The sequence below is a fragment of the Dyella subtropica genome, assembly GCF_026283965.1.
In the GTDB taxonomy this organism is placed as follows: Bacteria; Pseudomonadota; Gammaproteobacteria; order Xanthomonadales; family Rhodanobacteraceae; genus Dyella_D; species Dyella_D subtropica.
Map to the genome: position 1 here is coordinate 1 of NZ_JAPDPD010000005.1, position 55837 is coordinate 55837.

The window sequence follows — 55837 nt, forward strand, 5'->3', positions numbered from 1 at the left end:
TCGTCGCTTGCATGCGCAAGCTATTAACCGTGCTCAACGCCATGGTTCGCGACAACGCCTCGTGGCATCTGGAACATGCGACATCCGCTTGACTGCCAACACAGTTGCTCACCTCAATCCTCTCCCCCGTGCACAACTCGGTAAACGGGGGAGAGGAGGCTAAGCGCTCATGCTGCCCTACAATGCTCGGCTACCTTATCCAGGCGCCCACCCATGGCCCTCAACGCCACCATCTACAAAGCCGAGCTGCAAATCAGCGACATGGACCGGCACTACTACGCCACCCATGCGCTCACCCTCGCGCGCCACCCCTCGGAAACCGAAGAGCGCCTGATGGTGCGCCTGCTCGCCTTCGCCCTCCACGCTGACGACCGGCTGGAATTCGGCAAAGGCTTGAGCACCGACGACGAGCCCGACCTCTGGCGCAAGGCCTATACCGGCGAGATCGAGCAATGGATCGAGCTGGGTCAGCCGGACGAGGCGCGCATTCGCAAGGCATGTGGTCGCGCGCAACAGGTCGTGGTGATCAACTACGGCGGACGCACCGCCGACATCTGGTGGGACAAAACCGGTGCATCGCTGGCGCGCCATCGCAACCTCACCGTGCTCGATATTCCCGCCGCCACGGTCGAAGCGCTGCTTGAGCTGACTCAACGCGGCATGCGGCTGCAATGCCTGATCCAGGATGCGCAACTGCAGATGATGAGCGAGACCAACACGGTGTCGGTCGAACCCGTGCGTCGCATGAGCATGGCCAGCTGACGCCATGAACCCAACCGCGCCTACCGCATCCGCTCCCGGACTGCTCATCATCGGCGGCGGCCCCGCCGGACTGATGGCCGCCGAAGCCGCGCGTGAGGCCGGTGTCGCGGTGGATCTGTACGAAGGCAAGGGCTCGGTCGGGCGCAAATTCCTGCTCGCCGGCAAGGGCGGCATGAACCTCACGCACGGTGAAGCCAAAGCGGATTTCGTCCAGCGCTACGGCGCCCGTGCGAAGGAAGTCGGCGCGTGGCTCGACGATTTCGATGCCGACGCCCTACGTGCCTGGGCGCGTGGGCTAGGCGTGGAAACGTTTGTCGGCAGCTCGGGTCGCGTGTTCCCTAGCGACTTGAAAGCTGCGCCCTTGCTGCGCGGCTGGGTACACCGCCTGCGCGAGAGCGGTGTGCGCTTCCACGCGCATCATCGCTGGCTGGGCTGGCATGACGACGGCGCCCTGCGCTTTGCAACGCCAGACGGCGAGCGAGCGATACGCGCTGACGCCACGGTGCTGGCACTCGGCGGCGGCAGCTGGCCGCAGCTGGGTTCCGATGGCGCATGGCAGCCGTGGCTGGCAGCGCGCGGCGTGGATGTCGCGCCGTTGCAGCCGTCCAATTGCGGCTTCGACATCGGCTGGAGCGACTTCCTCGCCAGCCGCCATGCGGGTGCGCCGCTGAAACCCGTGGTGGCGCACTGGCGCGATGCCCACGGCCTGGGCCACCAGCGCCAGGGCGAATGTGTCATCACCGAAACCGGCATCGAAGGCAGCCTGATTTACGCGCTCTCCGCCACGCTGCGCGACGCCATCGCCAAACACGGTCAAACCACGTTGCAACTGGACCTGGCGCCTGATCGCACGCTGGAGCGTCTGGAGCGGGATCTCGCCAAACCGCGCGGCCACCGCTCGCTCAGCGAGCATTTGCGCCGGCAGGCTGGCCTTACCGGCGTCAAGGCGGCGCTGCTGCATGAAGTGCTCGACAAGACCCAACTCAGCGACATCGCGCTGCTCGCCCGCACCATCAAGCGCCTGCCCTTGCATCTCAAGCGGGCGCGACCGATCGAGGAAGCGATCAGCAGCGGCGGTGGCGTGCGACTGGAAGCGATGAACGAAGCGTTGATGCTCAACGCCCTGCCCGGCGTGTTCTGCGCCGGGGAAATGCTGGACTGGGAAGCACCAACCGGCGGCTATCTGCTCACCGCGTGCTATGCCAGCGGGAGAAAGGCGGGTTTGGGTGCGGCCAACTGGCTGAAGGAATTGCAGCGCTGAACCTTTAACCCCTCTCCCGAGTGGAGAGGGGCTAGGTCATCGGTCGCCCGGAGACCTTGAAGCGCTCTTACTTCAGGTTGCTCTTGCTAGCGTCGATGTCGGCCTGCACCTTGCCGATCATCTCCTTGGACGCTTCATCGAGCAGCGAGACGAACAGTTTGCTGTAGTCAGTCTGCGCGGATACCGGTGCCGACGGCTGCGAGTGAAGATCGCTGCGCGTCACGAAACCGCGCGCATTGGTGGTGCAGTGCATGGAGACATCCAGCGTCGCGATACTCGGCGCGTCGTCCGCATGCTTCACGCGCATATCGGTCTTCACATGCTCGCAAGCCACGGTGAGGTTGGACATGTAGGCCGACTGCAAGGCGCTGCGCAACTGAGCCTGCAGCACCTCCGACACCGGACGCGAAGGACTCAGGATCACCTTCTCATCGATGCCGCGCACCTGCAGGTCACCCTGCGTTGGCTCCACGCTGATCCACGGCGCCGACGCAGGCACCACCAACGGATCCAACGCCACCGTCTCACGCGTTTTCTGCCCTCCACAGGCACACAGCGACAGCGTAAGCGCCCCCATCATCAGCACTTGCTTGAACATGGCTCCCCCCATGGCAAAGCGCTGGACTCTACAGCCGGACCGATGACGGTTCAACGCTTGAGGGCCATGATTGTGTGTCTTGTCGCAAGATCGGCCTGCGAGAGGGCCCGATTCAAACTCGGCCTCCCATAACATCCCCCTGATAAGCTGCCGCCCACCCTTCACCCGTCAACACCCATGCGCTCCCTCAAGCCCCTGATCCTGCTCGCCATCCTTGTCGCCGCGGCGATCTTCTGGAGCCGGCACCCCACCCCGCCGCCAGGCGCGATGCGCGCGGCGGCCACCAGCCAGGCCACGCCAGCAGGTGCCAGCCAGACGCCGGCGACACTGCCCTCCTTTCTGCCGCCCGAGGCACGCGACACCGTGGCGCGCATCGTCCGCGGCGGTCCGTTCGAACACCGCCAGGACGGCACCGTCTTCGGCAACCGCGAAGGCCGCCTGCCGTCACAGCCCAACGGCTATTACCACGAGTACACGGTGGAAACGCCTGGACTGGACTATCGCGGTGCGCGACGCATCATCACGGGCGGTAACCCTCCGGTGATCTACTACTACACCGACGACCACTACCGCTCCTTCCACAGCTTCCAGGTCAACCGATGAGCGACCAAGACAACGATACCGAGATCGACCTGACCGACCCCGCCCGCGGCGGCGTGTTTTTTGTCGTCGAGGACGACCTGGAGCCCTTGGCCTCACAGGCCACTGGCCAGGCGCTGTTCGTCGGCCGCACCAGCCTCAAGGACTGCCGCGGCAAGGACGACTTGCTCCGTCGCCTGGCCGACTCGTGGCAGCTGCCCGCCACATTCGGCCACAACTGGGATGCGCTGGCGGACTGTGTGTGCGACTTCGACTGGCTGAAGGCGCCGGGTTATCTGCTGCTGTTCGAGCACGCCGAGGATCTACGCAACGCGAACGAGGAAGACTTCGATACGCTGCTGGATATCCTCGACGAGGCGGCCGAAGGCTGGCTGGACGACAACGTGCCTTTCTTCGCCTTCTTTGCACTCCCCGAACATGCCTTCAACGATCCGGCCTTCAACGACCCGGATAACTGACTCGGATAACTGAGAAACCGCTACATGCACGAACTAGATTTCGAACTCGATCCCGACCGCGACCACGTCGAACTCAACCACCTGCTCAAGCTGGTCGGCCTGTGCGATAGCGGCGGCGCCGGCAAGGCGATCGTGGCCAGCGGCATGGTGTACGTCGATGGCGCGCAGGAGCTGCGCAAGACCTGCAAGATCCACGCAGGCCAGGTGGTGCAATTGGAAGACATCACCATCCATGTGCACGCCGCGGGGTAAGTATCCTCCGGCAAAGCCCTGTCTCTTGTGCACATCTCAACGTGAGCGCGAACATGTTTGAACTCCCTCTCACCGCCGGGGACCTGATTAGCGCCGACTCTCAGCTGGTGCGGTTTTGCCCCTCCCCTTGCTTGCAGGGGGAGGCTGGGAGGGGGTGAACCCTTGCGAAAACCTCTCCCGAAACGCTTTCTCAAGTACTTACCCCTCCCCAGCCCTCCCCTGCAAGCAAGGGAGGGAGCTAACAGCACGCGTAGCTGTGAGTCGACGTTAATCAGGCGCCGTGGAAAGGGTTGGGGTGAGCAGCGATCCCACATCTCATGAAGATCCGCTGGCGAGCATTACGCCAACGCAATCACAAGTCTCGATCCTTTGTTACATGCCAAGCAAAACATCCGGCGAGCTTTTCCGGAATGCCCGGGGCCTTCCTGCTGATCCATAACTTAAGATCTAGCTCCTCATCCTGCATGGCGGCACCACCCCACTTGGTGACGTAGTGAGAAGTCAGAGGGTCGCGTGCATAAAATAGAAAGGCTTCATCAGACTCGTGTGTATCAACATAGATGACATTCCAAGCACCCAGCTTGAATGACTGCAACACATCGACTTTTGCGAAACCCAATTGTTTGGCAATGGTAGGTGCCCAGGCCTGCTTTTGCGCATAAGTGAGTTCACGACTTACGCCATCGCAAGGCGATGGCGCAGCGCACGCTGAAAATGCCGCCAGCATCAATGCCGAAGAAAGTACGCTGCGCATGACCATGTTCCAAAACAAAAGATGACGGGCCGTTGTATCGGCATTAAATCGGGGTACCGATAATGATGGAAGCTTTTTACTCCGGCATTGGCAGCGCATCCAGACGCTGATCCAGCAGCGGATGGTCCGGAACGCGAATCAGGAACTCCCGCCCCAGCACCTCACGTATCTCGGCGGCATCGCGCAGCGTACGCCGCACCGATTCGCCGCCGAGGTGATGCACCACGAAATCGCGATTGCGCAAGGCGAGCCTTCGACCCGGGACACTGCGCGCCACCACCAGGCTGTGCAGGAAGTGCGACTCGGGATAGGTCGAGCTGTAGTGGTTCGCCACCACGTAGTCGATCGGATAGCGCGGCTGCAGGTCGAAGCGGTACAGCGTGGACCAGGTGTCGCGAACCAGGCTCTGCATGCGCCATACGCCGTCGGCGTGGATCAACCGATACGGCTCATGCGCGCTCGGCTGCACCGTATCCGCCTCCAGCTTCAGCGCGCCGGTCAGCGTCTGGCCGCCAAACCCCACATCGACCAGCCAGCTCGCGCCTTCCAGCTCGATGCGCAGCAGCATATGGCTCTGCGCGGTGATGGCATCCTCTTCGCGTCCCCACAGCACACGCGCTATCAGGCCGACAACTTCGAAGCCGATGGCGCTCAAGACGCCACGAAGCAACGCGTTCTGCTCGAAGCAGTAGCCGCCGCGTCCGGACTGCACCAGCTTCTTCTCGATCAGCGCCGGTTCCAGCACCACGGGCACGCCCAGCAGCGGATCCAGATTCTCGAACGGGATTGCAGCGACATGTGCGGCCACCAGCGCCCGCAGCGTCGAGAGATCCGGCTTCACCGGGGCGTCGTAGCCGATCCGGTGCAGGTAAGCCGCAAGGTCGAAAGTGTGGGACATGAAGGAAACGTCGGCAGCCATGAAAGGCCGGCACGATAACATCGTGCCGCACATGGAGCCCCTGCCCGAAGTAACCATCAGGCTCCATCCAACGAATCAGTCATCGTAACTACCGCTACGCGCCATGCCGACGGAGAACCCTGCCATGACCACCATCCGCCATCGTCCCCTCCGCGCCCTCATGGGCATGCTCACGCTGGCCGGTGTCAGCGCCTGCGGTTTGTCGGCGGCGAGCGCCGCCGTCGCTCTGCCGCCACCCGCGTTGGATGCCGCCAACGCGGCGAGCCATGGTGAGCAGACCGCCGTGTTGGCCGGCGGCTGCTTCTGGGGGGTGGAGTCCGTCTTCGAGCATGTGAAAGGCGTGAAGAAAGTCTGGGCCGGCTATGCCGGCGGCAACGGCGACACCGCGCATTACGAGTTGGTCGGCACCGGCAACACCGGCCACGCGGAGTCGGTGAAGATCGTCTACGACCCCGCGCAGGTCAGCTATGGCCAGTTGCTGCGTGTGTTCTTCTCGGTGGCCACCGATCCGACCGAGCTCAATCGGCAAGGCCCGGATGTCGGCACGCAATATCGCTCGGCCATTTTCTACAACAACGACGAACAGAAACGCATCGCCACCGCGTATATCGACCAGCTCACCAAGGCCAAGGCGTTCACCGATCCCATCGTCACCCAGATCGCCCCACTGAAAGCCTTCTATACCGCCGAGGCCTATCACCAGAACTACGCACGGCTGCATCCCAACGAGCCCTACATCATCTTCAACGATGCACCGAAGGTCACAAACCTGAAGCGACTGTTCCCCACCATGTACAAGCCGGAGGAAACCGTGGTGGATGTGCAGTTGCATTGAGTAAGAGCCCCCTCTCCCGACGGCTCGATTCGCGTCGAGTCTCAGCCGACGCGATGCTCCCGCTGCCTGCCGCTGTCTCTTGTGCACATCTCGCGTCGGCAGGGAGTCGCTCTTTCGGCCCGGCAGGACATGGCGAACTTCCGATGAGCGAGGTGTTGCTTTTGCTCTTGGGGGTCCCCTGTGCAGCGGTGAGGGCTGGACGATCAGGCCCCGAAGGGGGCGCAGGCATGGATGCCTGCGCCTTTTCGACACGACAGGGACGTCGTGTCGAAAAGCCCGGCCAGACCTCACGGACCCGCAGGCGAAGCCGGAGGGCGCGAAACCGGGGTGGCCTCTCTTTTGGTTACTTTTCTCTGGCCAAACAGAGAAAAGTGACTCGGACCGCGGCAGCGGTTCGAAAGCCCGCCGCAGGCGAGCCAGAACACGCAGACACGACAATCGAGCGATAAGTCACTGGGTCCCGGCCTACGCCGGGACGACGAAGTAGAAGCGGTGTCGCGAGCCCCCCCTCACCCCAACCCTCTCTCCCCGTGCACAAATCGGTGAACGGGGGAGAGGAAGCAGAAATATGCTCATGCACCCGTTGAGTTATACACAAGAGGCAACTGCGAGCAGGGGGAGGAGAAAATAACGCCAGCCGAGATTCGATACCAATCAGGTCCCGTCGAGAGGGGCTCAATCCTCGCCATCGCGGAAGGGCGACCTGGAAACATTTTGAATAGGCTCAAAGCGCGACCCGGTGTGCTCGGGGGGCACCAATCGCAGCCGCGAGACCGCGTGCCGGGGGTTGGATTGCTGCACCATGCGCGCAATCTCTTCCGCCGGCTGCGGCCGGGCATAGAAGAATCCCTGCCCCTCGGCGCAACCGGCGCGCAGCAGGAAATCGTGCTGCTCCTGCGTTTCGATGCCCTCGGCGATGGGGCGCAGGCTGAGGCTTCGCGCAATAGCCAGCATGGCTTCGGTGATCGCCACGTTGTTGGTATCTTCCGGCAGACCGTTGATGAAGGAGCGGTCGATCTTGAGAACGGCAACGGCCGACAGCTTGAGATAGGCCAGCGAGGAATAGCCCGTTCCAAAATCGTCGATCGCTACACCCACCCCCAGCGCATGCAAGGCGTGCATGGCGCGGTCGGTCTGCTCGCCCAGGCGAAGAATGGCGCTCTCGGTGATCTCGATGAGCAGGCGCGAGCCCGGCAAACCCTGGGCATCCATCGCGGCGCCCAGCGTGCCGATGAAGGAGCGATGCCCGAAGGTGCTGGCCGAGACATTGATAGCCATGCGCAAAGGCGGCACGCGCGCATCGTCCCATCGCCGCAGCTGCGCGCAGGCCTCGCCTATGACCCATTCGTCGATCTGGCGGATCAGCCCCAGGCTTTCGGCCATCGGAATGAACTCATCGGGCAGCAGCATGCCGCGTTCGGGATGACGCCAGCGCAACAGCGCCTCCACGGCGACAATACGCCCGCTGCGCAGGTCGACATTCGGCTGGTAGTACAGATGGAATTCGTCTCTGGACAGCGCCTGTCGCAGATCCACGCCCAGCATCAAGCGGCGGCGCGCGTCGGCGTGCATCAGCGGCGTGTAGAAGCGGTAGGCGTTGCGCTCTTCGGTCTTGGCCACGTACATCGCGGCATCGGCATTGGTGATCAGCGTGATGGGATCCCCACCGTCCAGCGGAAAGCCGGCAATGCCGATGCTGGCGCTGAGCACGATTTCGTAATCGGCCGCCATCATCGGCTCGGACAGACGGGCCAGCATGCGATTGACCATGCCGCGCGCGTCCTCGCGTGTGGCCAGCTTGCCCAGCAACACGGTGAATTCATCGCCTCCGATGCGGCCGGCGATGTCATGCTTGCCCAGCATGCGCTCAATGCGTTCGGCCACCTGCACCAACAGGCTGTCGCCGACCGCGTGGCTGTAGCTGTCATTGACCACCTTGAACGCATCCAGATCGACAAACAGCACCGCCACCGCACTCCGCTCATGCGTTGCGGACAGAATGGCCTGCTCGCACCGGCGCTCGAACTCGGCGCGATTGACCAAGCCAGTCAACGGGTCGTGCGTGGCCAGGTGCTCCAGTCGCTGGCGGTCGGCCTTGGTGGCGGTAATGTCGGTGAATACCGCCACGTAGTGCTGCACCGAGCCGTACGTATCGCGAATGGCGCTGATGCTCAATAGCTCGGGATAACTGCTGCCGTCGCTTCGAAGGCTCGATACCTCACCCTTCCAATTGCCACCGTTGGCAACGGTCTCCCATACCGACTCTGGCAGCGGCGAGCCATCGGGCAACCGGCGCGTTTCGTCGAAACGGCAGTCACGCCGCGTCGGCAACTCGTAGCCGGTAATCCGGGTATAGGCCGCATTGACCGTCGTGACCCGACGTTCGGCATCGGCGATGATCACGGCTTCGGCAATGCCGGCGAGTGCCTTGGAAGCGATGCGACGCTCATGCTCCATCTCCACCCGCTCGGAAATGTCGCTGATGATCGCCTGGCGCACGGAGCGCTCGCCCCACATGGCCAGCGCGCTTTGCATCTCGACCGGACGGGTATCGCCGTTGGCATCGCGCAGCAGACTCATGCTGCCTTCTTGCGGGAAGCCGACGCTGGCGAACAGTTGGGAAAAAGGCTCGCCGACCAGTTCATGGGTCTTGCGCCCGGTCCAGCTCGTGGTCATGCGATTGGCATCGAGGATGTGGCCGGTGCCCTCATCGACCATCACGATGGCCGACGCCGCGCTATCGAACAGCAGTCGATAGCGTTCTTCCGTGCCACGTATGCCGGCCAGCGTGCGTCGCGCCATGCTGAACCAGATGAGCGAAGCGAGCGCCGTAACCAGCAGCATGCACGCGAACAGCACCTGCCCCAGCCAGGTCGCGCCTTTGGCGATATATACCGAGAAGCGGTTGCTGCGCGGCTCGATGAACTGATTCAGCACATGGATGCGCTCGCGCTGTCGCACCAGCTCCTGGTTGGACAAGCCGCCATGCGCGTACTGGTATTCGAGTTCGTTGGCGATGGTGTCGAGTTCGGCGATCTGGTCGTCTACCGAATGCCACGCCTCCATCGCCTCACGCATGTTGGGCGCACCGGCAAAGTACTGCAGCATGAACACCATGCCCGGAATCGCCGAGGGAATCACGCCACCGCGACGGAATGCCTGGAACACCTGCTCCTTGTCGTAGTGACCGCCGGCAATGGCGTCACGCGCCCAGCGGTCCGACTGCACCACCGCGTAGTTTCTCTTGAAACTAGCCAGATCGGCTGGATCGCCTTTGACGGCATAGTTTTCGACATCGATCACGGCCTGCTTCTGGGCCTTGGACCAAAGACTCTCGCCGTTGAGAAAACCGGCGAGAGTCACCTGGATCTGCAAAGCGCCCCAGGTCAGGCCGAGAATGAGCCCGATCATGGCCGCCAACCCATAGGCCAGCGGCATCAACCGCTGCAGCAAGGGGCTTCGCAAGCCAGTACGAGCGCTACGCATCGCGTCCTGTATCCTCTCTCTGACGTCCGCTGCCTGTCGATGCGTATCGCCCGGCGATCACGCTATTCAGGCTGCGGCTTCACTCACCGCCCACGGCTCCTGCCGCACATCCATACAACGATCCAACGTGATCCGCATGCTGACGTAGCTACGTCGTACGCATTCTTCCAGATACGCTACCTCAGCGGGCATCGGCGCCGTGCCCATGAGCGTACACACTATCTCCAGCGCCTCCCAGGGATGGGTATCGTCGTACGCGGCATGCAGCTGCAACCAGCGTAAGCTGTGGGCCCGTATGTCTGTTGTGAAGCTCTCCGCATACGCGGTGCTCTCATAGATCTTTTGCGACCATTCGCCCGTGGCTCCCTCCACCGCATAGTTGGTAGCGATGACACCTGCTGCCAGCGCGGCTTTGCTGCTGACCTGCTCGCACCAGTCGGCCAGTGTTTCCGTGCCATGGGGCGCCTTCCCATGCAGTACCTCGTCCCGGGAAACGCCTGCGCCTTCTGCCCAGTTGAGCCAATACTCGGCATGATTCTGCTCCACGCGGATATTCCGGACCAGCCAGCGCCGGGCCATGCTCTCGCCCGGGCTCCTGCCGTACTTTGTCTTAAGCAGGTTTAGTGCCATGTAGGCCGGAAACCGCTCAATAACCGGCCAGACGCCCACCATGAAATCACGTGTGGAGATGGCGTCAAGACGGGCTTCCCCCATCACCGTCCACAACTCGTGGTCCACCACTCCCCGTTTCGCTGCTTCGCAGGCAGCGATCATGTCTTGCGCCCAGATGGGGTAGCTGCTCAGCTCGGTCAGCGCGCCGGTGCGTTCGAATTGAGTTTTCATACTGCTCTCCAGTGTTGGCTCTTCTGATCTTCACCGGCACGTGGCCGGCGCCCGGTGTCAGAGCGACACCGGTGCCGCATAGTCTTCGCTGCTGGTGCGCTGGCGAACACTGAGCTTTCGGGCAGGTCGCAACTCGCGGGGGACAGGCGCATCATTCCGAGGCCGTGGCGCACTGGCCGCTATCGGACGACTTCTTTTATTTTTCGGAGGATCTGTATGAGCTACATCGATGGATTCGTTGTACCGGTTCCAAAGAAAAACCTGGCCGCTTACCGCCGCCTTGCCCGCAAAATGGGAAACGTCTGGCGCGAGCATGGCGCGCTGGAATACATCGAGTGCGTTGCCGACGACGTAAAGCCGGGCAAGCAGACCTCATTCCCGCAAGCCGTGAAGCTCAAACCGAACGAGGTGGTGGTGTTTTCCTGGATCGTGTACAAGTCGCGCGCCCAGCGCGATCGCATCAACAAGAAAGTGATGGCCGACCCTCGCGTGGCCGGAATGAGCGCGAAGACGCTTCCGTTCGACGGCATGCGCATGTTCTGGGGTGGGTTCAAACCTATCGTGCAGCTGTAACCTTCACGTGTCCGGCCTTGTCAGCGCCGCTTGTGCGAACGATGCGAAAACGATGAAGTGTTTGTGCCGGGTTGCGCGCAACCCGGCACAAACAACAAGCGCACATACGGCCTTGGAAGTCTTGATCGTAAACGCGCTAGACGGCATGCCGTACCGGCAGGCACAGCTCGCAGTTGAATACGCCGGTGTCCTTGTCCATTTTGAAATCCTTGCCGTAAAGCTCCATGGCACAACGCGCCTCATCGCTGGTGTCGATGACGTAGCCACTGGCCGGAAGCCAGTCGGATACAAAACGCCCCCAAGCGCCGGCAATCTCAGCTGCGGTACCCGCGAATGACGCACAAGCGTACTTACCGCCCTTCAGCGCCGTCACGCCGATTTCACCTTGCGGCTTGAAGTCGGTCCCGACCTCAATGCAGGCGTCGTAGCGCAACTTGTCGGCTGGCGTCATGCCGGGATTGTCCAGGCACACGCCGTACATCAGACGAGGCGGCGGGATAAGCCCCTGCTCCCGGCACCAGCCACCGAAGCGCTGCCACATCTGCGAGATGCTGGCGCTTCCGTAGGGCCCCACATGACGCATATAGGCGACGCGGGCGTCTGAAAATTTCTTGATCTCGACATTCATGGGCGTATCTCCAGTGGCGGGAACATGGCCGTGCGGCCACATGCCCGCATCCTTACGGATCGCGTCCAAAACGACTTGATGCTTCTTGCTTTCGGCTTGATGAATCTTGCTGAGCGCCTCTCGATGCACAACGCTCCAGGCCAGATAGCCGCCACCGCGCCATACCGTGGGCGTCATCCCGAAATAGCTGCGGAACGCGCGCGTAAATACCTCGGGCGAGGCGAAACCGACATCCATCGCGATCCTCGACGCGGTGACGTCCGGCATGGCGACCAAGCGCGTCGCCGCCACTTCCGCCCGCCGCCGACGCACCCGCTCGGCCAATGTCTCGCCCGCCATCGCCTTGAAGATGCGATGGAAGTGATACGGCGAGAAATGCGCCACCTTCGCCAACGCGTCGAGGTCGAGCGACTCCGCCAGATGCGCGTCGATGTAGTCGAACACTCGATGGATGCGGGCGAGATAAGCGCTATAGGTATGCATGGGTAAAAAGCATATCTCACTCGCATAAGCGAGCTTGATCATCCCGCCGGCACCTCGATCCTTGGGGATGCTCTGATCTATTCAACGCAGGCGTCACCACAATCCGGTAAGTACCTGTATCAGTCCCCAAAACGAGACGCCCCAGATCAGCGTGCGCAGATAGGGAATACCCGCGAGATAAACGGGTAAATAGGCAACGCGTGCCCAGACATAGATCTCGGCGCCAAGTGCCGTGCTCGCCGTGTTTCGTTGCGCGATGACCACTGCCAGCACTGCGACGGCGAAGAACGCAAACGTTTCCAGAAAATTGCGACTCGCCCGATCAGCCCGAGCGGCAATGCCCGTCAACGGCTTGGGCTCGCCGTCGCGATTGCCGGCATTCCATTTGATTCCGCGCTGCTGCGTGGACAGCGCGGCGGCAATCAACACGTAGACCAAACCAAGAACGACAGACCACCCCAACATCTTCAGCTCGATCGCCATGACGCCCTCCCGTGGTGGATGTGGCCGAATCATGCACCGTTATTCGCAAGCCGGTGTGGTCTATCGGTCAACGTCCCGGCCAGCCCCAGTGAATGCGATGAAAGCGACTCGCAGCGCCCCAGCGCTTCGGCGAAAATGCCTCGCCCCGGTCCAACCGGCATGTTGCCCCTATTCCCCGGAATGCTTATGTCGCTCAAACACCACTTTGAATGGATGGCCATCTACAACCAGTGGATGAACGCCAAGCTCTATGAGGCATCATCCCGGCTGGACGCGGAAACCCTGCATGCGGACAAAGGCGCCTTCTTCGGCTCGGTGTTCGGCACACTCCATCACCTGCTTCGGGCCGACACCATCGGGCTGAAACACTTTGCCAACCACCCCGCGGCGTTCCGCGCACTGGAACCCATACGAAGCATGCCGCACCCCTATGCGCAGGCAGAGCTGCTGCATGCTGAGTTCGACACGCTGCGCGCCGCCCGGCTCGCATTGGACGACATCATCATCAGCCTTTCCCTGGAAGCCACAGACGCCACCTATCAGCAACCGCTGACTTATACGAATCGATCAGGCCGGGTCTTCACCAAGGCACTCGGGCCGCTGATGCAGCACTTCTTCAATCACCAGACCCATCACCGGGGACAAGCCACCACCCTGCTCAGTCAGGCGGGCATCGATGTGGGAGTGACTGATCTGCTGGCGTTGGTACCTGACGAGTAGGTTGGAGTTGTCGCGCCTACGGCAGCGGAGCCAAGCCCTCAGCGCCCTGGCGCCCATCGAAAATCTCCACTCTGCAGCTTTCCTAGATCGCTCGGCCAAGGATTGCCGCCAGCACTGGTGTTGGACCAGGAACTGATGAAGTGCCCGCCCTTGTCGAAACTAAGCATGGTGGCGACGATCTTGTCGACACGCCTGGGAATCGCAGTGCCTGTGATAGGCATGGCATCTGCCGCCGAATCCTGTACTTTGGATAGATATTCAAGCTGTTCGGTGCCATCGGGCATTTGCGCTGACTGGAACGGTTTTCCCAAGACCGCCTCGGCCTCGGCCATTGTGGTCGCCCCGGGCTTGAATGAGGCAATCGCGTTCTGATCAATCTTGCTGTATCTCGTGTTCGTGGTCGCACACCCTGCGAGTACCAGCACCACCACCGCGGTTGCAAAAAGCCTGACCATTGCACACCTCCTGTTGTGTCTCGATATCGAACAACGAACACACACTCAGATCCTGATGTACCCCTCGTTTTGAGCCGTCATTCCGGCGCGGGCCGGAGGCGCTTCACAACAGCGAAGCTGGTCATCCAGTAAAAGTGCCGTGCGAAGCACTCAAAACCGTTTTTGCAAAAAACACGAGGTGACTTAGCGCCACCGTTCAAGCGATCAATGCGCAGGCACGGACGTGGGTGTCCATTGCACATCACTGCTCTGCAGTCCCCTCAGATCGCTAGGCCATTCCTTTTCGTCCGGATGTTTCGTGCCGGACCACCAGCGAATGAAATGACCGCTCTTGTCGAAGGTCAGCATCGTGAAAGTGATTTTGTCTGCATGCTTGGGAATCGTCGAACCTGTCGTGGGCGTATCGTCCACCGTCAGGTCCCGTTCCTTGGTCACATATTGCAGCAGCTCCATGCCATTGGGCATGTGGGCCGTTTGAAATGGCTGTCCCAATGCAGCCTCTGCCTGGGCCCTGGTGGTTTCGCCGGGCTTGAACGAGGTAATCGCGTTCGTATCGATCTTGCTGTAGCTCTTGTCCGTCGTCGCGCACCCGGCAAGAACACATACCACCATGGCTGTTGCAAAAAGCCTGACCATCGCACACCTCCTGTAGCGCCCCTAGAGAACAACAGACACGTGCCCTGGCAATAATCCGGAAAATAAATCGTGCTGAATACATGACTTTAGTCATGATTCGACGAGAAACATTGACCCGCCGCGAAAACTTTGAAACGCCGGAACATGAATCTCCGCCTGGCTTTAACTTCTTGCCCCCCCCTAAAAGCATTACGCCCTCAATAATGAGGGCGTAATGAAACCTGATTAGAGCCTCGAAGCGCTCACGCCATGGGCAATTTCAAGCCCTGCTCTTTTGCACAATCCACGGCAATCTCATAACCGGCATCCGCGTGCCGCATGACACCGGTGCCCGGGTCGTTCCACAGCACGCGGGCAATGCGCTTATCAGCCGCCTCCGTACCGTCGCAGACGATCACCACGCCGGAGTGCTGCGAATACCCCATGCCGACACCGCCGCCGTGGTGCAGCGACACCCAGGTGGCGCCACCGGCGACATTCAACATGGCGTTGAGCAGCGGCCAATCGGACACGGCATCGCTGCCGTCCTTCATCGCCTCGGTTTCGCGGTTGGGGCTGGCGACGGAGCCAGAGTCGAGGTGGTCGCGGCCGATCACGACCGGCGCTTTCAGCTCGCCGTTGCGCACCATCTCGTTGAAGGCGAGGCCGAGTTTGTGGCGAAGGCCCAGGCCAACCCAGCAGATACGCGCCGGCAAACCCTGGAAGCTGATGCGCTCCTTGGCCATATCCAGCCAGCGGTGCAGGTGCGGATCGTCGGGGATCAGCTCCTTCACTTTCTGGTCGGTCTTGTAGATGTCTTCCGGATCGCCGGAAAGCGCGACCCAGCGGAACGGACCCACGCCACGACAGAACAACGGGCGCACGAACGCCGGCACGAACCCAGGGAACGCAAACGCGTTCGACAGCCCTTCGTCCTTCGCCATCTGGCGGATATTGTTGCCGTAGTCGAACGTCGGAATGCCCTGCGCGTGGAAGGCGAGCATCGCTTCCACGTGCGTGCGCATGGATTGCTTGGCGGCTTTGGCGGTGCCGGCCGGGTCGCTCTTGCGGCGCTCGAACCACTGATCCACCGTCCAACCGCTGGGCAAATAGCCGTTGACCGGGTCGTGCGCGCTGGTCTGGTCGGTGACGGCATCCGGCTTCACGCCGCGACGCACCAGCTCCGGCAGCACGTCGGCCGCATTGCCGAGCAGCGCGATGGATTTCGCTTCACCGGCAGCGGTGTATTTCGCGATGCGGGCAAGCGCGTCGTCGAGATCGGTCGCCTGCTCGTCCACATAACGGGTCTTGAGGCGGAAATCGATGCTCTTCTGCTGGCATTCGATGTTGAGCGAACAGGCGCCTGCCAGCGTCGCGGCCAGCGGCTGCGCGCCGCCCATGCCGCCGAGGCCGGCGGTGAGAATCCACTTGCCCTTGAGGCTGCCGCCGTAATGCTGGCGCCCCATCTCAACGAAGGTTTCGTAGGTACCTTGCACGATGCCCTGCGAACCGATGTAGATCCACGAACCGGCCGTCATCTGGCCGTACATCATCAAGCCCTTCTTATCGAGCTCGTTGAAGTGCTCCCAGTTCGCCCAGGCCGGCACCAGGTTGGAGTTGGCGAGCAGCACGCGCGGGGCATCGGCATGGGTCGGGAATACACCGACCGGCTTGCCGGACTGGATCAGCAGCGTCTCGTTGTCGTTGAGTTCGCGCAGTGCGCGCAGGATCGCGTCGAAGCATTCCCAGTTGCGCGCGGCACGACCGATGCCGCCATAGACCACCAGCTCGGCCGGGTTTTCCGCCACCTCGGGGTCAAGGTTGTTCTGCAGCATGCGGAACGGCGCCTCGGTGAGCCAGCTCTTGCAGCTCAGTTCGCTGCCGCGCGGGGCACGGATGGTGCGGGTGGTGTCGATACGCGTCGGGGCATTCATCGGAAATCCTGAACAACGGGGAAGACCCCCGATTATGGGCGTGCGGTTTTGCCATCGCCAACTGCACTGCGGCAAAACCTGCTGTAACGCCATCGATACAGCCTCCTCTGCCCCGCCGGCCAGGCCCGCCAGGCCATCCGTTTGGCTGATTGCCGCACCGCAACCAGCGGACCAGACTCCTGTTCGGGAATCTGGGAAAGACCGGCGCGACTCACCTCCCGGGAGGTCATATGAGTGCGACAGGCTCGATGTACCGGACCGCCGCCATGGTCGCCCTGCTCATGGTCATGGGCGGCGCAACGGCCGCGGAAAAAGCGGAAAAGCATGCCCCCAGCGATGCCGACATGATCGCCAGTGCGATGCGCGCGGCGCCGGCAGGGGTTGCGAAAGGTGCGACCATCATTGTCGTGGACAAGGATGGCAAGATGCGCACGCTGCGCAAAGGCACGAACGATTTCACCTGCATGCCGGACAATCCGGCGATTCCAGGCCCGGCTGCCATGTGCATGGACAAGAACGCGATGGAATGGGTCCAGGCGTACATGGACCACAAGCCACCGACGGCCGGCAAGGTCGGCATGATGTACATGCTCACGGGCGGCACGGATGCGAGCAACACCGATCCGTATGCGCAGAAGCCCGACGCTGGCAACCATTGGATCAAGACCGGGCCACATTTCATGATCGTCGGCGCGGACGCGGCGTTCTACAGCACGTATCCGAAGAAGGCAGACCCGGATACATCCATGCCCTACATCATGTGGGCAGGCACGCCGTATGAGCACTTGATGGCGCCCGTGAAATAAGCCAGATCCTGAGTACTTGCACCCGGCCGGCGCCCAACGCCGGCCGGCTTTGTATCGATGTCCGAAAACGGCGAGTCGATGTCTTCGGAGGGTGCTAGCCTGCACCCATGCAAGACACCCACGCCCCCCATCTTCCCGACCCACGCATTTGCGATCAGGCCCGACTGAGCCGCGACGCGCGCTTCGACGGCCTGTTCTTCACCGCCGTCACCAGCACGCGGATCTACTGCCGGCCGGTATGCCCTGCCCCGTCGCCAAAACCGGAGAACGTGCGCTATTACGCCAGCGCCGCGGCGGCGGAAGCGGCCGGATTCCGCCCTTGCTTGCGCTGCCGGCCGGAGCTGGCGCCGGGGAATGACGCATGGCAACGCGGCGACCACGTCATCGCCCGCACGCTGAAGCTGATGGAACAGAACTCCTTGGAGCAGGACTCGCTGGAGCAGATCGCGCAGCGCGTCGGCATCGGCGGGCGGCAGCTGCGTCGTTTGTTCGTGGAACGGCTCGGCGCGCCGCCGATCAGCGTGCACACCACCCGTCGCCTGCTGTTCGCAAAACAGTTGCTGACGGAGACGAACATGCCGGTGACGGACGTCGCGCTGGCATCGGGCTTCCGCAGCTTGCGCCGTTTCAACGCCGCGTTTCAGCAAGCGAATCGCATGCCGCCGCGCGAGCTGCGGCGGCATCCCACCAAGGCGACCGGCGATGCCTTGACCTTGCGCCTCGGCTATCGCCCGCCTTATGACTTCGAAGCGATCCTGAGCTTCCTGCGCACGCGCTCGCTGCCCGGTGTGGAGCAAGTCGACGAACATAGCTACGCACGCGTGTTCGGCCCTGCCGAAGCCCCTGGCTGGTTGCGGCTGAGCGCCTGGCCCGGCGACGAGCACGCGCTGCAATTGCAGCTGCATTGTCCGCAACCGGCACAGATGCTCGGCGTGGTGACCAAGCTACGCCGCATGTTCGATCTGGACGCGGACCCGCAATCCATCGGCGACGTATTGCACGCCAGCAAGGTATTGAAACCCATGCACCAGCGGCGCCCCGGCCTGCGCCTGCCGGGCGGCTGGGACGGCTTCGAGATTGCCGTGCGTGCGGTTCTCGGCCAGCAAGTCAGTGTCGCGGCGGCGCGCACGCTGGCGACGCGCATCGTGCAGCGCTACGGGACGCCTGTGAACACACCAACCGTTCCCGGTCTGGAGCGCCTGTTCCCTGGCCCGGAGCTGCTGGTCGAAGCCGATCTGCGCGAAGTCGGCCTGACCACGGCGCGTGCCGCCACCGTGCGCGGCGTCGCCCAGGCATTGCTGGATGGCCGCATCGATTTCCGCAGCGAACAGCCGTTGGACGAATTCGTTGCACGCTGGGTGGAGCTGGCCGGCATCGGCGAATGGACCGCGCACTATATGGCGATGCGCGCGCTGAGCCATCCCGACGCTTTTCCCGCCGCCGATCTGATCCTGCGCCGCGCCGCCGCTCCCGACGGCCCCGAGCTAAGCACCAAGGCCCTCACCAACCTGGCCGAAGCCTGGCGCCCCTGGCGCGCTTACGCCGTGATGCATCTGTGGCGCAGCGCCAGCGACACTGCAGCCGCGCGTGCAAAGCCGGCAAAGACCAGGAGATAAGTGCATGCCGAATGCGAACGCCCCCATCTGGTACGACGAGATGCCCACGCCGATCGGCTGCCTGCGACTGGTCGCCGACGCGCAGGGTGTGCGCGAGATCTGGTTCGAAACCGGCCGTCACAAGAAGACGCCGGACCCTAGCTGGATACGCGCCGCGGAACCGCTGGCCGCAGTACGGCGCCAACTGGATGAATATTTCGCTGGGGATCGGCAGTGCTTCGATCTGCGCCTGCATCCGGTGGGCACGCCATTCCAGCTAGAGGTCTGGCACGAACTGGGACGGATTCCGTATGGCGTGACGATCAGCTATGCCGACCTCGCACGCCGCATCGGTCAGCCGCTGGCGGTGCGCGCCGTCGGCGCCGCAAATGGCCGCAACCCGCTACCTATCGTCTTGCCCTGCCATCGAGTGATCGGCAGCGACGGCAGCCTCACCGGTTTCGGCGGCGGCTTGCCGACCAAGCGCTTTTTGTTGTCGATGGAAGATCGTGTCGCGCACGGCGACCTGTTCGCCATGCCCTGACTGTAGGAGCGCACCCTGTGCGCGAAAGGGGGCGCCAGCCCCCTGCATAACAGGCATGATTGGAAAGCGCTTCGCTTGCTAAGCGGTGATACACCACAGGGGGCGTCCGCCCCCTTCGCGCACAGGGTGCGCTCCTACAGGTGTCAGGCCAGCACTCAATGTTGTGGGGGGTTTGGTGCCGTCGTAGAACTCGATGACTTTTGCTTCGGTGGTGACGACGGCTGCGGAAGCACGGGCGCCACCGACGTTGCTGCACGATAGCGATCCAGCAGATCGCGCTGGCGAGCGTTGTAGCGATCGCGCTGCGCCTGGTCGCTCAGGTCCAGTGCGCCGGTTGCCGTTGGGTCGTTGGCAAAAGGCCGGCGGATGGCGGCGGCATTGCGCTGCCGCTGCTCCTCCTGCACCTGGTTCTTCTGCAGCTGGTCCATCAGCAATGCCTGCTGATTGGCCTGTTGCGCCTGGATGGCCGAGTAGTTGACCGGCGGTGGCGACGTGACGGGCTTCTGTTGCCACGCCATGACGGCGCTGGCAGGAAGCAGCAAGCAAAGACCGATGGCCGGCCAGACAAGCCGGCGAGTACGTGTTAGCGAAGAGCAGAAGGGAGATGTAATGGTCATATGACTGCGCGATCATTCCCGGATTGCCTGATCAGATCGTAGGGACTCGCGTATGAAATTCCCGTTTCGCTTGTTGTTGTGTTTCGTTGTCGCGTTCAGCGCCGGGTGTGCCACGCAGCCACCGACTCCGTCTGCCGCGACCAGCGTATCGGCCCCCAAGGCCGCTCCGGCTCCCCTGCTGCTGATCTCCATCGACGGCTACCGCGCCGACTACATCGAGCGCAACCAGAGTCCGGTGCTGGCCTCGCTGGCCAAGGACGGCGTCAAAGCCGAATCCATGCAGCCGTCGTTCCCGTCGCTGACCTTCCCGAACCACTACACCATCGTCACCGGCCTGCGCCCCGACCATCACGGCATGGTCAACAACACCATGCGCGACCCCCAACTGGGCGAGTTCACCTTGAGCAACCGCGAGGCTGGCGCCGATGGGCGCTGGTGGGCACAAGGCACGCCTCTTTGGGAAACCGCGGGTCGCAGCGGGCTGAAGACCGCCACCATGTTCTGGCCGGGTACCGAGGCGCCGATCCATGATTACCGCCCGGATCATTGGCGCCCTTACGACGCCGCAGTGACGCCCGATCAGCGTGTGGACCAGGTGCTGGAATGGCTGGACTTGCCGGCTGACCAACGTCCGAGCTTCCTGACCCTTTACTTCGACGACGTCGACCATGCCGGCCACGAGCACGGCCCCGACTCGCCACAGGTCAACGCTGCGCTGGGCAAGGTCGACGCCGCGCTCGCGCGTCTGGTGGATGGCCTCAAGCAACGCCAACTGTTCGACCACATCAACCTGATCCTGGTCTCCGACCACGGCATGGCCAGCGCCCCGGCGAAGAACAGCGTGATGATCGAAAAGCTGATTCCGCTGGACCACGTGCAAACCGTGAGCAAGGGCGTACTCGCCGGCTTCAACCCCAAACCCGGCTACGACTTCGCCAAGATCGAAGCAAAACTGGAAAAGCCGCAGAAGCACATGCAGTGCTGGGACAAAACCCGCGTGCCCGCGCGCTTCATCTACGGCAACAACCCACGCGTACCGCAACTGCTATGTCTGGCCAACGTAGGCTGGCACATCACCACCAAGGCCGACCAGGCCAAGAAGCTCAAAGACGGCAAACTCAGCCTGGGCGAGCACGGTTACGACAACAGCGATCCGAGCATGCAAGCACTATTCGTCGCGCATGGCCCCGCGTTCCGCGAAGGCGCACAGCTGCCCTCGTTCCCGAATGTGGACGTCTATCCGTTGATGACACATCTGCTGCAACTGGCACCGGCGAAAAACGACGGCGACTTCGATGCAGTGAAGGAAGCGCTCAAGCCCGGCATGTGATTTCCAATGAGTGCATCTGCGCGAGCCACTCTTGCTCACTAGACCGTGTTTGGTAAGACATGGATGTCTTACTTTCGGCCCAAGCCTTCGATGACGCCAGCCTCATCCCTAGCCGCGGAATTACCCCGCAGGCCTGGCTATTCGCGCCCCTCGACATAAGCCATTGCAGCGACGGAAAGATTCTGAAATTGGCTTTTTGATTCAACGGTCAAGGCAACCCACTCCTTCATTGGACGGCCCTTCCCACTCGGATCCCAAAGAAGGGCCCCGGTCATCTCCATGGCTTTGCCGTGAGCCATGCCGGTCAACTTGAACACAACCGTTTCTTTGTGTTGCGCGACAAATGCCTTTCCGTCGATTTTCAGACAGGGCTTGCCGAACATCTGGCTGACGACCACCCCTTTCTTCAACAAGAGAGTGTCGCGAAGCTTTTCGTACTCGATGATTGCCGTCGTCATTACTCCCCTCGTCCCTCTGCCCGAAGCATTCCCGCGAACACTTGCCCCTCACCCTGTACACAAATAGGCGAACGAGGCAAAGGAAGTCAATCTGCTTCATGGCATCCCCAGCGACAGCGGTCCTGGCAACGGCGCCAGCCGATACAGCCGCCAAGCGATCAGCCACCGGGTGTCTTTCGGCACAGGGGCGACCAGCGCGGTAGCATGGCGTCCTCCCGTCTGGTTTGTCCGGAACAAGCAATGATCAACAACGACGTACTGCGCAGCATCCGCTACATGCTCGATCTCAGCGACATCAAGGTCGTCGAGATCATCAAGCTGGCCGATGCGGATTTCCCGGTCGAGAAAGTGGACGTGCAGGCGTTCCTGAAAAAGGATGAGGAGGATGGCTACGTCGAATGCGGCAACGACGTCCTCGCGCGCTTCCTCGACGGATTGGTATTTCACTATCGCGGCAGGGACGAAAGTCTGCCGCCGCGCCCGGTAGAAAAGCGCGTCACCAACAACGTTGTGCTGAAGAAGCTTCGTGTCGCGTTCCAGCTGAAAGACGTGGACATGCACCAGGCCTTCCAGGACGCCGGCTTCCCGATCTCCAAGCCGGAACTCACCGCACTGTTCCGCCAACCCGACCACAAGAACTTCCGCCTCTGCGGCGATCAACTGCTGCGCAATTTCCTCAAGGGATTGACGATGCGCGTGCGGGGCAGCGGCTGAACGCTGAAAGTCCAACCTGACCCTTGTTTTGCAGCACGGGCTTGCTACCACATGTTGCACGAGGGCACTCCGTTCGATCCGATACGCGCCTTCGGCTGATCACGCTGACGGTCGCAGGCTGGAACCGGGGTATGGCTTCGAACCAGCACTCTGAATAGCCGCGACCGTCGGCACCTGTGTTGCAGCAGGACCGCACGCGGACCGAGCCATAAAGGGGTGGGCCTTGGAGCCCGTGACTCTGTGCGACGCATAGCGCGCATCTGGACGGACTCCGCGATGACCGATGAGTGTTTGGATCATCGCAGACCGCCTAGACGGTCTGCATCCAGAACGGTGACTGGCGCGATCTTGGCGCCGCATGAAACACAGCGGCTGGCGATCATCTGCACGACGGGACAGCATGTCCCTCCGGCTAGGCCGGAGTCGGGCGTTTATGAGTCTATTGACTCGGACGGCGAAATGGTGACCCTGATTTCCAGAGGCCATTCAGACCCTGCCAAGCCACGACATTAATCGCGCAACTTCTTTATAGCATTCATGAAGTCTTTTTTATTTATTTTAAACTTCTTTTCTTCAAACCGAACGACACCATTGTAATCAATGAAATAAGATGAACTCGGCGAGACGATTACCTTCGCCCTAACGTTATTATCCATATAGAACTCAGAAGCCGGACGAGGAGAAAGCATTGAAAGGAATTTCTTCTTATCCATCGCGTACTTACAATACTTTCCCTGACCGATATCAGCCTCAGTCCTCCCCATCACCAAATCAACTCTAAAATCAATCAGACACACAACTGCCTCGTTAGGATCAATGACATCCCGCTTTATAACTTGCGACACACCATCACGCAGTCCAGCCAGCATTATGACGGCAAGAAATGCGGCTATTTTTATTTTTCTTAACACCGGATTACCCCTCTATTTTCGACCGTAACTTGTTCGAAGAGGCAGACCCATCTCTTGTCGAATGGGATTTTCGACCATTCGAACGTTATCTCCGAGCGGATCAGTGGCGCTCGGATTGTCGCTGTAACCCCACGCATGCCCAAGCTCGTGGCCAATTAGCACGGGAAGAGTAATGGGCTGCATTCCAGCAGTCGTTGGTATCGACGGGAAATCACATATGTCAACAAACACGGTGTGTGGATGACCCTCGCAACCCAAATAATCGGAAGAAGGGCAGTATTTGTCATTATCCATGTCGCCTGTTGGTCTAATCTCGAATACCGTCGATGACTTCTCTAGATCGCTATTTATTGCGCGCGCAGTCGCCGAACGACTATTTAATTCAGCGTAGGCATTAATCAAGATCTGTGCAGCCACAGGGTCGCTCGCCACCACCTTTACCATTAAGCCGCTCGGATCATAGTAATCAACGGGATCACTACCCACATAGGCATACGTGCTTATCCCGCCCATCAATCCAATCGGATCGCTCTGCTTATACCGCCCCGTGAGCGGATCATAATCGCGCTGCTGGTTGTAGTACTGCCCGCTTTCTGCGTCGTAGTACTGCCCGGGAAATCGCAGGTTAAAGACGTAGCCATTGCTTGACGTCGGCTGCTGTTCGCCAAACGGATTGCCCTGGTAGCTCCACTGCCAGATCGCAGCACCGGTAGCATCCGTGATCGCGCGCGTTGTATTGAGCCCGTCGGCATGCACATAGCTCACCGTGCTGGTGGTGCCGGTTGTATCGACCACCGCCACCGGCAGATCACCCAACCAGATGTAGTCGCGATTGACCGTGCCGTACTCCCCGATCAGCTGACTACTCTCGTCATACGCAAAGCGCTGACTGATCGCCTGCGGCAACGTCACGCTCTTGGCGATGCGCTGCCCCAGCACGTTGTAGCTGTAGCTGGCCACGGTCTGCCCGTTGCGCTGCACCACCGTCAGCCGGTTGCGGCCGTTGTAGCCATAACCATAGGTGTCGCCACCCGCCGCACTGCCGGTGGTGTTGCCGTTGGCGTCATAGCTGCGCGCACTGGTGCCGATGCTGGTCAGCCAGTGCGTGCCGCTCTGGTAGCCGTACGTGCCCGTCGCTAATCCGCTGGCGGTCTTGCTCAACCGATCCCCGGTCTTGCTGTAGGTGTACGCCTCGATCGCGGCGCCACTGGCGTTGTTGACGCCGGTGAGGCGGTACAGCGGGTCGTAGGCGTAGCTCTCAACGGCAGGGTTGGCGCCGGGCGCATTGCCCAGCGCGGTGGGGTTGCCCATCGCATCCCGGGCGAAGTGCAGGTTGAGCGCGGGGCTGGTGACGTCGGTCAGCGCGTAGTTGGCGTCGTAGCTGCGCGTGACGGTCTGGCCGTTGCCCAGGGTGTAGCTCGCAATCGGGCCGAACGGGAGATAGGTGATGCCGCTGACGGCCGTGCCGGCCGAGGTACCCGGCGGGGTGACCGTCACGGTGGTGACCCGCCCGGCGCCATCCCGCATGTACTGCGTCGCGGTCGTGCTCGGTGTGATGACGCTGCTGAGGCGATCCCCCAGGGTGTAGCTGTACTGGGTCACGTCGGTCTGTGTGGACTGCACTTGGCGCTTCTGGATGACGTTGCCGCGCGCGTCGTAGCAGAACACGGTAGTCACGGCGTTCTCGATCACGCGCGTCAGACGGCCGACCGGAGACGAACTGCTGCACCCGGTGACGCTGTTGGCCTCGTCGTAGGTGTAGCCGACGTTGAGCGTGGGGTCGGTGTAGGTGGTGGCGATGCGGCGGTTGAGCGCGTCGTAGCTGGAGGTGCTGACGTTGCCCTTGGCGTCGGTCTGCTGCGTGCGGTTGCCGGCGGCATCGACGACGTACGCCGTGGTGCCGGTATCCGGACTGTGCACGGCCTTGGGATTACTTAAACCGTCGTAGTCGTAGGTGGTGTTGAGGCCATCCGGATCGCCCACGCCCAGCAGCTGGTCGCGCGCGTCGTAGGCGAACACGCTCTGGGTGTTTTGGGTGGCGCTGTCGGTGCCGTTGTAGTTGTCCAGCGTGCTGACCAGCCGGTTGAGGCCGTCGTAGCCCTGCTTGCGCTGGATGCCCAGCGCATCGGCGGTGTGGACCAGGTTGCCGTTGGCGTCGTAGCTGTCGGCGAAGCTGGCGTTGAAGACGGTGTGGCTCAGGCCGTCGGTGAGGCCGGTGAGTTGACCCAGGGTGTTGTAGGTGCGGGCCAGCGAGCGGCGCAGCGTGTTCGCGGCGTCAAAGGTTTCTTCCTTGGTTTTGTTGCCGGCGGCATCGAGCGTGTAGTGGATGCGGTTGCCCAGCGCATCGGTGAGGTCGGTGAGGCGATGGGCGGCATCGTAGGTGTAGCTGACGGTGACTCCGTCGGGGTCGGTAATCGAGGCCACCGCAGCGTAAGGGGTGTAAGCAATGGTGGTGGTGGCGTCACCGGAAGACGCCGCGCCGCTGGGACTGGCACGCACGATCCTCGTCTGCAGCAGGCCACGCGGCATGTAGGTGAGATCGGTGATCACCCCGTTGGCGTCGGTGAGGCGCGTGACCCGGCCTGCACCGTCGTAAGTGTTGTAGGTCGTGACATGGCCTAGCGCATCGGTGACGGATTTCAGGTCCCCGTGACGGGCGGTGGCGCTGTCGGTGAGGTAGTAGCTGTAGGTGACAGCATCGGACACGTCCGTGCGCGGGCCGGCCACCGAGAGCAACAGGCCGACCAGCGGGCATTGGCTGGTATCGATGGCCGTGCAGTAGGTGTAGGTCCGGCGACGCACCCCGGTGGGCGGCGTGCCGCTGGCCGCACAGGTGTAGGACGTTGCGCCAGCCACGGCCGGGTCGATCTCGCAGCGCGCTTGCACCTGACCGAAGGCGTTGTAGACCCAGGCAGTGGACGCCACGGTGGCGCCACTGTTGTCCAGCACCGTGCGCGTCAGCGGCACCCGCAACGTGGTGTTCCAGGTGGTGTTGATCGTGCGCTGGTTGGATTGGCCCCGCGCCTCGATGGCCTGGGTCAGCAGGCCGGTGCTGCTGTAGGCCGTCGCGGTGATGTTGCCATTGAAGTCCGTGGCCGTGGCGGGATAGCCATTGGCGTCGTAGGTGCGGGTCTGCCACGGCTGACCGCACGCCGGATCGCACGGGTGGTCGAGCGTAGCCACCCGAACCAAGCCCTGAATCGTTGAGAAACCCTGCGTCGAGGTGACGCCGAGCGGATAGAGCACGGTCGACGTGCCATCACTGTTGTAGGTGATGCTTGTGGTATCCACGTTGCCAGCAAAGCTCGACGAGGTTGCCCGGCCGGTGCTGTCGAACTGGGTGTTCTCGTAGCGCACCCCGGCCTCGTCCACGATCCCGGTCATCGCATTGGGCAGGTTCGTGCTGCCCGTGAGCGAGGACTCGTTATAAACGTACTGGCGCGACTTGCCGTCCGGGTACTGCACCGACAGCAGGTTGCCGCCGACGTCGTACGTATAGGTCAGCGTACCGGCGTCGGGCTGCGTGATCCGGTGCACGTGCGCATTGCTGTCGTAGGTGAAACCCAGCTGACGCCCGTTCGTATCCGTGACCGTCAGCAGCAGCCCGGGCTTGGGAGCCACGGCAGGATCGGTCAGTGTCGTGCTGTAGGTCAGGTTGATGCCCTGACCGGTCTCGTCCGTGACCGCTTGCAGCAGCCCGTTGGTGTCGTAGGTCTCGAAGTGGCGCAAGGCGGCCACGAAAACGGTAAAGCCCGTCGCGACACCTTGTGCATTGTCCGTTTCGGTCAGCACGTCCGGCACGTCCGGATCGGCTGTCCATTGCCCGTTGGCCTTGTTGAAGGTTTCCTGCTTGCCGTCGGGCCGGAACATCGTGATGAATGACGCTCCGCTGGAGTTAAGCCTGATCTCCAGTGAACGATCAAAACTATGGCGCCAGTGCGCCCCTATCGCAGTCGAGGCCACGGCGGCATGACTGTTGTAGAAACGACGCAATGTCAACCAGTAACTGGTCAGGTAGTCGTCATCTTGCAGATATTTATTCCCGGTAACGGCGTTGATGGGATCGCCCACCATCGGGGCGCCTTTCAACTTCGCGCAGGACGACTCCGACGCAGTGCCATTGCCGCCGGCTCCACTTCCACCACCACCGCCCGTGCTGCCTTCACCACCGTTGCAGCCGCCGCCATCACCGATATTCTTACCAGGGTCATTGGAATAGTGTGTTGCCCAAACTGCAAAATCTCCGCCACACGTGCCATGGAGCAGCAATATATCAACGTAACTAAATCCATTGTAAATATTGTTATTGCTGTAAGGGTCAGCAAAGACTTCTGAATAGGAACATCCCGGAAATGCACCGCTCCAATCGATTTGGTACTGCGCCCACGCCAAGTCCCTGGCGCCCTTGACCGTACTCGACTGAACTCCGTAGCTCCCTTTGTAAGGCGGCCCATAAAATGTAGTAGTTCCGCTCGAAAGCTGGGCTTGCGGCATGAGCTGCGCACTGGGCATCGGATTAGATCGAGAGCTGGAGGCATGAGCGGGCCCCATATCTTCACCGCCGATTCCTGCTGCGACGCTAGCCGATGCCGAACTAACTCCCCACAGGCTGATGCAAAGCATCAGCAACACGCTTCGAACAAAATCCATTTAGCCCCCAGAAGTGTGTATCGGCGTCACTGGGTCGATTCACGTAAAACGCGAACACCCGCGGCGATGGGCTTTATAGCAGGTGACGGTTTCAATCTCTATGTGCAATACCCGGCCTGTTGCAGTACGCCTTGCGCGGTGACCGGTCGCCTCCCATGTCTGCGGTTGAGTCAATAGACCCATAAACGCCCAACTCCGGGCTAGCCCCGCAAGCGAGCCTGGTCGCGATAAGGCAACAATCGAAGCAATAGCGCCACTGGATGATTCGCTTCGCTCACTCTTTTGGGGTCATCCCTCGGACGCTCTATGCGCTCGGCGCTTGTCCGGCCTTCGCCGGTACGCGGGAGAGCGAGGAATGACGAAGTAGAAGCGGTGTCGTGAGCACCCGCCCCTCAAAATCTATGAAAGTTCAGGCAAGCCATGGCTCCTCACCCCGCCCCTCTCCCCGGCAGGGAGAGAGGGTTTGTGTTGCATCATCGCCCGCTCGATATTCTGCTGGAACACGGCCAGCAGCCCCTCCTCCAGACCAAGCGTATGAAATTCGTTCGCGCCATAGAGCAGACCTGATTGCACATGCTCGGCGACGGCGAAGTCTTCATTGTCGAAGACCGCATCATTGGTATAAGCAAAGCGTTTGGCGAGCGCAGCCTGGCCTTCCTCACCCTTGAATTCCGTGGCGCGATACAGCATCTCGTGCGTCCAGATCGTGCAATCGGGTGCCTCTGGGTAGAAGCTGTTGATGGAGACGTAATCGGGATGCATGATGAAAAACGTGTGTGGAAACAGCGAGTAGTAGACCGATGCATAGTCCAGTATTCGCCATGACGCACTGTCGACCTGTAATGCGTCCAGCACATTGGTACGCGCCGCCGCCAGGCGTATATGCAGGCCATGTTCCAGGTGCGCGATAACGCCTCGATGAAACGCGCGCGACAGCGTTTCGCGATGCAGGAACGGTACGTGATAGCCCTCCAGATAGGTCTTGATCAGTAGCTTCCAGTTCGCATGCTTGATGACGGTGTTCTTGCGATAGCTGACCAGATCGTCGAGCCCAAAATGCTGAAGATCCTCACCGATCGGACCGAGGTAGGCAGGCAAATCCATGCGTGCGCCCGGTGTGGGGTGGATCCAGATCAAACCTGCATGTTCGATCACCGGCAATTCATGCAAGCCATACTGCTTGCAGTCCAGGCCAGGGAAGTTATGGGACCGGGTAACCGAACGCAGGTTGCCGTCCAGGCCGTAGGTCCAACCATGAAACGGACAAACGAACGCCTTCAGCCGCTCCTCCTTGCCGGAGACGATGCGCGCGCCGCGATGACGGCACGTGTTGAGGAAGGCGCGTAAGCGCCCGTCCTGGCCGCGAACGACGACGTAAGGGAACTTGGCCCAATCGCTAAGCAAATAGGACCCTGCTTCTCGCACATGCGAGGCATGGCCGGCCAGCATCGGGTAGTGGCGAAACACCGTCGCCATTTCCTGCCGCAGGATATCCGCATCCGTATAGATGCGTACTGGAAGTTGCACCACTTCATCCAGCATGTCCTGATTGCGCTGGCGTTCGCGCAATGACAACAGCGTCCGCATGGTTTCGACTTGCACTTCGTGCTTCATGGCGATCCCCCGATCCGTTCTAAGACGATGACACCACGGTGCCCTGTGCGATCGCGCACAGCTTTTCCTTATCGTCTTCCACCGCGAATATTTCGCATTGGCAAACCGCCTGCCGCTTGCCGATACTTCGCGCCTTGGCTCTCGCCACAAGATGGGAGCCGGTCGCTGGCTTCAAGTAATTGAGCTTGAACTCCGAAGTCAGTGCGTTGCCGCCCAGGGCGAGGCCGCCAGCGAAGGTGATCGAGTTGTCCGCGAGATAGCTGATCACACCGCCATGTACAAAACCGTGCTGCTGTTTCAAGTGATCGACGATGGCGAGCGTTAATTCTGCGTGATCGTCGCCAACCTGCGTCAGCTGCGCGCCGATAAACTGGCTGAACGGTTGTGCTTCGAATACCTGATGGGCAAAGATTTTTATATCGGTCACTATCTAATCCCCCGCTGGCTTCGGTGACCTGTTGTTTCCGGCTGTCAGGCCGAGGTCAAGAGCAGTCATTTTAGGGACATCGCTATAGGAAGCTGTTCGGATTTGCCCATGACACGCCATCAAGCTTCCAACGTTTCGGTTCCGCGCAGAAAGCCGCAGCAATCTCGCTCGCGGCTCACCTCCATGGCCCTGCAGGAGGCGTTTGTTCGGCTTTTGCCGGAGCGCGGCTATGAAGCGCTAACGATCCGTGAAATTGTCGACGTGGCGGGAACTGGCTTGGGCAGCTTTTACGAATACTTTGCCAACAAGGAAGATTTGGCGCGCGTGAGTATCCATCTGCGGACCAAGGTTCTGCTTCAAACCATCCGCGACACCGTGGCCCTACAGCGCGGCCAACCACTGAGAGAAATGCTCGATGCGATCATCCACGCCCTCACGGACATTCATCGCGAACATCCTGCGCAATGGGCTGTGCATTACCTGATCGAACGGCGAATATCCGACGCAGCGGCATATTCGAAAATGTATGATCGTTTTGTGAAGGCGTGGGCGGATGCGATCACGGCAGCCGCCGATGCAAGCACCGATAAAGCCCACATACTCGAAGTGGCGCGAACCTGCCACACGATCATCTACGGCTTGTTCGCGCATGCACATATCCAAGCCTTTGCAACTGGAGGGAGCGCGCCGGATTTGCAACGCTTGCTGCAACAATCGCTGCAGGGCTTATTGGGATATCTCGATTGCGCTGACGTGTACAGAACTGCGAGGCAGAACGCGCACTGATGCACACGCCGGGGATTGCGGTGTCGGGCTTTGCTTTCGCTCACCTCAACCTACGCTGGGGTGACGGCAGTGAGAGGTTGTCGCGAGCGCCCACCCCTCACCCCAACCCTCTCCCCGGAGGGGAGAGGGAGGAAGTGCGTGCTACAACTCCGGCAACGCCGGCTCCGTCCCCGGCGATGGCGGCCCTGGCAGTGGCGCCAACTCGTACAAGCGCCATGCGATCAACAACCCCGCCAACACCAGCGCGCCGACGAAGATAGCCACGCCGGTCCAGCCATGCGATGCATAGAACAGCCCGCCACCCGCGCCCGCGAGGCTGGAGCCCATGTAGTACGAGAACAGATACATCGATGACGCTTGTGCTTTGGCCGCGCCTGCGCGCCGGCCGACCCAGCTGCTGGCGATGGAGTGCCCGCCGAAGAAACCAAAAGTGATCGCCACAATGCCCAGCACGATGAGGATCAGCGGCTGCATCAGCGTCAGCAGCACGCCGCCCAGCATCAAGGCAAACGTCGTCCACAACACTTTGCGGCGCCCGAGCTTGCCGGCGAGGTGCCCCATCCACGCCGAGCTGAAGGTGCCAATCAGATACACGCTGAAGATCAGCCCGACCACCGCCTGGCTCAAGTGGTAGGGCGCCGCCAGCAGGCGATAGCCGATGTAGTTATAGACGGTGACGAAGGCACCGAGCAGCAGGAAGCCCTCGGCGAACAGCCACGGCAAGCCTGCGTCGCGGAACGCTCCGGCGAAACGCGCATGCAAGCTGCGCAGATTGAGCGGGTGGACGGTGAAATGCCTGGATGGCGGCAAGCTACGCCAGAACACCCATCCTGAAACCAAACCGATCACACCCACCGTCGCCACGCCAGCGCGCCAGCCCACGAAATCCGCCAGTACGCCAGCCACCAGGCGCCCACCCATGCCGCCCAGGGCATTGCCGCTGATGTACAAACCCATGCCCAGGCCGATCGAATCGGGATGCATCTCTTCGCTGAGGTAGGTCATCGCCACCGCGGGCAGGCCGCTCAGAGTCAGGCCCAGCAGTGCGCGCAGGATCAGCAGCAGGTGCCAGTCCGGCACCATCGCTGTCGCCAACACCAGTACCGACGAAGAGAGCAACGACACGGTCATTACCGACTTGCGCCCCCACGCGTCCGAAGCCGCGCCCGCGAACAGCATGGCGAAGGCGAGTACGCCGGTGGTCAGTGACAGCGATAGCGCACTGGTTGCGGCGTTGACGTTGAAGTCCTTGCTGAACTCGGGCATCAGCGGCTGGACGCAATAGAGCAATCCAAACGTAGCGATACCGGCCGCGAAGAGCGCGAGATTGGTGCGACGGAAGATCGGCGTGCCGTGACGAATGAACTCATTCGCCTCCTGCCCGCCAGCCGCTACGTTGACCTGCATGTTGATCCTCGACGTCGCGCCGGATGGCCGGCGCACTCGTCAAGGATAAGGCCATCGCCCGGGACGTTCGACCCGGCCGTGCTTATTCCACGCGCAACAGCCAGCCCTTGCCCGGCTCGACCGGAATCGTATCGCCCGGCGTAAACGTCGCCGCCGGCTGGAAGCCCTGCACGGCCGGCGCCACCAGCTTCACCTTGTGCGGATCGAGACCGAGTGCTTTCCAATCGATGCTGAGCTTCGCATCCACCTTGACCGGTGCCCACGAGGCGATGGCAATCAATGTGCCCTGCCCCTTGCGTACATAGCTGGTGGCCAGCACATCATCGCGCCCGGTCTTGACCGGTGTGTCATGCACCCACCAACCGATCATGTCGGCCTTGGCGATGCCGAAATCGTCCCACAGCTTCCACAGCCCGCGCGGATCGCTGCCCGGCGACCAGCCAAGGCGATTGGTCATGCCGAACAACATGCCTCGCCACGGGTTGCCGTCGCGCTGCAACATCTCGCCCATCAGGCCATAGGGGATGCCGGAGATTTCGGTGAGCCAGTAATTGGGCGAGGTCTTCTCATAATCGAATTCCTCGCCGAACCACAGGCGATCGATGTACGGGAACAGCTCCATGTAGAGCAAGGCGCTGTTGATGTAACCGTCGCGCGGGTTGTACTGACTGGCCGAATGCAGATCGATCAACGGATTCGGGCGATGTGCCTGCAATACCTTGCGCACGCGCTTCATGGTGGTGCGGTCGTAGGCAACGTCATCCAGGTACAGGCCATCGATGCCCACGTTGCGCGCGAGCCAGTCCAGCCCCTCTATGTAATGGTTGTGCCAGCGGCTCTGGCCGGCATTGATCACCGCCGCGTCGCGGTTCTCCGGCACGTGCCAGGCAGCGATGTAGTCGCCATCCAGATGTTCCTGCAGCCAGGAGAAGCCGCCGCCTTTGCCGGCACTGATCACTTCGTGACCGAGCGATTCAAGCATCGGCAGCTCCGGTGCGCGATCGGTCACTTCGCGGATGGTGTCGTAGATCTTCACCTTCATGCCGCGCTGGTGCGCAGCGTCGATGTAGGCGCGCATGGCGTCCACTTCGAGGAAGGGGTAGTTGATCCATGGGTTGATCGGTGTGGCGTGGTGGATGTTGACCACATTCGCGCCGTCGACCTTGATCGCGTCGAGATCGCCGTACTTGTGGAAGAAGCGCTCGCTGAAGTGTTGCGCGGGCTGGATGGTTTTGAACGGAGTCACGCGCAAGACGAGGTCGTAGCGCAAGGTCTGTCCGGCCGCCATCGTGCGCGGCCCGCTGAACGCCTTGACCAGATAGCGCGTGTCGTCGCGATGCAGGGTGATACCGCCCTGCCCGCTGTTATCCCACGATACCGGCATGCGCAGCGGTTGCTGGTGGTAGAAGTTGGTGTTGAGCGGACGCAGGTAGTGTTCGTCGCGCAGGTGGAATTCCAGACCGGCATTCACCGCGCCGATCCAGGCACCGTCCTGGTTGTTCTGTACGTTCCACTTCCAGCTGAAATCGGCCGGCGCGGTGTCGCCCTGCCGGCCAAGACCCAGCTGGTAGCGCGCAGCGTCGTTGCGCAACGGCATCTCAAGGCGGATATCCGAAAGCGTGGTGGTCTTGTTGGCGGTCAAGGCGATCGCATAAACCAGCGTGCCATCGGCCTCCAGCGAGGCGCGCACGTCGCCCTTCAACGGACCTGCATCGGCGCTTACGGTCCAATGCACCTTGCCGGGCCCGTCCTTCTGCACCACCGGCGCAGCCTTGCCGGTCAGCACGTGGGTACCCGCGGCGTCCTGCACTACCAGCTGCATCGGCGCGGCCAGCAATGCACGTGGCTGCTTGGCGAAACCGGTCATGCGCTCATCGAAGCGGCTTTCGATTTGTGCGGGCAAACCGTTGCTGCCCAGTTTCACTTCGCGACCAAGCATGCCGAGCGTCGCACCGTTCACCGTGACGGCCGTGAACGGCTTCACCAACGCATCGTCCTGCGCCATCGTCGAATTCAACCAACGCAGGCGCGTCAGTTTGAACGGATCGTTGTCGCCGTGCGCCGCGGCTTGGCCTTCACCGATGGTGATGGCCAGCGGCACTTTCTGCGGCGGCACGCCGTCGGCGCTGATAGTGACTTCGCCGCGATACACACCAGGCTTGGCATCGACCGGCACGTCCAACCCCATCCAAAGCGGCTGCACGCGCCCCTTCGCCACGTCCACCTGCGCGGTGAACGGCTTGCCGGTGTAGTCGATGCCGCCGAGATTGAAACAGGTCAGGGCCTTGGCCGAAATCGATGCGCCATCTGCGCCATGCAGATCGGTGAAGCTCGCTTGGACGTGACTGACTGCCTCATGCGGCGCCCACAGCCCTACCTGAAAGCTGAGATATTCACCGCGCTGTGCGCTGTCGCTCAGCTCGCCACCGGCGCCACGCTGCGCCCAGCGTTCCGGCAGCGTGTCGAACATACGTACGGGGTTAGCACGCGTCTCGGGGAACAGCAGCAGCTTGGCATCCGCATGTGCGGCCAGCAGCGATTGCAGCTCGGCCGGTGTCGCGCTGCGCTCCATCTCGGTGTAGGCATCGAAATCGTCGACGGCCTCATAGCGCAGCACGTTTGCCTGCGGGAGTTTTGACCAGGCTGCGGTGTCCTTGTCCAGCTTGCGTGCCCAGGTGGCATCCGCACTGTCCTTCGGCGTCGCATACGTCACCGTGGGGTAGTTGCTGCGACCGTTACTGAGGTAAGGCTGGTAGTAGACCGCGTAGGTGCCGGCCTTGGCCGCCTGGAACACCAGCTCGCCGCTAGCCTGATCGATGCTGCCGCGCAACACATTGGCCACCACGTCGCCATCCGGGCCGGTGACGATCACCGCCACTTGTTCCGGATGCGCATCTCGGCGGCGCCACGGAATGCTCGCGTGCACGGCATTCGCCGGCGCATCCACTTGCAGGAGATAGCGGTGATTACCGAACTTCGATGCATCCCAGCGCAGCACTGGCGCCACTGCCGTTGGTGTCGCCATCACGGCGGGAGCGGATCCCAGCAACGCACCCACTACGATCCACGCACAGCGCCGACGGTTCATGGCTACCTCTTCCCTTCATGATGCAAAGTCTGAGGTGTTTAACCCGAGTCGATACCGCAGGGCAAGTTCCAGACGTCTAAATCAGGCCCCGCGATCGGTGCGAAGTGTGCGCACATCCTCGTCATGGCCTGCGGCAGAGCGCCCGCTGATCCAACCAAACAGGGCAATACCGATGACGATCAGCAAAGCACCGGCGGCAGAAAAACCGTGCGGCCAAGCTTCGCTGAGAAACGCCGCGCCCAGCACCGTCGCAAACAACAACTCGGCGGCCTGCATCGACTCCACCGCGGCTAGCGCGGTGGGCTCGCTGCGCACCATGTCGGTGGCGCGAAAGAACAGCACGGTGGCAATCACGCCGGAAGACAGCGCCACCCCGCCCGCGAGCAGCACTTCGCGCCAACCCGGCGGCCCCACCGTGAACCACGCGATCACCGCGAACAACAACCATAACGGCCAGCTGCACAAGGTCATGCCAAACACGCGCTGCACGGCGTTCAATCGCGTTTGGCTGTACTCCAGATGCAGTAACAGCATGCGATTGCCGAGTGGGTAAGCGAACGCCGACACCACCACCGCCGCGATCGCCAGCCAGTCGCCAGCGTGCATCTGGCCCTGCGCATGCCCCCACTGCAGCGCGAACACACCGGCCAGTATCAGCACGCCGATGGCCAGACTGCGCCAGGCCAGATGCCGGCGTGCGTCGCGGTAAATCAACGGCGCCATCAACGGCCCCGCCAGCACCGTGGTTTGGAAGCTGCCTGCGATCAACCACGATGGTCCGCTACTGGCGGCCCAGGTCAGCGGCACGCCTAACAGCACAAAGCCCACGCTGCTCCACAGCAGCCAGGTTCGTGGGTGGCGGCGCAGTTCCTGCGGCAACGGCCCAAGCCCACCTTGCCAGGGAAGTACCAGGGCGAGCAGCGGCAAGGTGATCAGGTAGCGCAGGATGCCCGCCCACGCCCAATGCCCACCACCCGCCACCAGGCTGCGGTTGAGCACGTAGGTCAAGGTGAAGAACAAGGCCGAGCACAAAGCCAGCCCTACGGCGGCGAGAGCGTTGGAGCGCATCGAGATCCCGCGAATAAAGAGCGCTAGTGTGGCAGCGGTATTCCCGCTGCGCTACGCCAGCAACGGCAGACTCAGTCGCACTTCCAGCCCGCCACCCTCTGCGTTGCGCGCGCGAACATCGCCGCCATGCACCTGCGCCACGCGCTGCACGATGGCCAGGCCGAGACCATGTCCTTCCACCTGTGCTGCGTTACTGCCGCGAAAGAACGGGCGGAACAATTGCACCAGCTCCTGCTCTGGCACGCCTGGACCGTGATCGCGAACGGTCATTTCAGCCATGCCCTGCGTCGCACGCAAATCAAGCTCTACGCTGCCGCCTTCGGGGCTGAATTTGATCGCGTTCGCCACCAGGTTGCCCAGCGCGCGCTCCAGCAATTGCGCGTTGCCGAGCACGAACACGGAAGCATCGATCGTGGCTTGCCATCGAATACGGCGCGCGTCGGTTTCCAGTTCCGCCTGGGCAATGCAGTCACGCACGATCTCGCCCATGTCCACCTGCTCACGCTCCATGCCGGGAATACCGCCCTCCAGACGGGACAGCGCCAGCATTTCGCCGGTCATGCGGTCGAGCCGCCCAATCTCCTGCTCGGCCTGGCGGAAGTACGCCTCCGACTCCGTCGCGTTGCTGCGCTGTGCGAGGTCGAGAATCAGCTGCAAGCGTGCCAGCGGCGAACGCAATTCGTGCGAGAGATCCTGAAGCACGGCCCGGTCATGCGATACCAATGCCTCGATGCGCCCGGCCATGGCATCGAAATCCTCAGCGAGTTGCGCGAGTTCACCTGGAGCCCGATGCCCCTGTGGCCCAGCCCGCGCTGACAGTTCACCGGCGGCCATGCGCCGAGCGGCCTGCTGCAGCGCCTCCACCGGCTTGGCCACGCTGCGCGCCACCCACCAGCCCACCAGCCCGATGCACAACAGCGACAGACCGAACTGGACGATCAGGAAGATCTGTTGTCGTGTCCGCGGCGCCATGCGCACGTGAGTGCGACTCAAGGCCACCAGTTGACGGGTATGCCCGTCGCTTCCGGTGACCTGTTGCACGGCCAGATAGAGCCTTGGGTAGGGCTGCATCACCACATCGCGATGCGCATCAAGCCATGCCGGCAGCGACTGCTGCACCGATGGAGGTAAACGAACGGGCGACAGCGCCTGCCCGTTTTCATACAGAGTAGCCTCGATGTCGCCTTCCCGCCGCTGCTGCACGGCCCATTCGCGCAATGCGGGCGCGCCGCCGTTGTCATAGACCTGACTCGCGCTTTGCGCCAGCGCAGCCCAGTTGATTTCAACCTCGGTCGTGTATTCGATGAAACGCCGAGTCAGAAATCCGCCGAGGAACAGCACGACCAAGCTGGCCAAAAAGAACCAGATGAGCAGCCGCCAATAGAGCGAGGTCTTGAACGGATTCATGCAGCTCCCGCGATCAACACATAGCCCGCACCACGCACCGAGTCGATGCGGGGCGACTGCTCCGAAGCCTCCGCGAGTTTGTGCCGCAGGCGACTGATATGCACGTCGATACTGCGATCGAAACGTTCCAACTCGCGTCCCAACGCCATGCGCGTCAGCGAGGCCTTGTCCACCAGTTCACCCGCACGCTGCGCCAAAGTCAGCAGCAGCATGAATTCGGCACCGGTCAGCGATAGCTCCTTGTCCGCGGCAAAGGCACGGCGCTCGCCTGGATGAAGACACAGCACGCCCACTTCAACCGTGCCGGTGGTGGCTGGCGTACTCCGACGCAGCTGCGCACGCACACGCGCCAGCAATTCGCGTGGCAGGCAGGGCTTGGACAAATAATCGTCCGCGCCAAGCTCCAATCCGATCACCCGGTCCACCGGCTCGCCGCGCGCGGAAAGCATGATGACGGGAAGCCGGTGTTGAAGACGCACAGCGCGCAAGGTTTCCAGGCCATCGCGGCCCGGCATCATCACGTCGAGGATCAACAAGTCAGGACGTTGCGAGGGATTGCGCAGCTGGGCCAGCGCGGCGTCGCCGTCATGGGCGACATCCACGACAAAACCTTCTCGCTGGAGGTACTCGGCCAACAGAGCGGTCAGGGCGCGGTCGTCATCGACAAGCAGAATTCTGGGCATGGGCCTATTAGAGCCTGTCAGACCGCGTAGTGGGACCAGCGCCACGACCTTTACGCATCTTTACCTTCCCGCAAAGAACATACACGCCGGGTCGTCGTCAAATAGTTCGCAAGTCCCCCAACCACGAAAGGCACGACCCATGCGCAAGAATTTCCTCCTCGGCCTGGCCCTGGCCTCGGCCATGACCCTCACCACCGTCGCCATCGCTGCCGGCCAGGATGGCGGCTTCCGTGGCGAGCACGCTCATCACGGTCACGGCATGATGATGGGTCTTAACAAACTCAACCTCACTGACGCCCAGCGCGCCAGCATCAAGCAGCTGATGAAGAACAGCTTCGAGCAGAACAAGTCGCAGCGACAGAACCTGCGCCAGCAGCGCGCCGCGTTCGAAGCGATGACGCCGGACCAGGCCGGCTACCAGTCTGCCGCCGCCAGCCTCGCCCAAGCCGAAGCCGCCGCCACCCAGACCCGCGTCCAGCAACACGCCGCCCTCCGCGCCCAGATCTATGCCCTACTGACCCCAGCGCAGAAAGCTCAAGTCGCCGCGATGAAGGCAGAGCGCCAGGCGCGCAAGCAACAGTGGGAACAGTTCAAGGCACAGCATCCGGTGTCGTCGGCTAGCACGAGTTCCGGCCAGTAAACCTTCACTCCGATAGCTTCACCCGAAAGAAGACAGCGCCCGCGGGAACGCGGGCGCTGTCTTTTGTGCGGGCAAAGCCCGCTGCTCTTGATGCTGCTCTTCAGGGGCCCCTGTGCAGCGGTGAGGGCTGGACGATAAGGCCCGCAGGGGCATGGGCACGGATGCCCCTGTCCCATCCGCTTCTCCGCTCTAGTGATGCACTTGAGTTTAGAAACCGCCGTTACTTTTCTCTGGCCAAACAAAGAGAAGTGACCCGGCCTCCGGCAGGAGGACGGAAGCCCGCCGCAGGCGAGCCGGGTCGCGACTACGCGAACATCGGAGCGGCAACGCCACTGGATTCCGGCCTACGCCGGCACGCGGGGAGAGCACATGGCGGTGCTCGGCTTTGAGGAGCGAGGAATGACGAATTAGAAGCGGTATCGCGAGCACCCGACCCTCACCTCAATCCTCTCCCCGAAGGGGAGAGGAGGCGAAGGCAAAGAGCCACGCTCATGCATCATTGACCACGGATGCACCGGCAGCAGCCACCTGCGCATCCTGCGTCGATTGCATCCCCGACACACCAATCGCACCAATCACCTGACCGTCGTGGTACAGCGGCAAACCGCCATCAAGCGGCAGCAGATTGGACATGCCCAACAAACGCAGCCCAAGGCCACCCTCCCTCACCGCATCTTCGAACACCTTCGAAGGCCGACGGAAATTCACCGCAGTCTCCGCCTTGCCCTGCGCCACGGCGACACTGCCATGCTGGGTGTCGTCCAGGACATGCAGCATCACCAGATGACCACTGCTACTGACAATGGCGATCGCCATCGGCCAGTCATGGCGCCGGGCTTCCGCCTCCGCAGCCATCATTACGCGGGAAGCTTCGGCCAAGGTGATGGGCGGGCCGTATTTGAAGGGTGCGTTCATGCTGCCTCACTCACGCGACTATCCATGCCCGATGGAGCGGCGGTGTATTTCCGGATATCCATGTCCTGCGCCAGCAAGCTGTCCTTGATGGCGAAAAACTCGACCAGATACGGCATCTGGAAATGCGCGTCCAGATCAGCCTGGGAACGCCAGCTTTCGTGCAACATCCACACGGCAGGCTGGTCGATGGAGCGATGCAGCGCGTAGGTGATGCAACCTGCTTCGCGGCGTGTAGGCGCCACCAGCGCCGACAATCGACGCCCCAGTTCCTCTTCGCATCCTTCCTTGGCGGTCGCCAATACGATCATGTTGAAGGGTTCGGACATGTTCAAATCTCCTCTGCTCAATCGAGTGATGCGTTGTTGTTGAATGCAGCCGGCGGCGCGAAAGCCTCGCGCAGCAACGCCATCACCACCGATGGCGCCTCGATGTTGGTGTGATGGCCCGCATCGGGAACATGGACCAGGTGCGCATTGGGCATGCCATCCGCCAGTCCCAGTGAAAGCTCGATCACCTCGGGCTGATCCTCCTCACCGACGATGACCAGCGCGGGCATGCGCAATTCGCTCAAGCGATCCAGCGATGAGGGCTCCGGCGTGCGCTGCCAGTGCGCATGGCGCCAATAGCCATCTTCGCGACCAAAATTCCATGCACTCATCGCCTGGATGCGCGCTCGTGCCTCGGGGTTGCTTTGGACGGACAGACGACGGGGACCGTCCACGAACGCCCGCAGTGAACTCTCCAACATCGCCTCGCCATCGTTCCGCTGCAACGCCGCCAAGAAGTCCTTCGCCTCCGGCGTACTGTTCGCATAGCGACCCCAGTAGCCAGGCCCGATCAGCACCAGTGAGCTGACCCGATCCGGATGCTCCAGTGCGAAATCGATCGCCGTGGCCGCACCGCCCGAACAGGTCAGCAACGCGGTGCGTTGGATACCGCTGGCATCGAGCACGGCGGCGAGATCCTGGTGATGCGAGAACGGCTGTTCCGGCATGGAGGAGCGACCGAAACCACGCAAGTCGTAACGCAGTACCCGGTGCGTATCCGCGAAAGCCGCGAATTCGCCGTCCCACTGCCCGCTATCGACCAGGAAACCGTGCAGCATGGTGATGGCGTCACCCTGCCCGGCCAGTTCGGTGTGCAAGTGCGCGCCATTCGCTTCGACCCAGCGCGCATGTGGCACGGTGGGTTCTTTGCGACGTGTTTGTGTGCGTGACATGAGTATTGACTCCCTTATTCAACGGCTGGCGCGCACGTCGCGCGCTTCGACGGCGTTCACGAACACCGGCGGGGCATAGCCCACTGGCTTGTCGCCTACCGCAACGCCACCGTGAATGCGCGTCTGCTGACGATCGACGAACATGTAGTACGGGAATGGCGCGTACGGTGCGCTGGCCCGGTCCAGCCGCGCGCGCTGTTCCTCCGGCAAGGTGAAGTCGAGCGCGGAGAGGTTGTCGTCGAGTTGGGACAACTTGGTGGCGCCGACGATCAGCGAGGCGATGCCTGGCTGGTTAGCGGCCCAGTTCAGCGCGACCTGCGCCATGCTGCGGCCGGTTTCGCGAGCGACCTGCTCCACCGCCGAAACGATCTGCCAGTTGCGCTCGGTGAACCGCTCGAAACCGGGTGCCGCGGTGACCTTGGCCAGGCGACCCTCGCCTTCACCACCACCTTCGCTCGGGCGATATTTGCCGGAGAGCAGACCCATGCCTAACGGGCTCCATGCAGTGATGCCCATACCGAGTTGAGTCGCCAGCGGTACGAATTCGTGCTCGATGTGGCGCTCGACCAGCGAGTATTCGAGCTGCAAGTTCACCAGCGGCGTCAGCGCATGTGCTTCGGCAAAGGTCTGCGCACGGGCGGCGTACCACGCTGGCACATCAGACAAGCCGGCGTAGCGGATCTTGCCGGCGCGCACCAAGTCGTCGAGCGTACGCACCACTTCCTCGGCCGGGGTCAGGCGATCCCAGGTGTGCAGCAGGTACAGGTCGATGTAGTCGGTGCGCAGGCGCCGCAGCGAGCCTTCCACCGCACGCATGATGTTCTTGCGCCCGTTGCCGCCGGCATTGGGATTGCCGGACTGCGCGTTGTAGCTGAACTTGGTGGAGATCACCACGTTGTCGCGCACGCCAGCCTGTTCGACAAACTTGCCCAGCATCGTTTCGCTGGTGCCTTCGGTGTACATGTCCGCGGTGTCGATGAAGTTGCCGCCAGCGGCGAGGTAGCGGTCGAACATGGCGCGGGCGGTGTCTTCCGCCGCACCCCAGCCCCAATCGTCACCGAAGGTCATGGTGCCGAGAGCCAGGCGGCTGACGCGCAGGCCGGAACGGCCGAGGGTGTAGTACTGGTCGAGCGACATGGCGGTGTCCTTCGGTTGGGATGGGGCGCAGTTTGTCGCTTGCCATTGCGTAGAAAAATACCGATCCTGTTGATGCACTCTTAAGTAACCCTAATCAATGAGAGACGACCACACCCCTGCCCTGCGTGCCTTTCATCTGATCGCCCGGCACGGCAGCTTCACCCGCGCCGCGGCCGAGCTGGAGGTGACCGCGTCCGCGCTCAGCCAGACCATGCGGCAGCTGGAGCAGCGGCTGGGCGTGCGCCTGCTGCAGCGGACCACCCGCCAAGTCGGGCTGACCGAGGCGGGACGGCTGTTCCTCGATCGCATCACCCCGGCTTTGGCAGTTATCGACGATGCGCTGGACGAACTGCGCCAGCACGGCGATCGGCCGGCCGGCACGCTACGCATCACCGTGCCGCAGATCGTGCTGGACTGGCTGATCGCCCCCATGCAGGCCGATTTCCTGCGCACGTGGCCGGAGCTGAAGCTGGATGTCGACGTGAATGGCGGGCTGGTCGATCTGGTGGCCGGCGGCTACGATGCGGGCATCCGGCTCGGCGAGCGGCTGGCACGCGACATGGTCGCCGTGCCAGTAGGTGGCCCCGTGCGCTCGGTGGTGGTCGGCTCGCCCGCTTATTTCGCACGGCACAGCCGTCCGCAACATCCGCGCGAGTTGCAGACGCACGCCTGTGTACGCAATCGCTACATCAGCAGCGGCGCCATCTACCGCTGGGAATTTGCGCAACGCAACCGCTGGTTCGAGATCGACGTGGACGGACCGTTGATCGTCAACGATCCCTCCCTCGCCATCCGCGCCGCACTGGACGGACTCGCGCTCACCCATACGCTGGAGCCGGCCGTGCGCGAGCATCTCGCCAACGGCCGGCTCGAAACCGTATTGGATACCTGGCTGCCACCCTACGATGGCTTCTACCTCTACTACCCGAGCCGTTTCCAGGTGCCGCCGAAATTGCGCGCCCTCATCGATTTTCTGCGCGAACGGCTGGCGCATGCAGCCGGGACCGCATGACCGCGGGGCTCATCGGGCGAGGGCCGTGCAAAGACCTTGAACAGACCCTCGCTACGGCATAATGCGCGGATGGCCAAGAAGACCAACGAGCACGCCCCCAAGCTGCTGGTGCGCCAGGCGACACCTGCCGATGTGCCAGCCCTGGTCGACCTCACCGGTAGCGTTTACACGCCCGAATGGGGGCATTCGGCGGAGATGCTGAGCTCCCAGCAGACGCACTTCCCTGAAGGCCAATTCGTGGTCGAGTACGAGAACCGGATCGTGGGCTACTGCGCCACCTTCCGCATCGATGAAGCCACCGCGCTGGCGCCGCATACCTGGATGCAGATCACCGGCGGCGGTATGGCCTCGCGCCACAAGCCAGACGGCAATTGGCTGTACGGCATGGAAGTGGTGGTACACCCGGACTACCGCGGCATGCGCATCGGCCAACGGCTGTATCACGCCCGCAAACGCCTGTGCACCGACCTGAAGCTGCGCGGCATTGTGTTCGGCGGCCGTATCCCGGGCCTGGCGAAAAACATTCATCGCTACGGTAGCGCCGAGGCTTATGTGCAGGCCGTGGTGGCAGGCAAGCGCCGCGATCTGACCTTGAGTTTTCAGCTGAGCAACGATTTCGAACTGATCGGGGTCATCCGTGGCTATGTGCCGTCGGACTACGATTCGCTCGGCTACGCCGCGCATTTGGTATGGCGCAATCCGCGCCTGTTGAATCAGCCGGACATTCCGTCGATCCCAACGCCGCAGCGCCTGCCTGATTCGGTGCGCGTGGCCTCGGTGCAGTACCAGCAGCGCCGCATCAAGTCGTTTGAAGAGTTCGCTACGCAGGTGGAGTACTTCACCGATATTGCCGCGGATTACAGCGCCGACTTCGTGACCTTTCCCGAGCTGATCACGCTACAGCTGCTGTCGATCGAGAACGAAGAGCTGTCGCCGGTCGAAGCCATCCGCAAGCTCAGCCAGTACACGCCGCAGGTGAAGGAACTCTTCAGCCGGCTGGCGGTGCACTACAACATCAACATCATCGCGGGCTCGCACCCCACCGAGCAGGCCAACGGCGACATTCACAACGTTTGCTACGTGTGCCTGCGCGACGGCTCGATCCACGAGCGCGAAAAGATCCATCCGACACCAAGCGAGCGCACGGTGTGGAACATCGTCGGCGGCAACAGCGCGGCGACGGTCCAGACGGACTGTGGCCCGATCGGCGTGATGATCTGCTACGACTCGGAGTTTCCCGAAGTCGCACGCCATCTCACCGACCAGGGCGCACTGATCCTGTTCGTGCCGTTCTGCACGGATGTGCGCGAAGGTTATCTGCGCGTGCGCTACTGCTCGCAGGCGCGTGCTATCGAAAATCAATGCTACGTGGTGCTGTCTGGCAACGTTGGCAATCTGCCGGGCGTGAACAACTTCGACATCCAGTACGGCCAGAGCTGCATCCTCACGCCTAGCGATTTTCCGTTCGCGCGTGACGGCATCGCGGCCGATTCGCAGCCAAACATCGAAACGGTGCTGTTCGCCGAACTGCGCCTGGAGAGCCTGGCACGCGCACGCAATGCCGGCGCCGTGCAGAATCTGAAAGACCGCCGTTTCGACCTGTATGAAACCCGTTGGATGACCAAGCGCGATAGCAAACCATGAGTGATCAGGCCACCACCCGAACAACGCCCTCCGACATGAGCACGTCACCCTGGGATCACCTGCTGCTTGAAGCCACTCTGGCGACGTTTGTCGGCGATGAACCTTATGGCCTGATCGCGGATGGCGCTATCGCTCTCTCTAACGGACATATCGCCTGGGTCGGCCACCGGAGCGAACTCCCGCCTGACGCCGTTGATCGTGCCGCCAAGGTCGAGCGCCTCGGCGGTGCGCTGGTTACGCCTGGCCTGATCGATTGCCACACTCATCTGGTCTTCGGCGGCCACCGCGCGCACGAGTTCGACCTGCGACTCAACGGCGCCAGCTATGAAGCAATTGCCCACGCCGGCGGCGGCATCGTCTCCACCGTCAAGGCCACGCGCGCGGCCAGTGAGGACGAACTGCTTGCCCAATCGCTGCCTCGCGCTCGCGCCCTGCTCGCCGATGGCGTGACCACGCTTGAAATCAAATCCGGCTACGGGCTGGAGTTAGAGAGCGAGCGTCGCATGCTGCGGGTGGCGCGACGCATCGGCGAAACGCTGGGCATCACCGTGCGCACGACGTTTCTTGGCCTGCATGCGCTACCACCCGAGTACAAAGAGCGGCGCGACGCATACGTAGCGCTAGTGTGCGAACAGATGCTGCCTGCACTCGCTGCAGAGGGCCTGGTCGACGCCGTCGACGCTTTCTGTGAAAACATCGGCTTCACCCACGAGGAAACCCGGCGCGTGTTCGACTGCGCCAAGGCGCTTGGCCTGCCGGTGAAGCTGCATGCGGAGCAGCTGTCCGACCTCGACGGTTCGGCGCTGGTAGCCGAGTACGACGGCCTGTCGGCCGATCATCTGGAATACCTCAGCGATACCGGCATCCGCGCGATGGCCGCCAAGGGCACGGTGGCCGTGCTGTTGCCGGGCGCGTTCTATGCGCTGCGAGAAACCAAGCTTCCGCCCATCGCCGGTCTGCGCGAACACGGCACGGCCATGGCCATTGCAACGGACTGCAATCCGGGCACCTCGCCTTTGCTGTCGCTGCGCATGGCCGCCGGCATGGCCTGCACCTTGTTCCGACTCACCCCGGAGGAAGCGCTGCGCGGCATCACCGTCAACGCCGCGCGTGCACTGGGCATGCACGACCGCGGCACGCTGGCGATCGGCCAGCATGCGGATCTGGTGGTGTGGCGTGTCGGCACGCCCGCCGAACTTTGCTACTGGATCGGCGGCGAGCTGGTTCGCGCGGTATATCGTGCGGGCCGGCCCGTCAGCATCGACTGATGCGACCACTGAGCCGCTATCGCAGGCGACCGTTCTAATCCCTGTCCTATGTCGTGTGCACTAGCCCTATGCCACGCTCAGTCGCCTGTTTGACAGGGTCATTTCGAGCCATTCCTGGCAGAGAGACGAACACCATGCTTCCGCTGGGTTCGCTTCGCTGAAGTATCGCGCACGCCCCTAGAAGCAACGCGCGCCCGCAAGGCGTACACAGAGGGGCGACCTCGATACCGGAATGGCATCGATACGGCGAAACGTCATGCCGCCTGCACAAACGCCCATTCGAATCACCACTCCACCTCGGGGTGGCGTGTCCCTGAGGAGCGATAGTGAGGCTTCTGAATTTCCTGGACAGGCAAAGCTCGCCATCGCAGCTGGCAGGGCAGAAAACCAGGGCTTACCGCTCCGCCTTCCGTATTGTGATGGGCCGCGCATGGGTTGGCGCTGCCTGCCGCTCAATCGGTTTCGCCATTCTCGTCGGCCCGCTGCTCGCTACATGTGCGTACCTACCCGACGACGCTAGCCGGGCTCATCTGACCACCAAAGGGAATCCGCAGCCGTCTCCAACCAATTCGGCGACGTCTTTCGCATCGTCGAGAAGCGACAGGGACCTCGTCGTCACGACTGACCATGCGACGCGTGCGGAGGCAACCACCGCTGGCGTCAGCCATTCATCACGCAAGGCAGCGGCGACCACACCCGACGGGCATGTCATCGGGAATAGCCTTCCTTCTGCATCATCACCGGATGGCGTCACGGCATCCACAGACGATGACGCTATCGAAGCCTTATCCGCATCCCCTGAAGGCTCTGCGCCCGAAGATCATGCCCTTAGCAAGGCCCCCACGACTGCGCCGGCACCTGTCGAGCCTGTCCCTCAGGGCCCCGAAACCAGGAATGGCGTTGTCGCGCCATTCGTCCGATACGGCGTGTGGAGCCTGCCACTACTCTTGGCCATCTTCGTGCTGATTCGCATGATGAAACGCCGGTCGCCTCGTCGGCATGACCTGAGTCGAAGCCAGCCGAGCTTCGACGACATCCCGGCGGCAAAAATGCACGAGGACTTGCCGAAGCAGGTTTTCGATGCCTTGCCTGTCGAGCCCTCCGAGCCGCCCCCGCCTGAGCCCTCCACTCGGCTGACTTGGTCGAATGAGCAACCCAGCTTCAGTCAGTGGGAAGGTTGGTACTTCAACATCCCCGTCGATGTCTCATCGCGGCAGATTCCCTTTCAGCTGCAGCAGGATCGGGCGAAAGAATGCGCCCCCCGGTGGATTGCACCGGCCGTTTTCGAACCGCAGATCACGGTCACCGAATACTCGGCGGATAGCGAGGCGACGCCCGAACCTGCTTTGCCGGAAACACTCGTCGACCTATCGCCAGCGGCTATCACTAAGGCCGAAAGTGCAACGCCAACCACCCTGCTTGATCGGCTCGAACAGATAGCGATATCAACGGGCGACTCATTGCCCTTCTTCTTCATCGAATTGAACGGGCCGCTGCCCACGATCGCATGCACAGCCCATCTCCCGAGCACCATGCTTGATGCGCTGGAGACCGTGCTTCTCGAAGCAGTGCAGCAGTGCGAGTCATCCGCTACGTGGCTGCTCGTGCAACTTCTGATGATGCGCATGGCGCATGCGGGCAAAGCCGACATCGATTCGCTGTACACGCAAGCTTTCGCACTTGCACAAAGCGCTATGGCAAGCGCCGATCATGACCAGCGGATTCATTGGCAGGCGCGGCTGATCGGCATCGACCTTGCCAGCGTCACCCGCCAGAAAGGCGCTGCCCGCCTCCTGAGCCTGCGAACCCTGCAGGCACGTTATGCCTCCGACATTCAGCTCGGCGAAGGCCCGGTGCTTCAAGCTTGGATCGATGTGCTTTTGTACTGGGCACACGGTCAGCTCGGCGACAGCGCCTTGGGCAAATACGCCGAGGCCGAGGCTGTCTGCCAACGCCTGCAGCCCCTCCCCGGCTACGCGGACGATGCGCAACGCCTGTATGTCAAGGTTCTGGTCCATCGTGCCGCGGTCGAGCAAGGCGGTATCCGCGCCAAAAGTCTCGACACGGCCCAAACCCTCATCGACGCACTGTTCGCACGCCTGCCCACGGCGGAGATTGCCCTAGCCGTGGCGACCACTTCGCTGGCCAGAGGTCAGGCGCTATCGGCCGAGCAGGCCAAGGAGGCGTATTCGCACGCGCTCATGCATGCATTCATCGCCGAGAGCGATCCACGCTGGCGCGCGGACGGCCTGCAATGCAGGCTCGCTATCCAGCTCGCCTACGAGGCACTCCCGAACACACCCATTCAAGGCCAGGTCGCGCTCGACCTCTCCCACCGACTTGAAGCCCTGTCGGTGGCTCGACCGGAAACCTTGCAATGCATGGCGCAGGTGTATCTGCGTCACGCCGATTTCGCACGCGCCTGCCAGCTTTGCGAAGAAGCATGGCGTAGCGGCACCACACCTGCGGCTGCGCTGATGGCGACCTGGCAGGAAGCAAGCAAGCGATGGGCTGACAGCCTGTCATCACCCAGTTACCGCGCCGCCTGGGAGCAAAGCGAACGACAACGGCGCATCGCCTCTCTCAGGCACTGAGGCCCCCTCCCACTACTTCTGACTTACGAGACATCTGCATGAACAACAAGACGATTTCTACGGAACAAACGTCGCGACTCTGGAATACCCGTTACGGTCTGACCACCGTCGTTCCTCTGGATTGCCCGGCCGCACGCTCGCTGCAGCTATACGGCGAATGGGCCGAGCAGGAGATCGACCTACTGAGCGGCTCGGTCGAGGATGGCCACACCGTCCTCGAATTCGGCGGCGACTACGGCGCGCATGCACTGTGGCTGGCACAGGCAGTAGGCACACGCGGTCAGGTGCATGTCGCCGAACCGCGACGCCTGGCGTTCCAGCAGATGTGCGCGAACGTCGCGATCAACGGACTGACGAATGTCTACACGCATGCGCGCTGGCTCGGTCGCTGCCGCGATCAGGCCCCGCTTTCCTCGCTACCGGGCAAAGTTGCACAGCGCAACGGCGACGATGAGACCGTCAGCGTCATTACCGTCGACGAGCTTGAGCTCGATGCATTGCATCTGATCAAGATCAACGTGCCGGGCGCGCTGATCGATCTGCTGGCCGGTGCGGCGGAAACCATCCGCAAACATCGCCCGATGCTTTACATCCGGCTGGCTGGCATCCAGCAAGCCGAAACCGAGGTGCAGGCGATCAAGGATCTGGGCTACCGTTGCTGGTCGCATGTCCCCTATCTCTACAACACAGACAACTATGCCGAGCAGGCCAGCAACATCTTCCCCGGCTGCGTCTCACAGAACGTGATTGCCTCGCCCGTCGAGAGCCGCTTCGAACTCGAAACCCAGCACGAGCTGTAATTACCCTCGCGCACGCCACACCCAAACGAAAAAGCCCCCGCTAGGCGGGGGCTTGGGATGAAGCAGGAACGCTGGATCAGGCCGACTTTTTCTTCGGCGCGGCCTTCTTGGCGGCGGCCGGCTTGGTCACGGTTTCCTTGGCGCCGACCACGGCCGGCTGCGCACCGTGCGCGCGGGTGTTGCCGTAGCTGCCGCGATAGGTCTTGCCACGACGGGTCTTGCGATCGCCCTTGCCCATGGGGAACTCCTTGATTCGACGTAAGTTGGACGGTCGAACATCGTAGCAGTGGTGGCTCAAAGCGCAATAGGCGCTGGAGCTGGGGACCCTACGGCCGTTTTGCACCACCGGCGCAACCATGCGCCGGATCGGGGCAGTGACCGGGGTCGATCTGCACGGTGACATGGCGAATACCAAAGCGTTCTTCGAGCACGCGGTTGATCGCGCCGATGGCGGTGGCGCTATCACCGTCGTCGTGCAATTCGGCATGCACGGTGGCCATGCGCGAGCCCGACGCCAGCTGCCAGACATGGAGATGGTGCACATCGCTGATCGATGCGTCCGCCGTGCGCAGGGCCGACTCGACCTCCGCGGTGTCCAGCCCTTCGGGGACGCCTTCCAGCAAAATATGCGCGGAACGTCGCAGCAACCGCCATGCGCTGTTGAGGATCAACAAGGAGACCAGCAGCGACAGCAAGGGGTCGGCCCACAGCCAGCCCATCCAACGCACCGCGAGCGCCGCGAGTATCGCCCCCACGGAACCGAGCAGATCGCCGAGCACGTGCAGTGCGGCACCCGCCACATTGACGTCGTCATGATCGTGGCCATGCAGCGTGCGCAGCACTACCAGGTTCACCACCATCCCCACCGACGCCACGATCAACATGACGCCGGACAGAATGGGATTCGGCTTGAACAAGCGGTCGATCGCTTCGTAGGCAATAAAGCCCACCAGCGCGAACTGGGTCAGCGCATTGAGAAAACCAGCCAGCACCTCGACACGCCCATAACCGTAGCTGCGACGCTCATCCGCCGGGCGTCGAGCCATCCAGGCACCGATCACAGCCAACAGCAAGGCGAGCGAATCGACCATCATGTGACCGGCATCGGCAAGCAGCGCGAGCGAGCCCGACCAAAAGCCGCCGACCACTTCGGCCACCATCATCACCGTGGTCAGCGCGAAGGCGAACGCGAGCTTGCGTTCGCGACCGGTCATGCCGGTGCCGCGCTCATGCGCGTGACCATGGCCATGCGCGTGGTCGTGATGATCGTGTGAGTGGGAGTGCGCGGAATTCATGCGTGAATGCTAGAAAGCGCACACGCCGTTACACAATCACGATGCTGGGCTATCGCGAGCATCAATGCGCGCAATCGGCGCTGTGCACGTGCCCTTGCTGACGATCCGCACGCAAATTGATGAAGTGCGCCGATGCCAGCAGCAGACCGCCGCACGTCACCAACGCGCTATGCAAGCCGATCGAATAGCGTTCCGCGAAGGTGACGCCGATCAACAGAAGCGCGAGGCCAGGCATCGCCAGTCGCAGAGGAAGCATGCGACGGTGCCGGCGATACCCATTGAGCAGGCTGATCAGTGCCAGCGCGCAGGCAAAGATCACAAAGCCGCGTTCGAAACGATGGTCGGCAAGAAACTCCAGCCCGATCAGCGGCAGCAATGCGAGCACGAACGGCAGCGCCGCGCAGTGGACCGCACACAGGAAGGAAGCCGTGGCGCCGACGCGGTCGGCAACCTGCCACCAACGGGATTTGCTCACTTGCTCTGAATCCATCGATCTGTCCGGAACGCGAAGCGTGACGCCTGACCCTCGCACTGGCAAGAGATGTTACATTATAACGTAGCAAGAATCTACCGAGCCGCCAGCCCATGGCCGCCGCGCTATCGCCCCCCTCTACAAACCAGAGTCGAAACAAACGGGGCGCGATGTACACCATCGCGCCCCGCATATGTTGACATCAGTAGGAGCGCACCCCGTGCACGACAAACCGGCAGGAAAGCCGGTTTGCACAGCGCAAGCCGCCCGCAGGGCGAGAGCCATGGATGACCCGAAGACTGATCGGGTAGTGAGCTTCCTTCGGTAGGGTCGCCCACAGGGTGGGCTCCTACAGTGGAGGGTCAGCCCTTGCGGCAGTTCTTGCAGATGCCGTGCACTTCCAGCGTCTGCGCCTGCGGGCGGAAGCCAAAAGCCTTGGCCTGCGCTTCGATCAGCTCAGCCACGCGCTCGTCGCACACTTCCTGCGCGCTGGAGCAGACATCGCAGATCAAAAACGGCACTTGGTGCGCCTCGGCCGGGTGATGGCAGGACACAAAGGCGTTGATCGATTCCAGCTTGTGGATGAAGCCGTGTTCCAGCAGGAAATCCAGCGCGCGATACACCGTGGGCGGCGCCGCGTTACCGTGCCGTTCGCGCAGGTGATCGAGCAAGTCGTAAGCCTTCACCGGCTTGCCGGCGGCGGCCACCAGCTCCAACACTTCCTTGCGCAGCGGCGTCAGGCGCAGACCGCGCTCCTCGCTGGCATGTTCCACCGCACGCACGAAGCCCTTGGCGTCGTCGTGATGGTGATGCGTATGCGTCTTGTCGGGAGCGGTCTGGCTCAATGGGATCACCTCAGCGCGAATGATACACCCCGCCCTCTCTCGCCTGAGTGCCTGTTTGAGGGCATGTTTGAATGCATGTTCAACGCGGCAGCGGTGGCGGCTCCGGCCTTGGCTTGGGTCGCGGGCGAAGCAGGATCACCACCCAACCGATCGGCCCCAGCACGGCCGCCCACACCAGGCCTTCCCACACACGCCCGCGCCACCAGCCCAGCAGGGCGCCAACCGCCAGAAACACCACGCTCCACCAGAACAGCGCGGCCCACGGCACCATCGCCATCAGATTCCCAAAGATGTGCCAGAACGCATCTGGCGCGTCCAGATCGACACCTTGGGTCGCCTTGCTCAACCACTCGTCCAAGCGGGCCTCGCCCATTCAGTAGGAAACGTCGACTACGATACAGCCCATGATGTATGCCACGGTCCTGCATGGCGCAAGCCCACAGGCCATGGCCCGCTGGACCGCTCCCTCACGACGTCGAACCGACACCTTATGCACTGCCTGTTGATCGAGGACGACCACACCACCTCGGAGTTGATCCGCCACGGTCTCGAGCGGTCCGGCTACGCGGTAGAGACCTGCCACGAGGGAGCTGGCGGGCTGAAGCAGGCGACCGAAGGCCAATGGGATGTCATCGTGCTCGACCGCTTATTGCCGGGGGGCACCGACGGGCTCGATATCCTCGCCGCCGTGCGTTCGCGCGGCATCGACACCCCGGTCATCGTGCTGAGTGCCTTGTCCAGCCTCGACGATCGCGTGCGCGGCCTGCGCAGCGGCAGCGACGACTACCTGAGCAAACCCTTCGCCTTCGACGAGTTGCTGGCCCGCATCGAGGCGCTGACTCGACGCGCCGCACGTCATGGCGATCCAGACCAACTGGTGGTGGCGGACTTGCAGCTCGACACGCGCAACCGCCGCGTTTTTCGCGGACACCAGCAGATCGCCCTGCAGCCGCGCGAATACCAGTTGCTGGAATACCTGGCGCGCCATCAGGGCAAGGTGGTGACACGCAAGATGCTGCTGGCCGCCGTGTGGGGCTTTCACTTCGACCCGGAAACCAATGTCATCGACGTCCAGATGAGCCGCCTGCGCAACAAGATCGACAAGGACTTTCCGGTGACCTTGATCCAGACCGTGCGCGGGGTGGGCTACACCCTGCAAGCACCATGATGGCCGGCTTCCGCCACTCCGTCGTGTTCCGCATGGCCGCCGGCTACGGCCTGCTATTGCTGCTTTCGGTCGGCGTCGTGTCAGCCATCTTCTACGTCGGCACCGCGGGTTTGCTGGCACGTAATATCGACAAGCAGCTGTCGCTCACCTCGCGTCGCCTGATTCAGCTCCACGATCACCAGGGCACGGCGGCCCTGCAGCAGGAAGTCCACACCCTGCTGACCGACGACCTGGACGTCAACACCGAGATCTACCAGCTCACCGGGCCCGACGGCCGACTATTCATCGGCAACCTGACGGCCGTGTCCTTGCCGAAAGGCGAAAGCGACGTCTTGGTGGAGCGCCAGGTCAAACGCCTGGATCGCGACACGCTCGGCCGTCTCATGGTCCATCGTTTTCCCGACGGCACCATCTTGATCGTCGGCCGCGACCAGCAGGACCAGCGGGATCTCGAACGCAAGATTCTCACCGCACTCGCCCTCGGTGGCCTGATCGCCTTGTTGCTGGCGGCGGGCGGCGCGCTGCTGTTTCGTTCGCAATTGCAGAAACAGCTCAAGGCGATCCATCGCACCACCACCGAAGTAGCCTCCGGCAAGCTCGACCGGCGCATTGCGGTCGGCCGCTCACGCGACGAATTCGCGGTGGTGGCACATGACGTCAACCGCATGCTCGACGAGATCGAGCGCCTGATGAACACCGCCCGCAACGTCTCCAACGCCATCGCACACGACCTGCGTACGCCACTCGGGCGCATTCGCGCGGCGCTGGAAGATGCGCTGCGCTCGCAACAGCCGCTGGATCGCCTGCAAGACAGCGCGCAGTACGCCATCGACGAAATCGACACCCTGATCGTGCTGTTCGACAAACTGCTGCAGATTGCCGAGGCCGAAGCCGGCGTGCGCCGCCAGCGCTTCGACCGGCTGCCGCTGCGCGACGTGGTGGGCGATATCGTGGAGCTTTACCAGCCAGCCGCCGAGAACGAAGGCATGAGCCTATCGCTGGCGGTCGATGGCGAGCCCACGGTGTCTGCCGACCGCGATCTGCTGGCCAGCGTCATGGCCAATCTGCTCGACAACGCACTCAAGTACGCCGGCCAGGGGGCCACCGTGCGGGTGGCCATCCATGCCAGCGCGGAGCAGGTGTTCCTCGAGGTGGTGGATGACGGCCCAGGCATTCCTGCCGATGCCATCGATCACGCGGCCGAGCGCTTCTTCCGCGTCGACACCAGCCGCCATCTGCGCGGCAACGGCCTGGGCCTGTCCATCGTGGCGGCGGTGGTCGCCCTGCACCGCGGCACGCTCACGCTGGAGGACGCCCGCCCCGGGCTCCGGGTAGTCATTGCGCTGCCTCCTGGCTGACTGCGGAACCTTTCCAAACCGTAACTATGGCGCCTCCACCCCGGCCGCTTATGGTGGCGGCCGCCGGGCATCCGGTGACTCCGGCTGCGCCGCAGCCGCTACCCGATGCCCGCGCTGATTCTCGACGAGCCGATTCTCGATGAGCCGATTCTCGACGAGCAGATTCCCGACGATGGAAACGCGCATGCAGAAGATTCATGGCTCGACGTCGCCGCGTGCCACTCTGCGCATAGGCTTTGGCCTGTGCATCGGCCTGGCCGTGCTGACCGGTTGCGGCAAAGATCCCTCCGCCCAGGCCAAGCCGCCGACGCCACCTGCAAGTGACAGCGTCACCATCAACGATCAACAGGCCCGGCACGTCACCGTTGAGCCGGTGCAGTTGCGCAATTTCGACCAGCACCGCGACGCGGTCGGCTTCATCGATTTCAATCAGGACCGGCTCGCCCAGGTGTTTCCCGCCTATCAGGGCCGCGTGCGTCAGGTACTGGCCAAGCTTGGCGACGATGTCACCAAGGGCCAAGTGCTCTTCACCATCGACAGCCCCGATCTGGCGCAGGCCGAATCCAACCTGATCGCCACCGCGGGTGTGCGCGAACTGACCACGCGCACGCTCGGGCGCGCACGCCAGATGCTCGATGTACAGGCCAGCGCGCAGAAGGATGTCGAGCAGGCCACGTCCGACCAGCAGGCCGCCGAAGGCAACTAT

At 62.3% G+C, this 55837-nt stretch carries 54 protein-coding genes and 1 pseudogene (1 of these 55 cut by a window edge); 24 read left to right on the top strand and 31 right to left on the bottom strand.

The window, feature by feature from the left end; genetic code table 11:
* Positions 1-213: 213 nt before the first annotated feature.
* Together OUZ45_RS05345 and OUZ45_RS05350 are read left to right on the top strand one after the other, a co-directional pair.
* Positions 214-762 carry a YaeQ family protein gene (locus OUZ45_RS05345; RefSeq protein WP_266168902.1) on the top strand — a complete coding sequence of 183 codons (549 nt, stop codon included), beginning with the start codon at positions 214-216 and terminating at the stop codon, positions 760-762.
* A gap of 4 nt (positions 763-766) precedes the next feature.
* Positions 767-2023 carry a TIGR03862 family flavoprotein gene (locus tag OUZ45_RS05350; protein ID WP_266168903.1) on the top strand — a complete coding sequence of 419 codons (1257 nt, stop codon included), beginning with the start codon at positions 767-769 and terminating at the stop codon, positions 2021-2023.
* Between the two features lie 67 nt (positions 2024-2090).
* Here the strand turns inward: OUZ45_RS05350 and OUZ45_RS05355 are convergent, their stop codons facing one another.
* Positions 2091-2621 carry a hypothetical protein gene (locus tag OUZ45_RS05355; RefSeq protein ID WP_266168904.1) on the bottom strand — a complete coding sequence of 177 codons (531 nt, stop codon included), beginning with the start codon at positions 2619-2621 and terminating at the stop codon, positions 2091-2093.
* Between the two features lie 177 nt (positions 2622-2798).
* Between OUZ45_RS05355 and OUZ45_RS05360 the strand changes: the two genes are divergently transcribed.
* Genes OUZ45_RS05360 through OUZ45_RS05370 form a run of 3 tightly spaced genes read left to right on the top strand, consistent with a single transcriptional unit; the run spans position 2799 to position 3931 of the window.
* Positions 2799-3224 (top strand): guanyl-specific ribonuclease, encoded by a 426-nt coding sequence (locus OUZ45_RS05360; protein WP_266168905.1) that lies wholly within the window; start codon positions 2799-2801, stop codon positions 3222-3224.
* Entirely contained in the window at positions 3221-3679 is a 459-nt protein-coding gene (locus OUZ45_RS05365; protein ID WP_266168906.1) for a barstar family protein, read from the top strand. The genes OUZ45_RS05360 and OUZ45_RS05365 overlap by 4 nt, the downstream gene beginning before the upstream one ends.
* 24 nt (positions 3680-3703) lie before the next feature.
* Positions 3704-3931, top strand: a complete 228-nt coding sequence (locus tag OUZ45_RS05370) for an RNA-binding S4 domain-containing protein (RefSeq protein ID WP_266168907.1) — start codon at positions 3704-3706, stop codon at positions 3929-3931.
* A 352-nt stretch (positions 3932-4283) separates the two neighbouring features.
* On the opposite strand, the gene OUZ45_RS05375 is transcribed toward OUZ45_RS05370, so the two are convergent.
* Positions 4284-4685: a hypothetical protein gene (locus OUZ45_RS05375; protein WP_266168908.1), complete on the bottom strand. Its 402-nt coding sequence runs from the start codon at positions 4683-4685 to the stop codon at positions 4284-4286.
* Positions 4686-4761: 76 nt separating this feature from the next.
* Complete coding sequence (locus tag OUZ45_RS05380; protein ID WP_266168909.1) at positions 4762-5583, bottom strand: arylamine N-acetyltransferase family protein; 822 nt, start codon at positions 5581-5583, stop codon at positions 4762-4764.
* 145 nt (positions 5584-5728) lie between these two features.
* Here OUZ45_RS05380 and msrA point away from each other — a divergent pair, with 145 nt between their 5' ends.
* The gene (msrA, locus tag OUZ45_RS05385; RefSeq protein ID WP_266168910.1) at positions 5729-6439 is read left to right on the top strand and encodes a peptide-methionine (S)-S-oxide reductase MsrA; all 711 of its coding nucleotides are present in this window, start codon (positions 5729-5731) and stop codon (positions 6437-6439) included.
* Positions 6440-7114: 675 nt separating this feature from the next.
* On the opposite strand, the gene OUZ45_RS05390 is transcribed toward msrA, so the two are convergent.
* Together OUZ45_RS05390 and OUZ45_RS05395 are read right to left on the bottom strand one after the other, a co-directional pair.
* A complete protein-coding gene (locus OUZ45_RS05390; protein ID WP_266168911.1) occupies positions 7115-9925 on the bottom strand; it encodes a putative bifunctional diguanylate cyclase/phosphodiesterase in 2811 nt (936 codons plus the stop codon).
* A gap of 66 nt (positions 9926-9991) precedes the next feature.
* Complete coding sequence (locus tag OUZ45_RS05395; protein ID WP_266168912.1) at positions 9992-10768, bottom strand: iron-containing redox enzyme family protein; 777 nt, start codon at positions 10766-10768, stop codon at positions 9992-9994.
* A gap of 216 nt (positions 10769-10984) precedes the next feature.
* On the opposite strand from OUZ45_RS05395, the gene OUZ45_RS05400 reads away from it, so the two are divergent.
* Positions 10985-11341, top strand: a complete 357-nt coding sequence (locus OUZ45_RS05400) for a DUF1428 domain-containing protein (protein ID WP_266168913.1) — start codon at positions 10985-10987, stop codon at positions 11339-11341.
* Positions 11342-11477: 136 nt separating this feature from the next.
* On the opposite strand, the gene OUZ45_RS05405 is transcribed toward OUZ45_RS05400, so the two are convergent.
* Together OUZ45_RS05405 and OUZ45_RS05410 are read right to left on the bottom strand one after the other, a co-directional pair.
* Positions 11478-12452, bottom strand: coding sequence for an AraC family transcriptional regulator (locus tag OUZ45_RS05405; protein ID WP_266168914.1), 975 nt, complete (start codon positions 12450-12452; stop codon positions 11478-11480).
* Between the two features lie 93 nt (positions 12453-12545).
* On the bottom strand, positions 12546-12935 hold the full coding sequence (locus tag OUZ45_RS05410) for an MAPEG family protein (RefSeq protein ID WP_266168915.1): 390 nt from the start codon (positions 12933-12935) through the stop codon (positions 12546-12548).
* Positions 12936-13121: 186 nt separating this feature from the next.
* Between OUZ45_RS05410 and OUZ45_RS05415 the strand changes: the two genes are divergently transcribed.
* The gene (locus OUZ45_RS05415) at positions 13122-13655 is read left to right on the top strand and encodes a DinB family protein (RefSeq protein WP_266168916.1); all 534 of its coding nucleotides are present in this window, start codon (positions 13122-13124) and stop codon (positions 13653-13655) included.
* 38 nt (positions 13656-13693) lie between these two features.
* On the opposite strand, the gene OUZ45_RS05420 is transcribed toward OUZ45_RS05415, so the two are convergent.
* The 3 genes from OUZ45_RS05420 to hutU all read right to left on the bottom strand — a co-directional run bounded on the left by OUZ45_RS05420 (position 13694) and on the right by hutU (position 16659).
* The gene (locus OUZ45_RS05420; RefSeq protein WP_266168917.1) at positions 13694-14110 is read right to left on the bottom strand and encodes a hypothetical protein; all 417 of its coding nucleotides are present in this window, start codon (positions 14108-14110) and stop codon (positions 13694-13696) included.
* A 204-nt stretch (positions 14111-14314) separates the two neighbouring features.
* The gene (locus OUZ45_RS05425) at positions 14315-14746 is read right to left on the bottom strand and encodes a hypothetical protein (protein ID WP_266168918.1); all 432 of its coding nucleotides are present in this window, start codon (positions 14744-14746) and stop codon (positions 14315-14317) included.
* A gap of 242 nt (positions 14747-14988) precedes the next feature.
* Positions 14989-16659 (bottom strand): urocanate hydratase, encoded by a 1671-nt coding sequence (gene hutU / locus OUZ45_RS05430; protein ID WP_266168919.1) that lies wholly within the window; start codon positions 16657-16659, stop codon positions 14989-14991.
* A 230-nt stretch (positions 16660-16889) separates the two neighbouring features.
* On the opposite strand from hutU, the gene OUZ45_RS05435 reads away from it, so the two are divergent.
* From OUZ45_RS05435 to OUZ45_RS05445, 3 genes are all read left to right on the top strand, one after another.
* The gene (locus OUZ45_RS05435; RefSeq protein WP_266168920.1) at positions 16890-17465 is read left to right on the top strand and encodes a hypothetical protein; all 576 of its coding nucleotides are present in this window, start codon (positions 16890-16892) and stop codon (positions 17463-17465) included.
* A 107-nt stretch (positions 17466-17572) separates the two neighbouring features.
* A complete protein-coding gene (locus tag OUZ45_RS05440) occupies positions 17573-19081 on the top strand; it encodes a DNA-3-methyladenine glycosylase 2 family protein (RefSeq protein ID WP_266168921.1) in 1509 nt (502 codons plus the stop codon).
* Positions 19082-19085: 4 nt separating this feature from the next.
* Positions 19086-19604 (top strand): methylated-DNA--[protein]-cysteine S-methyltransferase, encoded by a 519-nt coding sequence (locus OUZ45_RS05445; protein WP_266168922.1) that lies wholly within the window; start codon positions 19086-19088, stop codon positions 19602-19604.
* Positions 19605-19759: 155 nt separating this feature from the next.
* Here the strand turns inward: OUZ45_RS05445 and OUZ45_RS05450 are convergent, their stop codons facing one another.
* On the bottom strand, positions 19760-20122 hold the full coding sequence (locus tag OUZ45_RS05450) for a hypothetical protein (protein WP_266168923.1): 363 nt from the start codon (positions 20120-20122) through the stop codon (positions 19760-19762).
* Between the two features lie 151 nt (positions 20123-20273).
* Between OUZ45_RS05450 and OUZ45_RS05455 the strand changes: the two genes are divergently transcribed.
* Positions 20274-21551: an alkaline phosphatase family protein gene (locus OUZ45_RS05455; RefSeq protein WP_266168924.1), complete on the top strand. Its 1278-nt coding sequence runs from the start codon at positions 20274-20276 to the stop codon at positions 21549-21551.
* Positions 21552-21688: 137 nt separating this feature from the next.
* On the opposite strand, the gene OUZ45_RS05460 is transcribed toward OUZ45_RS05455, so the two are convergent.
* Entirely contained in the window at positions 21689-22009 is a 321-nt protein-coding gene (locus OUZ45_RS05460) for a hypothetical protein (protein ID WP_266168925.1), read from the bottom strand.
* A 240-nt stretch (positions 22010-22249) separates the two neighbouring features.
* On the opposite strand from OUZ45_RS05460, the gene OUZ45_RS05465 reads away from it, so the two are divergent.
* Positions 22250-22723: a YehS family protein gene (locus OUZ45_RS05465; protein ID WP_266168926.1), complete on the top strand. Its 474-nt coding sequence runs from the start codon at positions 22250-22252 to the stop codon at positions 22721-22723.
* A gap of 509 nt (positions 22724-23232) precedes the next feature.
* Here the strand turns inward: OUZ45_RS05465 and OUZ45_RS05470 are convergent.
* The 3 genes and pseudogenes from OUZ45_RS05470 to OUZ45_RS20820 all read right to left on the bottom strand — a co-directional run.
* Entirely contained in the window at positions 23233-23634 is a 402-nt protein-coding gene (locus OUZ45_RS05470) for a hypothetical protein (RefSeq protein ID WP_266168927.1), read from the bottom strand.
* 12 nt (positions 23635-23646) lie between these two features.
* Positions 23647-27504: an RHS repeat-associated core domain-containing protein gene (locus OUZ45_RS05475; protein WP_266168928.1), complete on the bottom strand. Its 3858-nt coding sequence runs from the start codon at positions 27502-27504 to the stop codon at positions 23647-23649.
* Between the two features lie 27 nt (positions 27505-27531).
* Positions 27532-27666: pseudogene (locus OUZ45_RS20820) on the bottom strand (DUF6531 domain-containing protein); the annotation flags it as partial.
* Here OUZ45_RS20820 and OUZ45_RS05480 point away from each other — a divergent pair.
* Positions 27604-27969, top strand: coding sequence for a hypothetical protein (locus OUZ45_RS05480; RefSeq protein ID WP_266168929.1), 366 nt, complete (start codon positions 27604-27606; stop codon positions 27967-27969). The pseudogene OUZ45_RS20820 and the gene OUZ45_RS05480 overlap by 63 nt on opposite strands.
* A gap of 714 nt (positions 27970-28683) precedes the next feature.
* Here the strand turns inward: OUZ45_RS05480 and OUZ45_RS05485 are convergent.
* Together OUZ45_RS05485 and OUZ45_RS05490 are read right to left on the bottom strand one after the other, a co-directional pair.
* On the bottom strand, positions 28684-29898 hold the full coding sequence (locus OUZ45_RS05485; RefSeq protein ID WP_266168930.1) for an aromatic ring-hydroxylating oxygenase subunit alpha: 1215 nt from the start codon (positions 29896-29898) through the stop codon (positions 28684-28686).
* A gap of 19 nt (positions 29899-29917) precedes the next feature.
* Positions 29918-30325, bottom strand: coding sequence for a PaaI family thioesterase (locus OUZ45_RS05490; protein ID WP_266168931.1), 408 nt, complete (start codon positions 30323-30325; stop codon positions 29918-29920).
* A gap of 108 nt (positions 30326-30433) precedes the next feature.
* On the opposite strand from OUZ45_RS05490, the gene OUZ45_RS05495 reads away from it, so the two are divergent.
* Entirely contained in the window at positions 30434-31111 is a 678-nt protein-coding gene (locus tag OUZ45_RS05495; RefSeq protein WP_266168932.1) for a TetR/AcrR family transcriptional regulator, read from the top strand.
* 141 nt (positions 31112-31252) lie between these two features.
* Here OUZ45_RS05495 and OUZ45_RS05500 read toward each other — a convergent pair whose 3' ends face one another.
* From OUZ45_RS05500 to OUZ45_RS05520, 5 genes are all read right to left on the bottom strand, one after another.
* A complete protein-coding gene (locus OUZ45_RS05500) occupies positions 31253-32518 on the bottom strand; it encodes an MFS transporter (RefSeq protein ID WP_266168933.1) in 1266 nt (421 codons plus the stop codon).
* Between the two features lie 82 nt (positions 32519-32600).
* Entirely contained in the window at positions 32601-35606 is a 3006-nt protein-coding gene (locus OUZ45_RS05505) for a glycoside hydrolase domain-containing protein (protein WP_266168934.1), read from the bottom strand.
* Positions 35607-35687: 81 nt separating this feature from the next.
* On the bottom strand, positions 35688-36674 hold the full coding sequence (locus tag OUZ45_RS05510) for a DMT family transporter (protein WP_266168935.1): 987 nt from the start codon (positions 36672-36674) through the stop codon (positions 35688-35690).
* A 51-nt stretch (positions 36675-36725) separates the two neighbouring features.
* The gene (locus tag OUZ45_RS05515; RefSeq protein ID WP_266168936.1) at positions 36726-38081 is read right to left on the bottom strand and encodes a sensor histidine kinase; all 1356 of its coding nucleotides are present in this window, start codon (positions 38079-38081) and stop codon (positions 36726-36728) included.
* Positions 38078-38764, bottom strand: a complete 687-nt coding sequence (locus tag OUZ45_RS05520; protein ID WP_266168937.1) for a response regulator — start codon at positions 38762-38764, stop codon at positions 38078-38080. Before OUZ45_RS05520 ends, OUZ45_RS05515 begins: the two co-directional genes overlap by 4 nt.
* 139 nt (positions 38765-38903) lie before the next feature.
* Here OUZ45_RS05520 and OUZ45_RS05525 point away from each other — a divergent pair, with 139 nt between their 5' ends.
* Entirely contained in the window at positions 38904-39404 is a 501-nt protein-coding gene (locus tag OUZ45_RS05525; protein ID WP_266168938.1) for a Spy/CpxP family protein refolding chaperone, read from the top strand.
* Positions 39405-39893: 489 nt separating this feature from the next.
* On the opposite strand, the gene OUZ45_RS05530 is transcribed toward OUZ45_RS05525, so the two are convergent.
* The 4 genes from OUZ45_RS05530 to OUZ45_RS05545 are packed head-to-tail and all read right to left on the bottom strand — an operon-like array spanning position 39894 to position 42675.
* Positions 39894-40319: a GlcG/HbpS family heme-binding protein gene (locus OUZ45_RS05530; RefSeq protein ID WP_266168939.1), complete on the bottom strand. Its 426-nt coding sequence runs from the start codon at positions 40317-40319 to the stop codon at positions 39894-39896.
* Complete coding sequence (locus OUZ45_RS05535; RefSeq protein ID WP_266168940.1) at positions 40316-40645, bottom strand: putative quinol monooxygenase; 330 nt, start codon at positions 40643-40645, stop codon at positions 40316-40318. Before OUZ45_RS05535 ends, OUZ45_RS05530 begins: the two co-directional genes overlap by 4 nt.
* A 17-nt stretch (positions 40646-40662) precedes the next feature.
* Positions 40663-41538 (bottom strand): alpha/beta fold hydrolase, encoded by an 876-nt coding sequence (locus OUZ45_RS05540; RefSeq protein WP_266168941.1) that lies wholly within the window; start codon positions 41536-41538, stop codon positions 40663-40665.
* 18 nt (positions 41539-41556) lie between these two features.
* The gene (locus tag OUZ45_RS05545) at positions 41557-42675 is read right to left on the bottom strand and encodes an aldo/keto reductase (protein WP_266168942.1); all 1119 of its coding nucleotides are present in this window, start codon (positions 42673-42675) and stop codon (positions 41557-41559) included.
* A gap of 97 nt (positions 42676-42772) precedes the next feature.
* Here OUZ45_RS05545 and OUZ45_RS05550 point away from each other — a divergent pair, with 97 nt between their 5' ends.
* The 5 genes from OUZ45_RS05550 to OUZ45_RS05570 all read left to right on the top strand — a co-directional run bounded on the left by OUZ45_RS05550 (position 42773) and on the right by OUZ45_RS05570 (position 49993).
* The gene (locus OUZ45_RS05550; protein WP_266168943.1) at positions 42773-43687 is read left to right on the top strand and encodes a LysR substrate-binding domain-containing protein; all 915 of its coding nucleotides are present in this window, start codon (positions 42773-42775) and stop codon (positions 43685-43687) included.
* A 69-nt stretch (positions 43688-43756) separates the two neighbouring features.
* Positions 43757-45331, top strand: coding sequence for a bifunctional GNAT family N-acetyltransferase/carbon-nitrogen hydrolase family protein (locus tag OUZ45_RS05555; RefSeq protein ID WP_266168944.1), 1575 nt, complete (start codon positions 43757-43759; stop codon positions 45329-45331).
* Between the two features lie 35 nt (positions 45332-45366).
* The gene (hutI, locus tag OUZ45_RS05560) at positions 45367-46599 is read left to right on the top strand and encodes an imidazolonepropionase (protein ID WP_266168945.1); all 1233 of its coding nucleotides are present in this window, start codon (positions 45367-45369) and stop codon (positions 46597-46599) included.
* Positions 46600-47018: 419 nt separating this feature from the next.
* Complete coding sequence (locus tag OUZ45_RS05565) at positions 47019-49193, top strand: hypothetical protein (RefSeq protein WP_266168946.1); 2175 nt, start codon at positions 47019-47021, stop codon at positions 49191-49193.
* A 38-nt stretch (positions 49194-49231) separates the two neighbouring features.
* On the top strand, positions 49232-49993 hold the full coding sequence (locus tag OUZ45_RS05570) for an FkbM family methyltransferase (RefSeq protein WP_266168947.1): 762 nt from the start codon (positions 49232-49234) through the stop codon (positions 49991-49993).
* Between the two features lie 76 nt (positions 49994-50069).
* Here the strand turns inward: OUZ45_RS05570 and OUZ45_RS05575 are convergent, their stop codons facing one another.
* From OUZ45_RS05575 to OUZ45_RS05595, 5 genes are all read right to left on the bottom strand, one after another.
* On the bottom strand, positions 50070-50231 hold the full coding sequence (locus OUZ45_RS05575) for a 30S ribosomal protein THX (RefSeq protein ID WP_266168948.1): 162 nt from the start codon (positions 50229-50231) through the stop codon (positions 50070-50072).
* Between the two features lie 88 nt (positions 50232-50319).
* Positions 50320-51288 (bottom strand): cation diffusion facilitator family transporter, encoded by a 969-nt coding sequence (locus OUZ45_RS05580; protein ID WP_266168949.1) that lies wholly within the window; start codon positions 51286-51288, stop codon positions 50320-50322.
* 61 nt (positions 51289-51349) lie between these two features.
* Positions 51350-51778, bottom strand: a complete 429-nt coding sequence (locus OUZ45_RS05585; protein ID WP_266168950.1) for a MerC domain-containing protein — start codon at positions 51776-51778, stop codon at positions 51350-51352.
* A gap of 344 nt (positions 51779-52122) precedes the next feature.
* Positions 52123-52629 (bottom strand): transcriptional repressor, encoded by a 507-nt coding sequence (locus tag OUZ45_RS05590; protein WP_266169092.1) that lies wholly within the window; start codon positions 52627-52629, stop codon positions 52123-52125.
* Positions 52630-52684: 55 nt separating this feature from the next.
* Positions 52685-52963 carry a hypothetical protein gene (locus OUZ45_RS05595; RefSeq protein WP_266168951.1) on the bottom strand — a complete coding sequence of 93 codons (279 nt, stop codon included), beginning with the start codon at positions 52961-52963 and terminating at the stop codon, positions 52685-52687.
* 132 nt (positions 52964-53095) lie between these two features.
* Between OUZ45_RS05595 and OUZ45_RS05600 the strand changes: the two genes are divergently transcribed.
* From OUZ45_RS05600 to OUZ45_RS05610, 3 genes are all read left to right on the top strand, one after another.
* On the top strand, positions 53096-53773 hold the full coding sequence (locus tag OUZ45_RS05600) for a response regulator transcription factor (RefSeq protein WP_266168952.1): 678 nt from the start codon (positions 53096-53098) through the stop codon (positions 53771-53773).
* On the top strand, positions 53770-55131 hold the full coding sequence (locus OUZ45_RS05605) for a sensor histidine kinase (RefSeq protein ID WP_266168953.1): 1362 nt from the start codon (positions 53770-53772) through the stop codon (positions 55129-55131). Before OUZ45_RS05600 ends, OUZ45_RS05605 begins: the two co-directional genes overlap by 4 nt.
* A gap of 184 nt (positions 55132-55315) precedes the next feature.
* On the top strand, positions 55316-55837 hold the beginning of the coding sequence (locus OUZ45_RS05610; RefSeq protein ID WP_266168954.1) for an efflux RND transporter periplasmic adaptor subunit. It continues 663 nt past the right edge of the window; 522 of the gene's 1185 nt are visible here — the first part of the coding sequence; its start codon is at positions 55316-55318; its stop codon lies beyond the right edge, outside the window.

Excerpts from the sequence above, each read along its gene's own strand:
- hutI (WP_266168945.1), top strand. The coding sequence starts at position 45,367 with ATGAGCACGTCACCCTGGGATCACCTGCTGCTTGAAGCCACTCTGGCG.
- OUZ45_RS05550 (WP_266168943.1), top strand. The coding sequence starts at position 42,773 with ATGAGAGACGACCACACCCCTGCCCTGCGTGCCTTTCATCTGATCGCC.
- hutU (WP_266168919.1), bottom strand. The coding sequence starts at position 16,659 with ATGAATGCCCCGACGCGTATCGACACCACCCGCACCATCCGTGCCCCG.
- OUZ45_RS05505 (WP_266168934.1), bottom strand. The coding sequence starts at position 35,606 with ATGAACCGTCGGCGCTGTGCGTGGATCGTAGTGGGTGCGTTGCTGGGA.
- OUZ45_RS05555 (WP_266168944.1), top strand. The coding sequence starts at position 43,757 with ATGGCCAAGAAGACCAACGAGCACGCCCCCAAGCTGCTGGTGCGCCAG.
- msrA (WP_266168910.1), top strand. The coding sequence starts at position 5,729 with ATGACCACCATCCGCCATCGTCCCCTCCGCGCCCTCATGGGCATGCTC.
- OUZ45_RS05515 (WP_266168936.1), bottom strand. The coding sequence starts at position 38,081 with ATGAATCCGTTCAAGACCTCGCTCTATTGGCGGCTGCTCATCTGGTTC.
- OUZ45_RS05400 (WP_266168913.1), top strand. The coding sequence starts at position 10,985 with ATGAGCTACATCGATGGATTCGTTGTACCGGTTCCAAAGAAAAACCTG.
- OUZ45_RS05575 (WP_266168948.1), bottom strand. The coding sequence starts at position 50,231 with ATGGGCAAGGGCGATCGCAAGACCCGTCGTGGCAAGACCTATCGCGGC.
- OUZ45_RS05420 (WP_266168917.1), bottom strand. The coding sequence starts at position 14,110 with ATGGTCAGGCTTTTTGCAACCGCGGTGGTGGTGCTGGTACTCGCAGGG.
- OUZ45_RS05525 (WP_266168938.1), top strand. The coding sequence starts at position 38,904 with ATGCGCAAGAATTTCCTCCTCGGCCTGGCCCTGGCCTCGGCCATGACC.
- OUZ45_RS05500 (WP_266168933.1), bottom strand. The coding sequence starts at position 32,518 with ATGCAGGTCAACGTAGCGGCTGGCGGGCAGGAGGCGAATGAGTTCATT.
- OUZ45_RS05535 (WP_266168940.1), bottom strand. The coding sequence starts at position 40,645 with ATGTCCGAACCCTTCAACATGATCGTATTGGCGACCGCCAAGGAAGGA.
- OUZ45_RS05605 (WP_266168953.1), top strand. The coding sequence starts at position 53,770 with ATGATGGCCGGCTTCCGCCACTCCGTCGTGTTCCGCATGGCCGCCGGC.
- OUZ45_RS05380 (WP_266168909.1), bottom strand. The coding sequence starts at position 5,583 with ATGTCCCACACTTTCGACCTTGCGGCTTACCTGCACCGGATCGGCTAC.
- OUZ45_RS05570 (WP_266168947.1), top strand. The coding sequence starts at position 49,232 with ATGAACAACAAGACGATTTCTACGGAACAAACGTCGCGACTCTGGAAT.
- OUZ45_RS05355 (WP_266168904.1), bottom strand. The coding sequence starts at position 2,621 with ATGTTCAAGCAAGTGCTGATGATGGGGGCGCTTACGCTGTCGCTGTGT.
- OUZ45_RS05445 (WP_266168922.1), top strand. The coding sequence starts at position 19,086 with ATGCCGAATGCGAACGCCCCCATCTGGTACGACGAGATGCCCACGCCG.
- OUZ45_RS05530 (WP_266168939.1), bottom strand. The coding sequence starts at position 40,319 with ATGAACGCACCCTTCAAATACGGCCCGCCCATCACCTTGGCCGAAGCT.
- OUZ45_RS05545 (WP_266168942.1), bottom strand. The coding sequence starts at position 42,675 with ATGTCGCTCGACCAGTACTACACCCTCGGCCGTTCCGGCCTGCGCGTC.
- OUZ45_RS05375 (WP_266168908.1), bottom strand. The coding sequence starts at position 4,685 with ATGCGCAGCGTACTTTCTTCGGCATTGATGCTGGCGGCATTTTCAGCG.
- OUZ45_RS05435 (WP_266168920.1), top strand. The coding sequence starts at position 16,890 with ATGAGTGCGACAGGCTCGATGTACCGGACCGCCGCCATGGTCGCCCTG.
- OUZ45_RS05360 (WP_266168905.1), top strand. The coding sequence starts at position 2,799 with ATGCGCTCCCTCAAGCCCCTGATCCTGCTCGCCATCCTTGTCGCCGCG.
- OUZ45_RS05565 (WP_266168946.1), top strand. The coding sequence starts at position 47,019 with ATGGGCCGCGCATGGGTTGGCGCTGCCTGCCGCTCAATCGGTTTCGCC.
- OUZ45_RS05450 (WP_266168923.1), bottom strand. The coding sequence starts at position 20,122 with ATGGCGTGGCAACAGAAGCCCGTCACGTCGCCACCGCCGGTCAACTAC.
- OUZ45_RS05350 (WP_266168903.1), top strand. The coding sequence starts at position 767 with ATGAACCCAACCGCGCCTACCGCATCCGCTCCCGGACTGCTCATCATC.
- OUZ45_RS05425 (WP_266168918.1), bottom strand. The coding sequence starts at position 14,746 with ATGGTCAGGCTTTTTGCAACAGCCATGGTGGTATGTGTTCTTGCCGGG.
- OUZ45_RS05345 (WP_266168902.1), top strand. The coding sequence starts at position 214 with ATGGCCCTCAACGCCACCATCTACAAAGCCGAGCTGCAAATCAGCGAC.
- OUZ45_RS05405 (WP_266168914.1), bottom strand. The coding sequence starts at position 12,452 with ATGCATACCTATAGCGCTTATCTCGCCCGCATCCATCGAGTGTTCGAC.
- OUZ45_RS05460 (WP_266168925.1), bottom strand. The coding sequence starts at position 22,009 with ATGACGACGGCAATCATCGAGTACGAAAAGCTTCGCGACACTCTCTTG.
- OUZ45_RS05580 (WP_266168949.1), bottom strand. The coding sequence starts at position 51,288 with ATGAATTCCGCGCACTCCCACTCACACGATCATCACGACCACGCGCAT.
- OUZ45_RS05395 (WP_266168912.1), bottom strand. The coding sequence starts at position 10,768 with ATGAAAACTCAATTCGAACGCACCGGCGCGCTGACCGAGCTGAGCAGC.
- OUZ45_RS05540 (WP_266168941.1), bottom strand. The coding sequence starts at position 41,538 with ATGTCACGCACACAAACACGTCGCAAAGAACCCACCGTGCCACATGCG.
- OUZ45_RS05415 (WP_266168916.1), top strand. The coding sequence starts at position 13,122 with ATGTCGCTCAAACACCACTTTGAATGGATGGCCATCTACAACCAGTGG.
- OUZ45_RS05410 (WP_266168915.1), bottom strand. The coding sequence starts at position 12,935 with ATGGCGATCGAGCTGAAGATGTTGGGGTGGTCTGTCGTTCTTGGTTTG.
- OUZ45_RS05480 (WP_266168929.1), top strand. The coding sequence starts at position 27,604 with ATGACTGTTGTAGAAACGACGCAATGTCAACCAGTAACTGGTCAGGTA.
- OUZ45_RS05455 (WP_266168924.1), top strand. The coding sequence starts at position 20,274 with ATGAAATTCCCGTTTCGCTTGTTGTTGTGTTTCGTTGTCGCGTTCAGC.
- OUZ45_RS05485 (WP_266168930.1), bottom strand. The coding sequence starts at position 29,898 with ATGAAGCACGAAGTGCAAGTCGAAACCATGCGGACGCTGTTGTCATTG.
- OUZ45_RS05370 (WP_266168907.1), top strand. The coding sequence starts at position 3,704 with ATGCACGAACTAGATTTCGAACTCGATCCCGACCGCGACCACGTCGAA.
- OUZ45_RS05585 (WP_266168950.1), bottom strand. The coding sequence starts at position 51,778 with ATGGATTCAGAGCAAGTGAGCAAATCCCGTTGGTGGCAGGTTGCCGAC.
- OUZ45_RS05365 (WP_266168906.1), top strand. The coding sequence starts at position 3,221 with ATGAGCGACCAAGACAACGATACCGAGATCGACCTGACCGACCCCGCC.
- OUZ45_RS05520 (WP_266168937.1), bottom strand. The coding sequence starts at position 38,764 with ATGCCCAGAATTCTGCTTGTCGATGACGACCGCGCCCTGACCGCTCTG.
- OUZ45_RS05495 (WP_266168932.1), top strand. The coding sequence starts at position 30,434 with ATGACACGCCATCAAGCTTCCAACGTTTCGGTTCCGCGCAGAAAGCCG.
- OUZ45_RS05440 (WP_266168921.1), top strand. The coding sequence starts at position 17,573 with ATGCAAGACACCCACGCCCCCCATCTTCCCGACCCACGCATTTGCGAT.
- OUZ45_RS05600 (WP_266168952.1), top strand. The coding sequence starts at position 53,096 with ATGCACTGCCTGTTGATCGAGGACGACCACACCACCTCGGAGTTGATC.
- OUZ45_RS05510 (WP_266168935.1), bottom strand. The coding sequence starts at position 36,674 with ATGCGCTCCAACGCTCTCGCCGCCGTAGGGCTGGCTTTGTGCTCGGCC.
- OUZ45_RS05475 (WP_266168928.1), bottom strand. The coding sequence starts at position 27,504 with ATGTTCCGGCCCGACGGCAAGCAGGAAACCTTCAACAAGGCCAACGGG.
- OUZ45_RS05465 (WP_266168926.1), top strand. The coding sequence starts at position 22,250 with ATGATCAACAACGACGTACTGCGCAGCATCCGCTACATGCTCGATCTC.
- OUZ45_RS05390 (WP_266168911.1), bottom strand. The coding sequence starts at position 9,925 with ATGCGTAGCGCTCGTACTGGCTTGCGAAGCCCCTTGCTGCAGCGGTTG.